We start from the raw sequence: 55198 nt of genomic DNA on the forward strand, positions 1-55198 counted from the left end.
TAAGCCACTGTAACTTAACCGAGTTGGGGTGGGACGATGAGCGGCGGTGGGGCGGGCTTCCCGCCCCACCGTCGTCTGTCCGTGCAGCTTGGCTTCACCCGCCTTCCCTCGATTCCCGAGTTCGATCGATTTTGGCAAAGGAAGGAAGACAGTGCGAAAACAATTGCTCGTCGTACTAGCCGCCGCGGCATTGACGGCGACGGCGGTTCCGGCGACCGCCGCATCCGCTAGACCCGCGGTGAACTGGGGCAAGTGTCCAGACGATGTCGCGTCTCCGCAATTGCAATGCGCCTCGCTCGAAGTGCCGCTGGACTACCGGAGCCCGGACGGCAAGAAGATCAGCGTCGCGATCTCCCGGCTGCCCAGCAGCGATCCGGCGAAACGCCGCGGGGTGCTGCTGTTCAACCCCGGCGGCCCTGGCAGCCCCGGCCTCACGTTCCCGCTGCAGCTTGCCCAGATCGGCCTTCCGGCGAGCCTGCTCGCCGAGTACGACCTGATCGGCTTCGACCCGCGCGGCGTCGACCACAGCAATCCGGTCAGCTGCAATCTGAAACCGGACCAGCTGACGATCGCGCCGAGATACGCGCACAACGCCGCTGAAGTCGTGGAGTCCGCGGCAGAGGTCAAGAAGTTCGCCCAGCAATGCGCCGCCTCGGAATCCGCGCCGGTCCTTCCGCACATCACCACCGCGAACACCGCGCGCGACATGGATCAGATCCGGGCCGCGCTCGGCGAGTCCAAGATCTCGTACTTCGGCCTGTCGTACGGCACTTACCTCGGCGGGGTGTACGCCTCGCTGTTCCCGGACCGCACCGACCGAGTCGTGCTCGACAGCGTTATCGGGCCGGACGGTTACGACATCACCGCAGCGCGGCGCTTCGGTGAAGGAATGCAGGACCGTTTCCCGGACTTCGCGAAATGGGCCGCCGTGCGCAATTCCAGCTACGGTCTCGGTGCCACGCCCGCTGACGTCACCGCGGCGTTTTTCAAGCTCGCGGACAAACTCGACCAGCACCCGCTCGGCGGTCTCGACGGTTCCCTGTTCCGGCTGGTAACACACGCACTCACCTACCAAACCTCGAAGTTCCCGCAGCTGGCACAGCTGTGGCAAACCGTCCTCTCCGGACAGGTTCCCCCGGACGGCACGCTGCCGGGAAACGACGGTTCGGCACAGAGCCAGGTCGGCACCATGGTTTCGGTGATCTGCGGGGACCACGCCTGGCCCCGGCAGATTTCGACCTACCAGCGCAACGTCGCGCAGGACCGGGTCACGTACCCGATGCTCGGCGGCACGACGGCGAACATCTGGCCGTGCGCGTACTGGCCGTATCAGCCGGTCGAACCGCCAGTGCAATTCAGCGACCAGGGACCGTCGAACCTGCTGCTGGTCCAGAACACGCGGGACCCGGCGACGCCGCTGTCCGGCGCGCTGGACACCCGCGAAGCGTTCGGCGACCGGGCCCGGATGGTCACGGTCGACCAGGGCGGTCACGGCGTCGGCTTCCCGCACCTGAACAGCTGCGGCTTCAACGCCGTAATCGACTATCTGGCGAACGGCACCCGGCCGGCAGCCGACAAATTCTGCGGTGCCGAAGCGAACGCCGCCAAGACGCTCACCCCGCAACAACAACAGGCAGCCGACAAGATCATGGACCGGCTGCGGCACTACTGAAATCGACATTGAACCGGCGGTGAGGCGGGATTCCCGCCCCACCGCTGTTCGTTCAGCGAAGGAACGCCGAACCCCGCGTCACCGCGGAATAGGCGTCCACCGAACCATGTCCGTAGAAGCCGTTGAACGACGCGTCGCCAAGGCAGGTAGCCGTGAACGAAGCGTCCCGGCCCTCCTTGAGATAGTCGACCGTGCGCGGCACCGGGCACGCGATCGGCGCGGCCGTGCCTTCCAGCACCCGCTGCACCGCGTCCGGGTCCATCGAGACTGAATGCCCGGTCTTCTTGCCGTACTGCGAAACGATCAGCGCCGCGACGCCGGTCGCGTGCGGAGCGGCCATCGAAGTCCCTTGCAGCCATTGGTAATAGCCGACGCGGCCGTCGCTCGCCGTCGCCTTCTGCACGCCGAGCGCGACCCCGGCCGGGGTCACATTGCCCGCCGCGTCAATGTTTCCCGCCGCTACCCCGACATTGCGCGGATACGTGGACAGGATCTCGTTCTCCACCGTCCGGTACCACGGCGTGCCATAACCGTCGCGGAAGAAGCCACCGGGCGCGGAAACGGAGATCTGCTCCGTGCCGTAATTGGAGTAGTCCGCTTTCGCCTGCGTCGGGCCGAACGAGCCGACACCGATGGTGTGCGGACCTTCGACCGGCAGCGAGAAGCACGAAGCATTGTCGATCTTGCGCGGATGCGGCCCGTTCGCCGGGTAGTCCGGGCTCGTGACGTCGTCGTGCGGCGCGGCCAGTTCGTCGTGCTGGTTGCCGAGCGCGACCACCATCGTCACGCCCTTGCGGTGCGCGTAGTTCAACGCCCGGGTGGCCGCTTCGATGATCGTGCGCTGTTCTGCTTGCTCGGCAGCGGAATCCGCCGGGTTCGACCGGCAGTTGTAGAGCCACGGGTCCACATAGAAACTCATGTTGACGACGTCGATTCCCGCGTCGCCGGAATACGTCAGCGCGTCGACCATCGGCTGCAGGAAGAAGAATCCGGCGTCCTGTCCGGCGCGGATGTTCACCAGCGTCACGTTCGGCGCCACCCCGGAAACGCCGAATCCGTTCGCCGCCGCGGCGATCGTGCCGGCGACGTGCGTGCCGTGTCCGTTGTCGTCGTGGTCCACCGGGTCGACACAGCCGCGGAACTCGCACGGACCGTCGACCACGGTGCCGTTGACGTCGGCGACGATGTCCTTGGTGAAGTTGCGCGAATCGGCTTTGTCGAAGTTCGGCGCGATGTCCGGGTGACTGCCGTCGACCCCGGTGTCGATGATGCCGACCTTGACCCGCTTGTCGCCCGCCTGTTTGGTGCGGGCCAGGTCGGAGCGGGTCGACTTGAGGCCCCAGAGCTGGTCGTCCAGCGGATCGGTGCCGGCCGCCTTGTGCGCCGCGGCCTTGCGCGAAACACTGCCGCGGCCTTCCTTCTCGACCGCGTCCGGCTTCTCCTTCTTGCCCGCCTTCGGCGCGCTGCCGATCGCTTTCGCCTTGGCCGCGCCGAATACCGCGTGGTTGGCCGAAACCCGCTCAGCGAAACCGGAAGCGGGTGCCGTGGCGGTGATGAGCCCGACCGCGGCGTTGGTCGTGACGACCGTGCCGCCGGCGTCGCGCACCGCTTTCTGCGCGGCGGCAACACTTTGGCCGTCCCGCGCCAGTACGCTGAATTCCGTCACCGGACCGGCGGGTTGGGCCGACGCCGCCGGAAGGGCGACGCCGGACACCGCACCGAATAATGGCACCGCGAGTGCCACTGCGAGCAATCTGGGTCTTTTCACGAGTCCTCCTCACGAAAACCGACAATGCAACGTACATAGCGGACACTGCGCGCGGCAATCGGCGAACCGGAGGAATCGCCTTGTTACGGAACCACCGACTTCACCTCGGCGAAGTGACAAGCCGACAGATGCCCGTCCGTCCTCGGCTCCAGTTTCGGAGCCTCGGCCGCGCAAATGTCGGCCGCCTTCCAGCACCGCGTCCGGAACCGGCAGCCCGACGGCGGATCGATCGGGCTCGGCACGTCGCCCTCCAGCCGGATCACCTGCCGCTGCCCGCGCACCGCAGGGTCGGCGACCGGCACCGCGGAGAGCAGCGCCTGGGTGTAGGGATGGGACGGTCGCTCGTAAATCTCGTCCTCAGTACCGATTTCGACGATCTTCCCGAGGTACATCACCGCGACCCGGGTGGACAGATGCCGCACCACCGACAGGTCGTGCGCGATGAACACATAGGACAGTCCGAACTCGCCCTGCAGTTCCCCGAGCAGGTTCATCACCTGCGCCTGGATCGAAACGTCCAAAGCGGACACCGGCTCGTCGCAGATGATCACCTTGGGCCGCAACGCCAGCGCCCGCGCGATGCCGATGCGCTGCCGCTGGCCGCCGGAGAACTGGTGCGGATACCGGTTCACGTGCTCGGGGTTGAGCCCGACCACCTCCAGCAGTTCCTGCACCTTCTTCGCCCGCGACCCCTTCGGGGCGACCTCGGTGTGAATCTCGAACGGCTCGCCGACGATGTCGCCGACGGTCATCCGCGGATTCAGCGACGTGTAAGGGTCCTGCAGCACGATCTGGATCTCGCGGCGCATCCGCCGCAGTTCCGCGCCGCGCAGTTTGAACAGATCGCGGCCCTCGAAGGTCGCGCTGCCGCTGGTCGGCTCCTCCAGACGCATCAGCACCTGCGCGAGTGTCGACTTCCCGCAGCCGGATTCGCCGACCACGCCGAGGGTTTCGCCCGGCTGCAGGTCGAAAGACACGCCGTCGACGGCCTTCACCTGCGCGATCGTCCGCTTGAACAACACGCCGTCGCGCACCGGGAAATGCTTGACCAGGTCGCGCACGCTGAGAATCGGCTCACCCATGGCTTTCCACCACCTCCTCGGCGAAGTGACACGCACTGACCCGGCCGAACCCGAGCGCGTGCGAGGACGGCCGCTCGTCGCGGCACCGTTGCTCTGCCCGCTTGCAGCGCGGGTGGAACGGACATCCGGACGGAATGTCGAGCAGGCTCGGCGGCAGCCCCTTGATCGTCTCCAGGGTCTGTCCTTTGAGGTCCAGCCGGGGCAGCGAATCCATCAGCGCGGCGGTGTAGGGATGCCCGGGCGAGCTGAACAGCTCCCGCACGTCGGCCTGTTCCACGATCCGGCCGGCGTACATCACCGCGATCCGGTCCGCGACCTCCGCGACCACGCCGAGGTCGTGCGTGATGAGGACGAGCCCCATCCGCCGTTCCCGCTGGATGTCCGCGAGCAGGTCCATGATCTGCGCCTGCACGGTCACGTCCAGCGCGGTCGTCGGCTCGTCCGCGATGAGCAGGTCCGGGTCGAGAGCCAGCGACATCGCGATCATCGCGCGCTGCCGCATCCCGCCGGAGAACTGGTGCGGGTAGTCCTTCACCCGCCGTGCCGCCGCCGGGATCCGCACCAGGTCGAGCAGTTCGATCGCCCGTTTGCGCGCATCCTTTTTGGACATTCCCAGCCGGACGCGCAGCTGCTCCTCGATCTGGAACCCGATGGTGAACACCGGGTTCAGCGCGGAAAGCGCGTCCTGGAAGATCATCGCGATCTCCGCGCCGCGCATCTGCCGCCGCCGGTCCGCCGACGCGGTGAGCACGTCCTCGCCGCGATAGCGGATCGACCCTCCGGTGATCACCCCCGGCGGGGTGTCGAGAATTCCCATGACGGTCTGCGCGGTGACGCTCTTGCCGGACCCTGATTCACCAAGTACGGCAAGGGTTTCCCCGGCGTGCACCGAATAGCTGACGCCGTTGAGCACGTTGGCCACGCCGTCGGAGGTGCGGAACTCCACGTGCAGGTCTTCGACCTCGAGCAGCAGCTCGTGCTCCGCCGTCGGATCCGGCGCACTGGACACTGTGGACATTGCGGCTACCTCGACTTCGGGTCGAGCGCGTCGCGGATACCGTCGCCGAGCATCACGAACGCGAGCACGGTGACGGTGACGAACGCACCGGGGAACAGGAGCATGTGCGGGACGGCGCGGAAATAGTCGCGTGCGTCGCTGATCATGACGCCCCACGACACCACCGGCGGCCGCACCCCGATGCCGAGGTAGGCCAGTGTCGCCTCGGCTCCGATGGCCGCGCCGAGCGCGATCGTGGCGTACACGAGCACCGGCGCGAGCGTGTTCGGCAACAGGTGCCGGAACACGATCCGCGGCGTGCTGGCCCCGAGCGCACGAGCCGCCTTCACGTAGTCCAGCTGCTTGGCCACCAGCGTCGCGGACCGCATGATGCGCATCGCCACCGGCCACGTCAGCACCGCGATCGAACACACCACCTGCACGATGATGGTCACCTGCCCGGGATTCGTGCCCGGCGCGTTGAACGTGGTGAGGATGACGATCGCGCCGAGCACGAACGGCAGGCCGGCGAAAACGTCGCCGAGCCGGGACAGCAGGCTGTCGACGATCCGGCCGTAGTAACCGGCGACGATGCCGATCAACGATCCGAAAAGGACGGTCAGCAGCGTCGCGAAAACGCCGACCAGCAACGAGGCCCTCGCCCCGTAGATGGTCCGCGCGTACACGTCGTAGCCCTGGTTGTCGTAGCCGAACCAGGCATCCGCGGAGGGGCCTTCGTTGGCGTGCGTCAGATCGCTGTAGCCGGCGGGGCGGTGCGAGAACAGTCCCGGCGCGATCGCGATCAGCACGACCAGCAGGATGATCAACGCGGAGAGCACGAACGCCGGCTTGCGGCGCAGCTGCCGCCAGGCGTCGCCCCACAGGCTGCGCGGTTTCTTCGGACCGGCGTCGGCCGAGTGGTCCACATGCGACAGCTGTGCCGCGTCGACTCCTCCGCCGCCGACGAGATTCGGGTCAGTCATAACGGATCCTCGGGTCGAGAACGGCGTAGAGCAGGTCCACGATCAGGCTCATCAGCAGATACACCAGCACCAGCAGCACGACGACGCCGACGACGGTCGCGCTTTCCCGGTTCTGGAGGCCGCGGAAGATCAGCCCGCCGAGACCGTTGATGTTGAACACGCCCTCGGTCACGATCGCGCCGCCCATCAGGGCGCCGAGGTCGGTGCCGAGGAAGGTCAGCACCGGGATCACCGAGTTGCGCAGCAGGTGAATGCCGATGACGCGGCTGTTGGGCTGCCCCTTGGCGATGGCGGTGCGGATGTAGTCGGCGTGCCGGTTCTCCGCGATCGACGTTCTCGTCAACCGGGCGATATAAGCCATCGACAGGCTGCCGAGCGCGATGCCCGGCACGATCAGCTCGCCGAAACTCGGATCGTCCGAAACGCTGGCGTCGATGATGCCGAGGTTCACGCCGAGCACGATCTGCAGCACGATCGCGGTGACGAACACCGGCAGCGAGATCAGGAACGTCGTCGAGACCAGCACCAGGTTGTCGAGGAAGCCCTTGCCCCGCAAGCCGGTCAGCACGCCGGCGCTGAGGCCGATGACCGCCTCGATGAGCACCGCGACGAGCGCGAGGCGCAGCGTGATCGGATAAGAAGTGGAAATCAGTTCGCCGACCGCGGAGCCGTTGAACGTCTCTCCCCAGTCGCCGCTGAACAGGCTCCCGAGGTATTTGAAGTACTGGACGAACAGGTTGTCGTTCAGGTGGAACTTCTCGGTCATCAGGTCGATGTAGGCCTGCGGGCAGGCTTGCTGTCCGCATTTGCCGGAGAACGGGTCCCCGGGCACCGCCCACACCAGTGCGTAGATCAGGAAGGTGGTGCCGAAGAACACCGGGATCAGCTGGAGCAGGCGACGCAGGACGTAACGAATCATGCGTGGTTCCTAGGAGTGCGCGCCGGGCTCGTGAGCGGCGATCACGGTGCCACCCGGGACCGCCGCTCACGAGCCGCGTGGTGGGAACGGACGAGTCAGCGCATCACTTCTTGAGGACCTCGACCGACGAGTAGTCCGCGCGGCGGCGGAAGTCGAGGACCACGGTCTTGGTGTGCTTCGACTTGGCCGCGACGCCCTTCTCGTCCCACACCGGGATCGAGGGCAGGTCCTTCGCGATCAGGTCTTCCGCCTGCTGGTACAGCTTCACCGCGGCGTCCTTGTCCGCCGTCGAGTCCGCCTGCTTGAGCAGCGCGTCGACCTGCGGGTTGGAGTACGTCGAGTCGTTCGACGACGCCCCGGTCCGGTAAAGCGGGTTGAGGAAGTCCTCAATGGACGGATAGTCCGCCGACCAGTCGGAACGGCCCATGCCGGTCAGCTTGTGCCCGGTCACGATGCTGCGCCACTGGCCGAAGTCGGTCGCCGGAACGAAATCGCATTCGACGCCGAGGGTGTTCTTGATGCTGTTGCACGCGGCCACCAACGGCTCCTTGCGGCCGCCGTCGGCGTTCGAGGCGATGGTGAGCTTGCCCGTGAACCCCGACTTCGCGAAGAGTTCCTTCGCCTTCGCCGGATTGAACTTGCAGTACTCGCCGCACACGCCCGGCCGGAAGCCAGCGATGCCTTGGGAGACATAGCTGTCGGCGGGGACATAGGTGTCGTGCATGACCGTCTTGGTGATCTGCTCGCGGTCGATCGCCATCGAGATCGCGCGGCGCAGGTCGAGGTTGTTGTAGCCGGGCACGTAGTACGGCACCGCGATCGTGCTGATCCCCAGCAGGTGCCCGGTGACCAGATTCTCCTTGAGATCGGCCTTGTACTTGTCCGCGGTGAGCGCGGACGGCGGCAGCGTCTCGATGAAGTCGAGCTTGTTGCTCAGCAGGTCCTGGTAGGCGGTTTCCTGGCTGGCGTAGATCTTGACGTCGAGGTCCTTGAACTTGACCTTGTCCTGGCCCTGGTAGTCGTCGAACCGGGTCAGCTTGATGTCGACGTTCGGCGTGCGGCTGACGAACTTCATCGGGCCGTTGCCGATCGGGTGCTTCGCGAAGGCGGCGGGGTCCTTGAAGAAGGAGTCCGGCAGCGGCGCGAACGCGGTGTAGCCGATCTTGGTGGTGAACACGGAGAACGGCGCGTCCAGGGTCACCTGGAACTCGTAGTCGCCCTTGACCGCCAGGCCGGACATCTTGTCCTTGGTCGGCTTCGCCGCCTTGTCGGCCGGGTGGACGTCGGAGTAGCCCGCGATGTTCTCGAAGAACGTGCTGTTGATCTGCCCGTTCGCCGAGTTGGCCCCGTAGTTCCAGGCGTCGACGAAGTTCTTCGCCTTGACCTCGGTGCCGTCGTGGAACTTCCAGCCGTGCTTGATCTTGATGTCGAAGACCTTGGAATCGGTCGTGGTGATCGACTCCGCCATCAAGTTGAACGGTTCGCCGCTGTCGCCCTTGTACGCGACGAGACCGGAGAACATCGGGTCGACGGCCTTGGAGCCGCCGAGTTCGTTGGTGTTCGTGGGGATCAGCGTGTTCTGCGGTTCCGTGCCGTAGACCGTGAAAGTCCCGTTCGGGTCCGCCTCGCCTGACGACCCACTGCTGGATCCGCCGCCCCCACAGGCGGTCAGGAGCAGTGACAAGGTTGTCACGACAGCGGCCGCGCTCCAGAGCCTGGATGAACCCCGCATGTCCCCTCCGTTTCTCGCGTCCGAATAGCGAGATGGAGGCTAGCGGGATCAGCCCTTCGTAACCGGATCACCGGGTTGCACCTGAATAACAACGACGACCATCACCCGGTCAGCTCACAACGAACTGCGCTTGATGACTTTCAGTGGTTTTGGTACGGGTGCGCGCGTCCGGTTACCCCGCCGTCGCGGAGCGTTCAGGCAAGCGACAAAGCGATGCCGTCCAGGATGTCGTGCTCGCTGACGACCAACTGGTCCGGACCACCGCGCGCGGCGAGTTCCTCGGCGAGCACCTGGACGACGACCGCGCCGCCGCCGATCACGTCGACCCGGCCGGGATGGATCACCGGGTTCTCCGAGCGGGTCGCGCGGTCGGCCGCGAGGAGGTTTTCCGCGACCCGGTCGATCTCTCCGTGGGTCAGTTTCGACAGGTGAATGCGCTCGGAGTCGTACTCGGGCAGCGCCAGCGAAACCGCTGACAACGTGGTCACGGTGCCGGCGACGCCGATCCAGGTGCGGGCCTTCGCGACGTCCACGACGTCGAACGCCTCGGCGAGGATGCCGCGGGCCAGCTCGCGGGCGGCGGTGATCTCGTCGGCGGTCGGCGGGTCGTCCTTCAGCGCGCGCTCGGTGATCCGGACGCAGCCGATGTCGACGGATTTCGCGGCGGTCACCTCGGCCTCGCGGCCGTTCCAGGTGCCGAGGACGAGTTCGGTGGAGCCGCCGCCGACGTCGACGACCACGAACGGCCCGTCGTCGGGGTCCTGCTCGCCGACCGCGCCGGTGAAGGACAGCCGGGCCTCCTCGTCGCCGCTGATCACCTCGGCCTCGACGCCCAGCGTTTCGCGGGTCATCGCGAAGAACTCGTCGCGGTTGCTCGCGTCGCGGGTCGCCGAGGTGGCGACCATGCGCACCTTCTCGACGCCCTTGCGCCGCGCGGCGACGGTGTAGTCCGCGAGCGCGGCGCGGGTGCGCTCGAGCGCTTCCGGCGCGAGCCGGCCGGTGGCGTCGACGCCCTGGCCGAGCCGCACGATGCGCATCTCGCGGTGCAGGTCGCGCAGGTCGACCGTGCCGTCATGGCGCGGCGTCAACTCGGCGACGAGCAGACGGATGGAGTTGGTCCCACAGTCGATCGCAGCTACCCGAGGCATGGCCCCGACTTTACTTGGTCTCCGGCGCTTCGCGGGCCAGGCGGGCATAGGCGGGTCCTATGCCCCCTCGCCGGTATTTGGTCTTTGCTTTCCGCTCTTTTCCGGAAGTACGGTCGACGTGTTCGCCGCTTTCGATTTCGCGGCGTTTTATTTCTCCTTTATCGAGAGGTTCAGTGGCATGCCCACGATCGAATACGGAATAGCGGGAAAGCGCGCACTGGTCACCGGCGGCTCCCGCGGAATCGGCGCGGCAATCGTGGCGCAGTTGCTGGCCGCGGGCGCGACGGTGCTCACCACCGCCCGGACGGCCGGCCCGGTGCCGGAGGGAGCGTCCTTCGTCGAGGCCGACGTCCGCACGCAGGACGGAGCCCAGACGATCGCCTCCGCCGCGCAAGACCTCCTCGGCGGCGTCGACCTGCTGGTCCACAACGCGGGCGGTGCGCGTCCGCACCCCAACGCCCTGGCCATCCCCGACGACGAGTGGCAGGACGCGCTGTCGGTGAATCTCCTGGCCGCAGTCCGCTTGGACGCACTGCTCGCCCCGGGGATGCAGGAGCGCCGATCGGGCGCGATCGTGCACATCTCCACCGCCGCGCTCCGTCCGCCGTTCCCGCCCTTCCTGCACTACGTGGCCGCGAAAACCGCGCTGGAGGCGTACAGCCGAGGCCTCGCCGCCGAACTGGCCCCGTCCGGTGTCCGCGTCAACGCCGTCTCCCCCGGCCGGACCGCCACCCCCGGCGGCCTGGCGACGCGGGAGCAGTGGGCGAGCCTGTCGTCCAACAGCCCTGATCTCCCCGGCGTTCCGCTGGGCCGCGACGGCGAACCCGACGACATCGCCAACGCGGTGCTGTTCCTGCTGTCCGACCAGGCGAGCTGGCTCACCGGAAGCGGACTGGCCGTCGACGGAGGCGAATACCCGCGATGACTCTTTCCGACCGTTATCGGGGCAAAACCGCCGTAATCACCGGCGGCAGCACCGGAATGGGTTTCGCCACCGCGAAATTGTTCGCCGACGGCGGAGCCAAGGTAATCATCACCGGCCGTTCCCAAACCCGCCTCGACACCGCGTTGGCCCAGCTCGGCGATGACGCGACGGCGGTCCGCGGCGATGTGGCGTCGCTCTCCGACCTGGACGCGCTGGCAAACCAGGTAACCGGCCCGGTCGACGCCCTGTTCGTCAACGCCGGGGTCGCCCGGACGGCACCGTTCGCATCGGTCACCGAGGAGCAGTTCGACGAGCAGTTCGCGGTCAACGTCAAGGGCGCGTACTTCACTGTGCAGAAGCTCGCGCCGCTGCTGCGCTCCGGAGCGGGCGTCGTCCTGACCACCTCGACCGCGAACGTCATGGGCCTGCCGGAAACCAGCGTCTACTCGGCAGGCAAGGCCGCCCTGCGTTCAATGGCCCGCACGCTCGCCGCCGAACTGCTCCCGCGCGGGATCCGGGTCAACGCGCTCAGCCCCGGCCCGATCGACACGGAAATCCTGGAAGCCGGAATGTCAGCCGACGAAGCCGCGCGCTTCAAGGCAGCACGGGCCTCGGCCAACCCCATGAAACGGCTGGGCACCCCCGGAGAGATCGCCCGCGCCGTCGCCTTCCTCGCCTTCGACGCCACCTTCAGCACCGGCATCGAACTGGTCGTAGACGGAGGCGACACGCAACTCTGAGGTCAGGCAGCCGGAGACACCGACTGATACCAGGTCTCCTGCCGCAAAAACTCGAGCAACGCCATCTCCGCGGGCCCCGCCCCGGGCCGAACCGCCGCGACCACGGGCTGGGACACGACGGGAAACACCGGCCGGACAAGATCTTCATGCCCCTCGGGCACCGCCGACGCCGGAACCAACGTCACTCCCAGCCCGTGCGCGGCCCACCGCACCGCGGTCGAGGTCTGCGACACCCGCGCGACCGCAGTCGGGTCCAACCCGTTGTCGCGCAACACTTCTGTCAGGAGGCCGTCGAGCGCGCTGTCATGATCGAACCGGATCCACTGTTCTTCTTCCAGCTCCCGCAACGCCACCCGGTCTTTCTTGAGCAACCGGTGCGCAGCGCCGAGCACCACCACGAACTCCTCGTCGCCAAGGTGGTGCCCCTCGTACAACCCCTCGTCGCACTCCGAGCCGAGCAACGCGAGATCCAGCACCCCGCGCCGGGCGAACTGCTCCAGCTCGGCAGGATTCGGCTCCTCGAATACCGTCACCGCCAACCGCGGGTATTTCCGGCGCAGCGCCGCCAACGCCCCCGGCAACTGCCGAGTCCCCAACCCCATCTGCACCGCGACGACCAACTCGCCGACCAGCTCGTCAGCTCCCGCCCGCGCCGTCGCCTGCGCCCGCCGCGCCGCCCGGACCGCCACCTCGGCGTCCCGGAGAAACGCCCGCCCGACGACGGTCGGCACCAGCCCGGTCGGCGTGCGGGAAAACAACTGCACGCCGAGTTCCCGCTCCAACCCGCGAATCTGCTGGGAAACGGACGGCTGGGCGACGTGAAGCAACTCAGCCGCAGCGGTCACCGACCCCGCCTCGGCGACGGCCAAGGCGTACTCGAACTGGCGAAGACTCATCGGCTCCCCTGGATGTAATGGTGTAATCGAGGCTACCGAAGTTCTCGAGGCTACCCGTCTGACGCCGCTCCACCGCTCGCCGGACTGCTGCTGCTCGACGAAACGCAGGTCGAAGTCGTCGGCGTGGTTGTGGTCGTCGTGGTCGTGGTGGTGCTGGATCCGCAGGTCGGAGTGCTGCTCTCGGTGGTCTGCGTTTGCGACTGAGGCGGCGGACTGCCAGCGGTCGGCAGCCCGGTAGGCGTCACCGACGGCCGACCGCTAGAGACCGGCGGCAACGGGGCCCCGGTAGTCCTTGGCGGCGTTTCCCCCGGCTTCGGTGCGGAACTGGGCAGCGTCGGCATGGTCGGCCCCGGTGCCCCGACCGGAACCGGACTGTCCGGCACCTGTGCGACGCCCTTGCGGTAGGCCTCCGCCCAGAGGATGACTGTCGTGACGTAGGCGTCGGAGTTGTTGTAGCGGTAGATCGCAGTCCGCAACTGGTCCGGATTGGCCAGGTCGAGCCCGCCGGAGCAGAGATAACGCGCCGCCGCGAGCGAGGCGTCGAAGAGATTGCTGGGGTCGGTTTTGCCGTCGCCGTTGCCGTCCGCGGCGTAAGTGCCCCAGGTCGCCGGGATGAACTGGAACGGCCCGACCGCGCGATCCCAGACCGGGTCGTGGTCGAGGACGCCGTGATCGGTGTCGGGAATCGCCGCGAACGGACCAGTCCCGTTGAGCTGCGGGCCGAGAATCGGCTGCAGCGTCGTCCCCGCCGCGTCGACATACCCGCCCCGCGCGTGATTCGACTCGATCCGCCCGATGCTCGCGATGAGCGCCCAGTCGATATGACAGCCCGGTTGTTCTTTCCCCAGCACGTCAGCCGCGTGCCGATACGCGACGAGCGCGGTAGCCGGTATCCCGAGCGGCCCGTCCGGCAAATCGTAGGCAGGCAAAGGAACTGGAGCCGGAGCCGCAGGCAACCGCCCGTCGACCGCGATGCCGCGGATCCCCGGGTCGTAGCCCTGGTCAGGCGTCACGTCCGCCGTGTGCACCACCGGCATCCGCCCCACCCACCCGACAACCACTCCCGCACCGACGGTCGCCGGAAGCACCCCGACAATCCCGGCGAGCACCGCGACAGCCGTCCGATGCCGTGACGCGACCCGGCGAGTCCGATAGCGACCTCGCCGAACGCGAACCCGCGCACGGCCGATCCACCGAGGTTTATCCGGCGGGGGTCCGACGAGGACGGGGGTTGTTGCTTTCGGAACCGGGCCGGCCGGGCTGGTTGCTGCGTCGATGGTCTCTTCGGCTTTGGTAGCTACGCCGTCTTCTGCACCGCCACTGCTAGCAGCCCCGACCGACTCGCCACCGGCGGCTTCGTCTTCAGCGCCGGCCACCTCATCGTTAGCTTCGTCCGCACCGGCCGTCTCACCACTGGCAGCTTCCGCAACTCCGCCTCCGCCAATGGCCTCGCCGCCAGCCGAGTCACCAGATACTTCCTCGCCAGCACTCTCCCCGCCGCCAGCCTCACCACCGGCAACCCGCTCATCCGCACCGTCCACCACCGGCTCGACCCGACCGCCCGCGCCGCCGACGACCGGTTCGCCCCGCTCGTCCGCGCCGCCCACGACCGGTTCGGCCCGACCGTCCGCCCCAGAGGCCGCCTCAGCGCGCACCCACCGCCGAGATCTGCGTGGCACCCGCACTGTCCCGCCCCTCCCCGGCGCGCCCGGCGGTGCACCCGGACTCGCCTGCTCGGTGTGAAGCTCCGGTGCGCGCCGCGAAGCATTCCCACCCAGGCGGGCACCGGCCTCTGCTGTGCCTATCCGCGCCCGAGACCGGAGCGTTACCCGGCGCAGTCGCCCGTCGGCCAGCCCTGTTCGCGGACCCAGGCGAGAGTCTCGTCGCCGAACGGGTTCACCCCGGGACCGGCTGCGAGCGTGTGCGCGAGGTGGACGTGCAGGCACTTCACCCGTCCCGGCATCCCGCCCGCGGTGACCTGCGTGCCGAGCGACTCGATGGCGTCCCGCTCCGCGAGGTACGTCTCGTGCGTGCGCTGATACGCCGCCGCGAGTTCGGGATCGGTGGTGAGCCGTTCGGTCATCTCTTTCATCACGCCGGACGCCTCCAGCGTGCCCACCATCGACGTCAACCGCGGGCAGGTCAAGTAATACAACGTCGGGAACGGCGTTCCGTTCTCCAACCGCGGACTGGTCTGGACCACCGAAGGATGCCCGCTGGGGCACCGCGCGGCCACCGCCCGCAAGGCCCGCGGCGGCCGTCCGAGCTGCTGCGCGATGACCTCCCGGTCGGCATCGGTGACGGGCTCGAATCGGGGTGTCTCCGTGCTGCTGTTCACGCTCTCCAGGCTAATGCCGCCGCCCGCCGGACCCCTCGCGACCTCCGCCGAAACGGCCGAGTTGTCCACAACCCGCACACCGCGTGGACAACTCCCCGCAGCCGCCTCCGCGGACCTTGCGGTGTGGTTAACGTGGAAGGCAGTCGAAGCTCCGCCGCGAAAACCCCCAGCCGCGCACCGGCAAATCCCAACGTCAGAAAGGAAGGTCAGCCGAGCCAGGAAAACAGAATTCCGATGAACGCTTCACACTGAGCGAGGTTCCGACTCTCAGGCGCTGCACGCAGATCTGCGCCCGCCCAGCCGCGAGAACCACCCGATACCCACGAAATTAAAGAGCGTGCTTAAAGACCCAACCGCGCTAAACCACCGCGAGCCAACCGTTGCCTGAGACCAGCTAGCGATCCGGCCAGGACGGAGCCCAGCCAGGAATCGCACCCGTCCAGCAACCTCGATGGAAGAGGACCTCACTCAGCCAGCGATCTCACCGGAACCAGCCAGCGCCTCGATTGGCCGCAACCTTGCCCGACTATGGAACCTCACCCAGCCAGGAGGACACCCGGCCACCAACCTGAACCAGCCGAAGTCGCGCCCGCCATCAACCGCGCTCAACCGACAATCCCACTCAGCCGGAAACCTCACCCGGCCGACGATCCGGCCCAACCAGAAACCTCGCCCGGACGACGGTCCCGCCCGACCAGAAACCTCGCCCAGCCACGATCCCGCCCCTGCCGGAAACCTCGCCCAGCCAGCGGTCGCGCCCATCCGGAAAACTGGCCAAGTCACCGGTCCCGCCCAGCCAGAACCTCGCCCAGCCGACAATCCGACCCATCCGGAAACCGGGAGTCAACCCAGCGATCCGCCCCAGCCAGAAACCTCAACCCCCGGCAACCTGCGCCCAAAGGTTCTCGTACCAAGGCGCCTGCGGAGCAGGCTGCTGCCCCGGCTGCGCAGCCGTCGGCGAACCAGGCTGGTCCTCCGGCAGCTGGACCATCCACGGCGTCTCGCCCGGCTTCACGTACCGGAGCCGGCGGCGGGCTTCCGCCTCGATCTGGGCCGGGTCGCTCAGCTGGGCTTTGCGGTCGCGCAGCTGGGCGACCTCGCGCTGGAGCTGGGCGAGCTGCGCTTCCTGGTCCCGGACCTCGGACCGCTGGGAAAGGTAGGTGCGCAACGGGACCGCGACGGTGAACGCCAGCGCGCACACCACGATCGCCACCACGGCGGCGCGCCGGGTGGTCGACATGCCGAGCACCTTGGCCGCACCGGAGGCGCGTTTCGCCGCCAGGCCGCGGCGCAGCCGGGCCCTGGTCGTCTCCGTCGTGCCCGCGCCGGTGCGGCGCCGGGCCGAGGCGGGACGGCGGGCCCTGCTGGACCCGCTTCCCGCGGCCCGGCCGCCGCGGCGGCTGCGCGCCCTCCCCCGGTCGGCCATGTGCCCCTCAGGCCTCCGCGCTGAACCGCGGGAAGGCGAGGTCGCCGGCGTAGCGCGCGGCGTCCGCGAGGGTTTCCTCGATGCGCAGGAGCTGGTTGTACTTCGCGATCCGCTCGCCGCGCGCCGGGGCGCCGGTCTTGATCTGGCCGACGCCGGTGGCGACCGCGAGGTCGGCGATGAAGGTGTCCTCGGTCTCGCCGGACCGGTGGCTCATCATCGACTTATAACCGTAGGACGTGGCCAGCGACACCGCGTCCAGCGTCTCCGACAGGGTGCCGATCTGGTTGACCTTCACCAGCAGCGCGTTCGCCGCGCGGCGGGTGATGCCTTCCTCGAGCCGGTCCGGGTTGGTGACGAACAGGTCGTCGCCGACGAGCTGGATCTTGTCGCCGATCTCGGAGGTCAGCTGGACCCAGCCGTCCCAGTCGTCCTCGCTCAGCGGGTCCTCGATGGAGACCAGCGGGTAGTCGCGCAGCAGTTCGCCGTAGTACGCGGACATCTGCTCCGCGCTGCGCTTCGAGCCCTCGAAGGTGTAGGCGCCGTCTGAGTAAAACTCGGTCGCGGCGACGTCCAGCGCGAGCGCGACGTCCCGGCCCGGGACGTAACCCGCCTTCTCGATCGCGGCGAGGATCAGGTCGAGCGCCTCGCGGTTGTTGGCGAGGCTCGGCGCGAAACCGCCCTCGTCGCCGAGGCCGGTGGCCAGGCCGCGGCCCTTCAGCACGGACTTCAGCGCGTGGTACACCTCGGTGCCCCAGCGCAGCGCCTCGCGGAACGACTCCGCGCCGATCGGCGCGATCATGAATTCCTGGATGTCGACGTCGGTGTCGGCGTGCGCACCGCCGTTGAGAATGTTCAGCATCGGCACCGGCAGCACGTGCGCGTTCGGCCCGCCCAGGTAGCGGAACAGTTCCAGCTCGGACGATTCCGCGGCGGCCTTCGCGACGGCAAGCGAAACGCCGAGGATGGCGTTCGCGCCCAGCCGCGACTTCGCCGGCGTGCCGTCGAGGTCCACCAGCTTCTGGTCGACGATCCGCTGGTCGACCGCGTCGACGCCGACCAGGTCCGGCCCGATCTCGTCGAGCACCGCGGCGACCGCGCGCTCCACGCCCTTGCCGTTGTAGCGGCCGGTGTCCCCGTCGCGCAGCTCGACAGCCTCGTGTTCGCCGGTCGACGCCCCGGACGGCACCGCCGCCCGAGCCAGGGTGCCGTCGTCGAGCGCCACCTCCACCTCGACGGTCGGGTTCCCGCGCGAATCGAGAATCTCGCGCGCGCCTACCTGCTCGATGAGAGCCACGCTCTGCTCCTTGGTGGGTCGTGCCTGCGGTGACGCCGCCCAGAGTAACCGCCCAGCGGGTTCACCCGTTGGAGGCCAGGCCGGTGCCGGGCCGTTCCGCTGCGTGTTCTCCAGCTCAGCCGGGCACTTCGCCGGTCTCGCTCTCGGCCTGGTCCTCCGGCCGGACTTCGCGCCACCCCGACGGCAGCTCGACCTGATCGGTCACCTGCTGCCAAAACGTCCAGCTGTTGCCGCCGGGATCAGCCACGGTGAAGATCCGCGCACCGTAAGGCTGGTCCTGCGGCGGCTCCGGCGCGGCGTCCTCCCCGAGCGCCGCGGATACTCGCTCGTGCTGCGCGTCGACGTCGGTCACGTACACCACGTTCAACTGCCCGACCGGCCCTTCGACCCCCTTGGCCTCCCAGTATTCGGGACCGACCCCGGCCAGCTGAAGGCGCGCGTCGCCCGCGCGGAGCGTCGCCTGGAAGACCTCGCCGGCGCCGTCCTCGAAGCGGACTTCTTCGGTGAAGCCGAACACCCTGGTCAGCCACGCGAGCGCGGCTGTCGCATCGCTGTAGTAGAGGTACGGCGCCAGTCCCACGTAGCCGGGTTCCTGATCGCTGCTCATGGCGGAACAGTTCATCACGACTCCTCTGCCGCTCGTGCAACGCCCTCCGCGCCGGTATCGTGAAGCGACCATGACGGACGCCGCAGCAGCCCCCGAACCCGACGGCGAATCGCGCTTCCGCAGGTTTCGCAACGCCGAGCATCTGGTCGCGCGGCGACGTCCCCTCGACGCGCTCAAAGAGCTGGAACCCCTGCTCGACGACGAGCCGGACAAGCCGAGCGTGCAACTGCTCGCCGGGCGCGCGTACTTCCACTCCGCCCAGCTGCGCCGCGCCGAACGCGCGTTCACCCGCGTACTGGAGCTGGACCCCACCGATCATTACGCCCGGTTCGTGCTCGGCCGCACCCTCCAGCGCCTCGGCCGTTTGGCCGAGGCGCTCGCACAATTGCGGATGGCCTCGGCGATGAACCCGGTGCCGGAGTATCTCGAAGCGATCAGCGAGGTCAGGGCCAGGATCACGCTCAGCGACCGCTGAGCCCGACTGTTCCGAACGTGCACCCGCGGAGGCATTCTCGGGCAACCGCGGGATCCAGCACGGTCCCGGCGCGTCTTCTGAAGTGAACAGGGCAGCGGGGAAGCCTGGCCATCCGGCGACGCGGCTCGGCCGGTCGGCCGATCCGGGGAGACCGGCCGAAGAGCGATCCTTGGTGTCATCACAGAGAGCGATTAGAGGAGGCCGACATGACCGCGCTGACCGTGATCGGAGCGACCGCCGGGCTGATCGTGCTGGTGCTGATGGCGCTGGCTCCGACGCTCGTGGCACTGAACGAACGCCACCCGGTCCAGCCCCGCAAGCAGCCGGTGCGCGCCGAGGCTCTGCCGCAGAAGCCGGTGCGAGTGAGCGCTGCGCTGACGACCCACTGACCGCCCACGGACTGCTGGCTGCTGAACGCAGACCGGGCCGGATCGGGACGTTGCAGACCCGCTGGCCGGACTGGCAGCAGGCCGCGGATCCGGCCGCTCACCGGAATCGGACCAGGCTGAGAAACCACGCTGCGGGGTGACCGGCTCGGGGACCGCCCGCCCAAGCCGGATCGGGACTCAGCCGACCGCTGAACGAACTGAGACGACCGTCCCAGCTGGTCAAGCTGGGACGCCACGCCGGTTGCGCACCGGCCGGAATCAGACCGGCCAGCCGCGTCGGCCATTGACCGAACCGGATCGGTGCACCACGCCGAGCGGCCGCGAACCACGCCGACACCGCCGCACCGGCCGGACGGGACATCGCTGGCTGCCCATCGCCAAGGCCAGTCACACGGCACACCAGCCGCAGCCGAACACCGAGGCAGCCGCTGCCGCTAGCCAGCTGGGCCCGGCCAAGTCGCCGACAGACCACGAGCCGATCCAGCCGACCGACCGTGCGCCGATCCAGCCACCCCGCTAACCGGCCAACCGGCCAGTCCACCTATCGGTGAGCCAACCGGCCAACCTGCCGACCGGCGAATCCAGCCAGCCCACCGACTGTGAACCGGCCCGGCCAACCCGCCGACCGGCCACCAGCCCATCGACCGTGAACCAGCCCGGCCAACCCGCCGACCGGCCACCAGCCCACCGGCCAGCCCCCTCCGGATTCCGTGACCATCCGCCCACGATCCGCTGGCCCCAACGAGAAACCGCCGCACAGCCCGCGACGCGTCCCGGCTCGGCGAAGAACCTCCGCTCAGGGCGCCACGCTCGCCGCCGCATACGAATCCGCCGCGGTGAACACATCCTGCACGTAGTTCACCGCCGGGTTGTAGAACAGCATCGCTTTCCACCAGCCCGCCGGAGTGCCCAGGTCGTCGTTGCCGGAGCAGAGGTAGCGGGCCGTGGTGAAGGCCGCGTCGTCGAGGTTGCGGGGGTCGGCCGGTTTGCCGTCGCCGTTCGCTCGTTGGGCGTGTTTGTGCCAAGCGGACGGCATGATCCGCAGCGGACCGACCCGATGGTCCGCGGTGCGGTCGCCGTCGAGTTTTCCTTCGTCGGTGTCCGGGCCTTCCGCTCGATCGGGGTCCACCGTCATGGTGCCGTCGGGGCCGGGCTTTTCCGTTCCGAACGCCAGGTTCCCGATCGCCGCGAGGGTCGCCCACGACAGGTGGCACGACGGTTTCTGCCGCTGCATCCACATTTCCGCGCGCCCGTACGCGGCGAGCACCCGCGCGTCCAACCGAGTCTTTCCGGAGACCCGGGTCGCCCACGCGTCCAGTTCCGCTTGGTCGGACACGAGCGGGCGGTCCGGCGGTGCGGCCAACCCGACCCGCGGGGCTTCGACGCCGGGCTGCGGGCGCGGTTCCGATTTCGCCGAGCCCGGCGGCGGAGCGGCCGCGGCGGGAGGGGCGGGCGGGTTCGGATTCTGGATCCCGATGGTCACCACCAGCACGACCCCGGTCAGCACCAGCCCCAGCGCGAAGGCGATTCGGCTCGGGTAGCGGCGCGGCGGACTCGCCGGAGACGGCGTAATGGTCGGCTGAGTGGTATCGGCCACCCGGACAGGTTACTGATGAACCCGGCAGTGGGACGCTGGACTGGGCGAATGGCAAGCGGATGGTTAACTCGACGCCTCAGCCGCCCAGGTCACACAATTCGTTACGTGACCTTTCGGCGACGCGCTGACCTGCGGTTACCCTAACCTAACTCCGTACAGAACGCCGTTTTGCGTATTTTGCCGGGCCCGTTCCGCGGACCTCCCTCTGGACTTACAGGCAAGCCTTACCTAAAACCATCAGGTCAGGTAGTCGAAGGAGGGCTGAACAGTGGTGTTTTCCAGCGCGCTCATCGGGCTGCGCGAAGGGCTCGAAGCCGCTCTCGTGGTGAGCATCCTGGTCGCCTTCCTGGTCAAGACCGAACGCAAGCACGCGCTGCGGTTCGTGTGGCCCGGGGTCGGCGCGGCGGTGCTGCTGTCGGTCGGCGTCGGGGCGATCCTCACCTACAGCACGGCGCAGCTGAGTTTCGAGCATCAGGAACTGCTCGGCGGAAGTCTTTCCATTGTCGCGGTCGTCTTCGTCACCGCGATGATCTTCTGGATGCGCAAGGCTTCCCGGCACATCGCGGCCGAGCTGCGCGGCAAGATGGAGGACGCGCTCAAGGTCGGTCCGGCCGCGGTGCTGCTGCTGTCGTTCCTCGCGGTGGGCCGCGAAGGGCTCGAAACCGCCGTGTTCTTCTACTCGGCCGTGCAGACCGCGCAGTCCGACACCTTGCAGCCGCTGATCGGGTTCGTGATCGGCATCGCCGCCGCGATCGTGCTGGCCTACCTGCTCTACCGCGGCGCGGTGCGGTTCAACCTGGCGAAGTTCTTCACGATCACCGGGGTGCTGCTGGTGTTCGTCGCCGCCGGTGTTCTCGGCTACGGCCTGCACGACCTGCAGGAAGCCGGGTTCCTTCCCGGTCTGACCACGCTCGCCTTCGACGCGTCGAGCACGCTGCCGGAAACCTCCTGGTACGGCGCGCTGCTCAAGGGGATCTTCAACTATTCGCAGCAAACCACTGTGCTGCAAGCGATCGCGTGGGTCGCCTACGTGGCGATCGTGCTTCCGCTGTTCCTCAAGCCTGCCCGCAAGAACAAGACCGAGGCGGCTCCGGCCGCCCCGGCCGCTGCCAAGGAGTGACAGTGCCCCAGTTCCGCAAAACCTCGACGGCTGTGCTCACCGGCCTCGGCGCCCTCGTCGCGCTGACCGCCTGCGACAGCACGAATTCCGCGTCCGGGCCTTCGGGTGCGGCCTCGGGCGGGCCGATCAAGGTCGAGGCGTCCGACACCGCGTGCTCCGTGTCGGCCACGACCGCCGCCGCGGGCAACCTGACCTTCGAGATCGCCAACAAGGGCAGCAAGGTCACCGAGTTCTACCTCTACGCCGAGGGCGACCGGATCATGGGCGAGGTCGAGAACATCGCGCCGGGGCTGAACCGGCGGCTCATCGTCGAGGTCCCGGACGCGGGCAAGTACCAGACCGCGTGCAAGCCGGGCATGGTCGGCAACGGCATCCGCGGCGACTTCACCGTCACCGGCGGCGCGCAGAGCCAGAACAACGCCAGCGCGCAGAAAGCCGCTGCCACCAAGAGTTACGCGACCTACGTCGAGAACAACAGCGCGGCGCTGGAGACCGAAACCGCCAAGTTCGCCGCCGCGGTCAAGGCGGGCAAGGTCGACGAGGCGAAGGCCGGGTACGCGCGCACCCGCGCCTTCTACGAGCGGATCGAGCCGGTCGCGGAGAAGTTCGGCGACCTCGACCCGGCCATCGACGCGCGCGAGGCCGACCTCGAACCCGGCAAGCAGTTCACCGGCTTCCACCGGCTGGAGAAGGACCTGTGGACCACCGGGCTGAAGCCGGACAGCCCGCAGATCGCGGACAAGCTGCTCACCGACGTGAAATCGCTCGTCGCCAAGGCGAAGGCGCTGCAGCTGAGCGTGCTGGACCTGGCCAACGGCGCGAAGGGCCTGATGGACGAGGTCGCCACCGGCAAGATCACCGGCGAGGAGGAGACCTTCTCGCACACCGACCTGTGGGACTTCCAGGCCAACCTGGACGGCTCGAAGGGCGCGATCGCCGCGCTGCGGCCGATCCTCCAGGAGCGCGACGCGGCCCTGGTGTCCACTTTGGACAAGCAGTTCGCGAACGTGCAGGCGCTGCTCGACAAGACCCGCTCCGGGGACGGTTTCAAGTACTACAACGAGCTCTCCCAGGACCAGATCAAGGCGTTCGCCTCGGCGGTCGACGCGCTGAGCGAGCCGCTCAGCAAGGTCGCGGAGGTCGTGGCCAAATGACCTCGCAGGCCGAGACGACGGAGGGAACCCAGGTTTCCCGCCGGAAGCTGTTCGGGCTGGCCGGCGCGGGGGTCGCGCTGGCAGGCGCGGGCGCGGCGGCCGGGGTCGGCATCGACCGGCTCGGCGGCGGCAGCTCCGCCTCGGCCGCGGTGTCCACTGTGGACTTCCATGGCGAGCACCAGGCCGGGATCGTCACGCCGACGCAGCAGAACCTGCACTTCGCCGCGCTCGACGTGACCACGAAGGACGCCAAGAAGCTCCGCGAACTGCTGCGCACCTGGACGGCCGCGGCACGGCGGATGACGGCCGGGCAGGACGTCGGCCCGAACGGCGCGGTGGGCGGGTCCGCGCAGGCCCCGCCGGACGACACCGGCGAGGCGCTCGACCTGCCCGCCTCCGACCTGACGCTGACGATCGGCTTCGGCCCCTCCCTGTTCGACGACCGGTTCGGCCTCGCCGAGAAACGTCCGCCGCAGCTGATCGACCTGCCGTCGTTCCCGAAGGACAAGCTCGACCCGGCCCGCAGCGGCGGCGACCTGTGCATCCAGGCCTGCGCGAACGATCCGCAGGTCGCGGTGCACGCGGTGCGCAACCTGGTGCGGCTGGGCTTCGGCGTCACCGAGGTGCGCTGGTCTCAGCTCGGGTTCGGGCGCAGTTCGTCGACGTCGCGCTCGCAGCAGACGCCGCGCAACCTGTTCGGCTTCAAGGACGGCACCAACAACATCAAGGCCGAGGACACCGACGTGCTCCGCGACCAGGTGTGGGCGCAGGCCGGCGACGGACAGGCGTGGATGGCCGGCGGCACCTACCTGGTGGCGCGCCGGATCCGGATGCACATCGAAACCTGGGACCGCGAGACGCTCGCCGGGCAAGAGCAGATTGTCGGGCGCACCAAGGGAACCGGCGCGCCGCTCGGGCAGACCGGCGAGTTCGACCAGGTCGACCTGCAGGTCGGCGGCGCGGGCGGCACCCCGCTGATCGCCGAGGACGCGCACATCCGGCTGGCCTCGCGCCAGACGCGCAAGGGCGTGCAGATCCTGCGCCGCGGCTACAACTTCGTCGACGGCTCCGACGGCGTCGGGCACCTCGAGGCGGGGCTGTTCTTCCTGGCGTTCAACCGGGACACCCGCACGCAGTACGTCCCGATGCAGCAGGTGCTGTCGTCGAAGGACGCGATGATGGAGTACCTGCAGCACACCGGTTCCGCGCACTTCGCGATCCCGCCGGGCCTCACGCCGACCAGCAACTGGGGTGACGGGCTCTTCGCCTGACCAGTACAAATCTCCCCGCCCCGCCACTGCGTGGGACCGGTTGCCGTCGCCTGCCGGGCAAGCGACGGTGACCGCGTTCATCCGCGCGAGGTGAGGAGTTCGGTCGTGGTCGCTGTGGCACAGCCGCGGTTCGGGGTGTGGGCGGTCGTTTACGGGTCGTGGGGTCCCTTCGACCATCCGGACGACCCGGTGGACGCGAGCTGGGAGCGCAACCGGCGGCTGATCGTCGAGGCCGACCGGCTCGGCTTCGATTCGACGCTCATCGCGCAGCACGTGGTGAACCCGTTCGGCGACGAACTGGACCAGCTGGAGACGTGGACGTCCGCGGCGGCGCTCGCCGCGCTCACCGAACGGATCGAGATCATCGCGGCGATCAAGCCGTATCTCGTGCACCCGGTGGTGCTGGCCAAACAGGCGCTGCAGATCCAGGAAATCAGCGGCGGCCGGTTCGGGCTGAACCTGGTCAACGCCTGGTACAAGCCGGAGCTGGAGCGGGCAGGCATTCCGTTCGCCGAGCACGACGAACGTTACGAGTACGGCCGCGAATGGATCAGTGTGGTGCGCGGGTTGCTGGCCGGGGAACGGGTTTCGTTCGAGGGCAAGCATTTCCAGGTCGACGGGTACCAGCTGCGGCCTGCTGGTTCGTCGCCGACCGTGTACGTCGGCGGCGAATCGGACCCGGCGCGAGCGCTGGTGGCGGACAAGGCCGACGTGTGGTTCATCAACGGGCAGCCGAAGGAGAACGTCGCCCGGCTGATCGAGGACGTCGCCGCCCGCCCGCGCGCCGGTGCTCCGGTCCGCTTTGGACTGTCCGCGTTCGTGGTGGCCCGCGAAACCGACGCCGAGGCGGAAGCGGAACTGGCGGCGTTGTGGGAGCTGGCCGAGGCGGGCAAGGCGCGATGGGAAGCACTGGTCGCGGACGCCGATCCGAAAGCGGTGATGTTCCAGACGTTCGCGAAGTACCCGCACATCGGCACGAACGGCGGCACCGCGGCCGGTCTGGTGGGCAGCTACGACACCGTCGCACAGCGCATCCGCGAGTGGGCTGACCTGGGGATCGAAACGTTTATGCTGCAATTCCAGCCCTTCGAAGCGGAGATGCGGCGGTTCGCCGAGCACGTGATTCCCCGCGTGCGCTTGACTTCAAGCAAGCTTGAACTTGCACGGTAGGTGCATGTTCACCGAAGCGGAACTCGACTACCTGGCCACCCAGCCTCTCGCCCGCGTGGCCACGCAACAACCGAACGGAACCCTGCAGGTCAGCCCGGTCGCGTTCGCCTGGAACCCGGAGACGCGGACCATCGACGTGACCGGGTACCACCTGACGAAAAGCCGGAAGTACCGCAACGTCGAGGCCAACGGCAACGTCGCCATCGTGATCGACGACCAGCCTTCGACGGAGCCGATGCGCGTCCGCTGCCTGGAAATCCGGGGCCGGGCGGAAGCCGTGCCGGACGCCTTCGCCTCCGACGGCCACCTCGACGGTGCCGTCATCCGCATTTACCCGCAACGCATCATCAGCTTCGGCATCGACGACCCCGACCGCGAACCGCTGGAGACGAAGCCGAACAACCGGAACGTCTGAAGCCAGGCCGGGCCGTGGTCCCGCCCCTGCCCGGGGGAGGGACGGGGCTGCGCCTGGCTTGCCGGTCCGCTGGCTCATCGACGGGCACCCGCCACCGTGTACGCCGCCGTTCCCGCCAGGAACAACAATCCGGCCGTCCACCACGCCGCAGCGGAGTCCGCCGTCGCCATCGGCCAGGCGACGACGCCGTAGACCTGACCAGCCATTCTCGGGACGAACACCGACGTCATCGCCCAGCCCATCGGCAGTGTCCAGCCGAACTGGCCGCCGAACCACGCGGCCGCCAGACCAGTGAGACCGAGAAGCCCGGCCGCGGTGCGGAGGATCCAGGCGGCGTCCATCTGGTGGTCTGCAAGGCCTTGTGCGGCAAGCATCGTTCCACCCGCCACCGCGCCGATCGCCAGGAGGTGCACCAGCCGCCGGGGCGGCCAGCGGAAGGAGGCCGTGCGGTCCAGATCGATGTCCTGTCCGCTGAGGCCCACGCCCGCTACCGCGACCGCCGCGCCGAGGGTGAGTGCCGACCAGTGGCCGCCCAGCAACGGCGGGAAAACGGCGGCGCAGAGCAACACCGCGACCAATGCCACGGCGAGGTGGCGCGAACGCGCGTACAGCGCTATCCACCGCATTAGCGCGCCCCCTGACTGAGGACCTTCAACGGGTCACCAGTGCAGCTCAACTCCAGTTGCCGAGCCGCGGCGATCCGGGCGGTCTGCTCCGCCTCCGGCGCTGCCTTCAAGGCCGCCCACGCCGGGGCCGCCCAGGTCTGAAACTCCGCGCGTGGAGGCGGCGAGTACGAACCGATCAGCCACTGCGCCATGACCCAGCGCGCGGCGTCCTCCCGGTCGTTTCGCTCCCCGCCGTAAGACGACGCGTGGCACGGCAACGTCCCGGCACCGCGAAGCAGCGTCGCGGTGAGGCCGGGACCGCTTTTGTTTTGCAGCGCATAGTCGTCCTGCTGAAGCAGCACCCGGGACGGATCTCGCGGGCCGACCTTGGTGTTCCGGAACGGCTCCGTCGGTTCCTCGACCCGGACTGGATGTTGCGGAAGCTTTTCCAACCGCCGCAAGGCTTCCTTGCCAGGACCGGCCACAGTGGACAACCAATCCTGGTGCAGTCGCGTGACGCACACCGGACCGTCGCAGACGAGAGCGACTGCTGTTTTGTCCAGGACGTAGTTGTTCTCCGACGCGGCTGGGAAGAGCGGCAACGCCACCGCCAGCCCGGCCGCCACCGGAAGCAGCGCGAGCACCTTGGTCCGCACCGAACTTGCCAGCAGCAACACGACTCCGGCGGCGGTGAGCCCGAGCAACCAGCTCAGCTGCCCGATCTCCACCGCCGGCCGAGGCAGGTCGAACGGCCCGTGCGGCTGCACTTGCCCGATCCCCAGCAGCACGACCGCGTTCGGCGCTCCTCCGTTCACCCCCGACACTTGAGCGAAGAAGCCGCCGATCAGGGCGAGCACGGCCAGCGCTGGAGCGGTGATCGGATAGGGCAGCAGCCGCCCGAGGCCGAGCCCGAGTGCCACCCCGGCGAGCACGGACAGCACGCCGAGCACTAGCTGCGAAACCCAGGCGGTGGTGAACAGCCCGTCCTTCGCCACGACCTGCCCGACCCCGACGGCGACGAGCACCAAGTACCCCGCCGCTGCGGTGAACCCGACGGCGGCCACGAGCGTCGTGGCCCGTTGTCCGGCTGGCCGGGGCGTGGACTGAAGCAGCTCGCTGACTCCGGCGCGGACGTCCCGCATGCCCTGGATAGCTGCGGCCCCGACGATGATCGGCCACATCAGCACCAGCAGATAGCGCGGCCACCGCACCGCGGTCAGCCACGTCTCGTTCCAGGCCGCGGAGCCGTCGCTCCACTGTCCGCGCGAGAACAGGAGCAACCCCAGACTCACCGCCAGCATCGCGACCGGCACCCAGGGGGCGACGGTGCGCCGGAGTTCGATCCGGAACGGGCGCATCACCAGGCTCCCCTCCCCTGCGCGTGACCGAGCAGCGCCGAATAGCCGCGCTCGATCGGGCTGTCGCCGACGTCCGCCTCGCTGCCCGCCGCCGCCAGATCGCCCGGGGTGCCTTGGAAAACCAGCTTCCCGGCGGCGAACAGGACGACGTCCGAGCACGCCGCGGCGACGTCTTCGACCAGATGGGTGGACACGACGACGCACGCGTCCCTGCCGATTTCCTGCAGCAGTTCCCGGAACCTCAGCCGCTGCGCGGGATCGAGCCCGGCGGTGGGTTCGTCGAGCAGCAGGAGCGCCGGATCGTTCACGATCGCCTGCGCGATGCCGACCCGGCGGACCATGCCGCCGGACAGCGTCTTCATTTTGTCCTCGGCCCGATCGGCGAGACCGACCCGCTCGATCGCGCGCTGCACCGCGCCCGGCACCTCCTGTTTGGGCATTTCCTTGAGCCACGCCAGGTATTCGACGAACTCGCGGACGGTGAACCGCTTGTAGTACCCGAAGATTTGCGGCAGATACCCGATCCGGCGGCGCAGGGCGCGCTGGTCGAAGCGTCCCCCGATCGGCTCGCCGAGCAGCGCCAGCTTGCCTTCCGTCGGCCGCAGCACCGTGGCCAAGGTGCGGATCAAGGTGGTCTTGCCCGCGCCGTTCGGGCCGAGCAGCCCGTGCACCCCCGTGCCGAGCGCGAGGTCGAGGCCGTCGACCGCCATCCGCTTGCGCCCGACCCGCACTTTCAGTCCTTGTGCCTGGATTTCCCAGGCGTAGGTCGCCGGAGCGACTTCGGAGGCTTCCACAGCCCGCATCGGTTTCCCCTCTCGTTTCCGTCAGTGCTGCACAGCAAGCTGCGTGAAGGTGTTCCGGCGAAGCACTACGAACACCGCCGCGACGGCAGCGGCCGCGAGCCAGCCCGGCCAGGTAGCGGTCTCCAGCAGGGCCGAGCCGCCGAACGCGACGCTCGGCACCACCAGCGCACCGAGCCACAGGCCGATCAGGATCGACGCCGCCCAGGCGACGCCGATGAACGTGCCGAGCGCGAGAGTGCCCGTGGTGAACGCGAGACTCGGCAACAGCCCGAACCCCAGTTGCGCGCCGACCAGCCAGCCCGCGAGGAACAGCACCGCCAATGTCGGCACGACAACCGCTGTGGTCCGTCGCAAGATCAGCTCCAGACCGGCGCGCGGAGTGGCCGCGGTGAGTTCGTACGACGGGTCCAGCCCGCGGGACCACGCCGCCGCCACCCCGAATACCGGCAGCACCGGGGAAAGCAGCTGCACGAACGACAGCCCCTCGCGAAGCGACCGGTCGAGGTAGATCGACAGCGCACCGACCACCAGGACCATCAGCAGCCACGGCACCATCACCGGGGTCGCCCAGCAATGCAGCCACCTCGCGGCGCGGCGCGGCACCGGTTGTGCCGCGTGGGCGAACTCCGGCTCCAGACCAGCCCACACGGTGTCGACCAGACCGGCTACCTCAGCGGTGGACGCACCGGCGAGCCGAGCCCGGCAGTGCGCGCATTTCTCCAGGTGCCCCTCGATCGCCCATGCCTCGTCCCCTGGCAGTTCGCGACCGGCGACGTAGCCGGCGAGCATCCGGTCGGACACGTGGTTCATGGCTTGACCTCCTTCAGACAGTCCTGGTTCCTCGGCGCGTTCACGACAACGCCTCCCGCATCGCGATCCGGGCACGGCGAGCCCGAGTTTTGACCGTGCCCTCCGGCAGGCCCAGCAGGATCGCGGTCTCCCGGACCGACAATCCGTCGAGCACCATGGCTTGCAGCACCTCGCGCAGCTCCGGCGCGAGACTGCGCAAGGCGGTGCCCACCGAATCGCCGACCGTGCCCGCCAGCGCCTCCTCCTCGGCGGCGGGCGCGGACAACGACTCGTGCACCCCGGGCGGCGGATGCGCGTGATGCGCACGCCGCCGGTACGCGTCGATGAGCCGCCGCACCGCGATCGTCCACACCCAGCCCACGGCAGAGCCGCCGGTGACGACGCCCGCGAACGAACCCGCGGCACGCCACACGGCGAGATAGGTCTCCTGCATCACCTCCGCGACGATCTGGTCATCGGAGCAGCGGCGACGCAGGCGAATCGCGAGCCACGGCGACGTGCGGCGGTAAAGCTCTTCGAACGCCGCACGGTCACCGCGGGCGGTGCGCCGGAGGAGGTGTTCCTCGTCCGGCTCCCTGGGTGGCTTGTGCTTCACACCCGGCAAGACGCCACCTCCGCGCTTCCGGTTCTCAAAATTAAGTGATCTGGGTCACATCTTGGGAGCCGGGGTGGTTCGGCTGCCGGGCGCAATCGTGCCCGGGGGACGGCGGGGGTGCGGGCGGATGGGGAAGGGCCCGTCGATCGGGCGAGGGTGGTGGGTGCCGGGCGGGGGTGTGGTTGCGGGGCTGGCTCGGGGGTGCGAGCGGTTCCAGGCGGCCAGGAGTGGGGGCAAGGGTGGTTCGGCGGGGAAGCATGAGTGCCGAAGATGCACGAAGCGCGCAGCAGCCCGGGGAATGCGCGCGGTGCCCGAGCGCTCCATGAAAGAGCGGCGGTGACAGAGTGAGGGCTCTGGACGGCCCAAGAAGGCAAGCAGCGCAACAGAATCCGCGCAGGGGCGGTTTGAACTCCCGCAAGCCGCCAACCGAGGTGCGCCACAAAAACCCGAGCAGTGCAGCAAACGAACTTGGCTCGGGAGCTGGACTCTCCGCCCCCTCGGAACCAGGGCCATCAGCCGCAGGCCGGAACACCTCAAACCGGAGGCTGAAGCTACCGCCAGCCCAACACAGAAGCCCAAGCAGCACAGCAAACTAGCCCAGCTCGAGAACCGGAATCTTCGCCTCGCCGGAACCACGGCCACCAGCCCCACGGGCCGACTCAAACCGGAGGATGGAGCCACCGCCAGCCCCCAAAAGCCCGAGCAACGCAGCGACTAACCCAGCCCGAAAACCGGAACCTCCGCCGCCCCCGGAACCACAGCCACGAGCCGCACGGACTGAAACCGGCTCAAGCCGAAGGCCAGAACTTCCGCCACCCCTCAGCCTCCAGCGTCGACGGTTCCACCCCAGCCTTACGCGCCGCCGTCTCCGCCGCCCGGATGTCGCGGGCGAATTGCTTCGCCACCGCCCGCAGCTCACCCTCCGGGTCCAAGCCTCCCCGGCGGGCGGTCGCCGCCGTTCGGAACAGCTGGGCGGGGGCTGAGGAGTCCTGCGGGAACAGGTCCAGCGGGATCCCGGCGCGGCCGCTGCGCTGGCCCAGTTTTCCGGCGAGCGCGACCGCGGGCTGGCCCAGCGCCACACCGTCCACAATGGACTTACGCTGTTTCTCGGCCTGCTTCAGCTCTTCCCATTTGAGTTCCTGGTGCTCGGCCGAGGCGATCCGGGCCGCGTCGGCGAAGACGTTCGGGTGGCGGCCGACCAGTTTGTCCACCAGGTCGCTGGCTACGTCGTCGATGGTGAACGGGGCGCGGCCGTGTTCGGCGGCCACCCGGGCATGGAACAGGACCTGCAGCAGCACGTCGCCCAGTTCCTCGCGCAACGCGGCACGGTCGTTGTCCTCGATGGCTTCCAGCAGTTCGTACGTTTCCTCGACCAGGTACTGCCGCAGGGATTCGTGCGTCTGCCGGGCGTCCCAGGGGCAGCCGCCCGGGGAGCGCAGGCGGTCCATGACCTCGACCGCTTCGACGAGCGGCGGCACGGGGGTTTCGATCAGCCGCGCACCGGCGGCGAGCATCGCGGCCGCGGTCGGTTCCGTGCGGGACGCGGCGAGCAGTGCGATGTCCGCGTAGGACTGGCCTACCGGCGGGACGCCGAACTGCTCGGGGTCGACGTCAGTCGCGGCATACACGGCAGCGGTGCGCAAAACCGGCAGCGCGGCCGCGGGCAGGGTCGCGCCCCGGACCAGGATTACGGTGCCGGTCACTGCTTCGCCGGAGCACCGCCGCGCAGCGGTACCGCCACGCCCGTGACCTCGGCCGCGCTGGGCGCGAGGTTCATGCCGACCGGGTCCCACACGCCGTAGCGCGGGTTGATCTTGAAGTCCACATTCCCAACATACGGCTGGAGCATCCGCACGCCGATGGCACCCAGCTGAGCCGCGGTGGGCTGCTGGACCTGGTCGGTGGCGACCTTCGAGTCCGTCGACCGCTTCCGCACCACGGCGGTGACCCACCAGGTCGGCGCGCTCGCCGGGTTCGGCTGGAACGCGATGGCGGTGTTCGCGGGCACGCCGAACAGCACGGTCGCGGCGTCCTGCGGCGACGACAGGGCGGGAGCCTGCTGGCCCACGTTGCCCTGCGCGCCGCCCTGAATGTCGGCCTGGATCTTGCCCGGGTTGCCGGCGTACTCCTCGGCCTTGGCGATGGCCTGGCTGCGCGCGGCCTTCGGGTCGATCGACGGGGCCTGGCTCTCCGAGGTCGGCGCACCGATGCTGGTGTAGTCGAAGTTCACCGACAGCGTCGGCAGGTACTTCAGCGCGATCCGCTGCTGCAAGTACTGATCAGTGATGGCTTCGCGGTGATCGCGCAGCCGCCAGACGAGCTGGGTGACGCCCGCCGACTGGTCCTGCGTGACGGCCTCGGGCACCGGCGTCGAGAGCGGATCCTGTTGCATGGCCTCAGTGACGGTGGCCTCGTCGACGGAGATGCCTTCCTTCCGCGCGGCCTTCACGACGACCTCGTGCAGCAGCGCCTGCCGGACGATCTCCCGCCCGACAAGGTCGAGCTGATGCCGCGCGGCGAGCTGCCGGGCGTACGGCTGTTCCTGCACGGCGCGGTCGAGCAGCGCCTGAACCTGGTCGATGGTGGTGACCTGACCGTCGACGACCGCGGCGGTGCCCACCTGACTGGGACCGGTACCGCATCCGGCGAGAAGGAAAGCTCCGGCGAGAACGGCGCCCAGCGCACGGCGGCGCCCCATGATCCGCATCACAGGCCCTACCCTCTCACATGCCCTCGAAACGCAACACCATCGAGGCATTCAGCGGGCTATTGTCGACATATGGACTCTTGGTTGTCGATCGAAGTCCTCGACGGGGCCTTCGCGGCGAGCGCGTGGCAACGCGCTCACGGCGACCGCCTGACCGAGGCCGCGCTGACCAACGGCGCCGAACAGTGGACGTGGCACGTCCACCGCTGGGGCGTCACGCTGGAGATCGAGTTTTCCTCGGCAGAGAAACGAGATCGCTTCCGAGGGCTGCCCGCAGTGACCGGTGCGCTCGACGCGGTGCCGGATCCGGAACGCGGCCTGCTGCTGTACCCGGGACGCGGCGGCGGTTCGGGAGCCCGGGTACCGCGCCGTCCCCGGCCGTTGCCGATGTCCGGCTGCGGTGCGCTGCCGACGCCGGAGGAGGAAGTGTCGTTACGGCTGGCTACCGCGGAACCGCCGGGATTCGAGGTCTGCCCGGCGGGCTGAGCGGACGCGTTCGCCACTGACAAGCGCCGCCCAGGCCGTCACCGATTCCTTGCGGCAGCGTCGCTAGTTCCTCCGCATCGCCTCACACCGCCGCCGGGGTTTTCGTCAACTGGGACAGCAGCTTCGTGCACCAGTCGAGCAGTTCCTGATCCCGCAGCACCGGCGCGCCCATCCGGCCGCCCGCCGGGCCTTCGGTCGGCTTCGGCACCGACACCGTGTTGGTGATCGCCTTGTAGACCGCCTTGGGGTACAAGCGTTTCAGCCGCACCAGCTGCGAGTCCATCAACGGCAGCGGCGCGAACCGGATCGTGTTGCCCTGCGCCGCGACCTCGGTGACGCCAGCGGCACGGCAGGCGTGCCGGAAAGCCGCGACCGCGAGCAGCCGGGTGACCGGGGCGGGCGGCTGGCCGTAGCGGTCGACGAGTTCCTCGCGCACCGCGTCGAGTGCCGCGGTGTCCGGGGCCGACGCGATCTTGCGATACGCCTCCAGCCGCAGCCGTTCGCCGGGGACGTAGTCGTGCGGGATGTGCGCATCCACTGGAAGGTCGACGCGGACTTCGGCCAGTTCCTCGTCCTCCGCCGGCTCCGCGCCCGCGTGCCGCCGGAACGCCTCGACCGCTTCGCCGACGAGCCGGACGTACAGGTCGAACCCGACGCCCGCGATGTGCCCGGACTGCTCCGCGCCGAGGATGTTGCCCGCGCCGCGGATTTCCAGGTCCTTCATCGCGACTGCCATGCCCGCGCCGAGTTCAGTGTTCTGCGCGATGGTGGCGAGCCGGTCGTGCGCGGTCTCGGTGAGCGGCGCTTCCGGCGGGTACAGGAAGTACGCGTACCCCCGCTCGCGGCCGCGCCCGACCCGGCCGCGCAGCTGGTGCAGCTGCGCGAGGCCGAGCATGTCGCCGCGTTCCACGATCAGCGTGTTGGCGTTGGAGATGTCCAGGCCGGTCTCGACGATCGTGGTGCAGACGAGGACGTCGTACTCGTTCTCCCAGAAACCCTGGATGATCTTTTCGAGCTTGTCCTCGTTCATCTGCCCGTGCGCGGTGACGACGCGCGCCTCCGGCACCAGCTCGCGGATCCGTTTCGCCGCCTTCTCGATCGACGAAACCCGGTTGTGCACGTAGAACACCTGGCCGTCGCGCAGCAGCTCGCGCCGGACCGCGGCACCGACCTGCTTGTCGTCGTACGCGCCGACATAAGTCAGAATCGGGTGCCGGTCTTCCGGCGGGGTGAGGATGGTCGACATCTCGCGGATGCCGGCCAGCGACATCTCCAGCGTGCGCGGGATCGGGGTCGCCGACATGGTGAGCACGTCGACGTGCGTGCGCAGCGCCTTGATGTGTTCCTTGTGCTCCACGCCGAACCGCTGTTCCTCGTCGACGATCACGAGGCCGAGGTCCTTGTAGCGGATGCCGGTCTGCAGCAGCCGGTGCGTGCCGATGACGATGTCGACCTCGCCGTCGGCGAGCTGTTCGAGGACCCGGTCCGATTCGGCCTTGTGCGTGAACCGGGAAAGGCCCTTAATGGTGACCGGGAACGACCGCATGCGCTCGGTGAACGTGTTCAGGTGCTGCTGCGCGAGCAGCGTGGTGGGCACGAGCACGGCCACCTGCTTGCCGTCCTGCACCGCCTTGAACGCCGCGCGCACCGCGATCTCGGTCTTGCCGTAGCCGACGTCGCCGCAGATCACCCGGTCCATCGGGACGCCGCGCTCCATGTCCGATTTGACCTCGTCGATGGCCGCGAGCTGGTCGTTGGTCTCGGTGAACGGGAAGGCGTCTTCCAGCTCCGACTGCCACGGCGTGTCCGGGCCGAACGCGTGCCCCGGCGCGGCCTGGCGGGCGGCGTAGAGCTGCACCAGCTCGGCGGCGATCTCCTTGACCGCCTTTTTGGCGCGTGCCTTGGTGTTCTTCCAGTCCGAGCCGCCGAGCTTGTTGAGCGTGGGCAGTTCGCCGCCGACGTAGCGGGACACCTCGTCGAGCTGGTCGGTGGGCACGAACAGCCGGTCGCCGGGCTGGCCGCGCTTGGACGAGGCGTACTCCAGCAGCAGGTACTCGCGGGTCGCTCCGGCGACTGTGCGCTGCACCATTTCCACGAACCGGCCGATGCCGTGCTGGTCGTGCACCACGTAGTCGCCCGCCTTGAGCGCCAGCGGGTCGACCGCGCCCCGGCGGCGCGACGGCATCTTCGTGTTCAAGTCCTTTGTGGACGATCCAGCGGTGGCGCCTCGGCCGGTCAGATCGGCCTCCGACAGCACCACGAGCGCGCGCTCCGGCGAGACGAAACCCTCCGCGAGCCCGCCGCAGGTGACCGTGACGACTCCGGCCGACGGCACCTCGGAGAGCAGCTCGACGTGTTTTGCCGGGACCTCGGCCGCCATCAGCTGTTCCACCGCGCGGCTGGCGGTGCCCTGCCCGGCGACGACGAGCACGCCGGTGCCGCCGGACGCGATATGTGCGCGCAGGTCGGTCATCGCGCGTTCCAGCTCGCCCCGGTAGGCGGGAGCCGGCTCGACGCCGACGCGGTAGACGTCCGGGTCTTCGCTGGTCAGCTGGGTGAGCGTCCACCACGGGCGCTTGGTTTCCTGCGCGTGCGCGGCGATCTCGGACAGATCGCGGTACGCCGACGCGCCGAGGTCGATCGGGGCCTGCCCGCCCGCCGCCGCGGTGGTCCAGGAGGCTTCGAGGAATTCCTGCCCGGTGCGGACGAGGTCGGCGGCACGGGCGCGGATCTTCTCCGGATCGGCCAGCAGCACGTGGCTGCCTCGCGGCATCGCGTCGGTGAGCAGGGCCAGCTCGCCCTCGCAGAGCACCGGGATGAGCGCCTCCATGCCCTCGACCGGGATGCCGTCCGACAGCTTGGTGAGCATTTCGGCCAGGTGCGCGTCGGCCTCGTACGTGGTGGCCAGCTCGGCCGCGCGCGCCTTGACCTCCGGCGTGAGCAGCAGCTCGCGGCACGGCGGCGCGGTGACCCGCTGGATCTCGCCGGGCAGCGATCGCTGGTCCGACACCGCGAACGCGCGGATCTCGCTGACCTCGTCGCCCCAGAACTCGACGCGGACCGGATGCTGCGCGGTGGGCCCGAACAGGTCGAGGATGCCGCCGCGGACCGCGAACTCGCCGCGCTTCTCGACCATGTCCACGCGCGTGTAGGCCAGCTCGACAAGCCGTTCGAGCAGGTCCTCGAAGCTCTGTTCCTCGCCGACGACCAGGTCGATCGGCGCGAGCGAGCCGAGGCCGGGGGCCATCGGCTGGATGAGGCTGCGCACGGTCGAGACCACGACCCGCAGCTCTTCGTCGCCCGTGTGCAGGCGGTGCAGCACTTCCAGCCGCCGCCCGACGGTGTCCGCGCGCGGCGAAAGGCGCTCGTGCGGCAGCGTCTCCCAGGACGGGAAGTCGGCCACCCGCTCGCGGCCGAGCAGCGCGCCGAGCGACGCGGTCAGCTCGTCGGCCTCGCGCCCGGTGGCGGTGACGGCCAGCACCGGACGGCCCGCGCCGCCGCGCTCGGGGTCTTCGGCCAGCGCGGCGGCCACGAGCTGTCGTACGGCGACAGCGCCTTGCAGTTCGAGCAGCGGGGCGCCGGCGCGCTCGACAACGCCGCGCAGCGCCGGGTCGGGAAGGATGGCTTGGAGGAGTCCGGACAGTACAGCGTCGGTCACGGTCCCAGACTACGTCGCGGCACCGACAGGTTTCCGCTCCCCGGCGATCACCTCCGCCAACAGGGGCAGTTGCCGCTCCACCGCACCGGGTTCCACCGAGCCGACGCGCAGCAGCACGTGCTCGGCTCCGGCGTCGGCGTATCGGCGCACGGCCGCCGCGACCTCCGAGATCGAGCCGGTCACGGTCGCCTGGATGGTGCTGATCTGTGCCAACGGCCGCTGGTAAGTCGCCTGCGCGTAGTCCTCCAGGACTTGCCTGCCACGGCGCGGATCGGGGTCGACGTAGACGGTCAGGAACAGCGATGGAGTGACCGCACGATCGCTGGTGGCGCGGATCGTCGCGAGACCGGACGCGTAATCCGCGGGGTCCGGCGGATACGGGAGCCAGCCGTCGTAACGCAGAGCGGTGCGGCGAAGCGCGGCTGGCGTCGCGCCGCCCAGCCAGATCGGCGGACCGCCGGGGCGCGCGGGCCGGACGGCCGACGGCAGCCAGTCGTAGTGCAGGACCTTGCCGTGGAACGACCGCGGCTGCCCGGTCCACAGCTCGCGCCAGAGCGTGACCACGTCGTCGAGGTGCGAGAACCGGGTCCGGAAATCGACCCTGGCCAGGTCGAACTCCCGCTCGCTGAAACCGGGGAATCCCGCGCCGACGCCGACCGCGAGCCGCCCTTCGGAGATCAGGTCGACCGACGCGAGCGTCATCGCGGTCTGCACCGGGTTGCGGTGCGCGGGCAGCAGCACCGCGGTACCGACGGTGACGCGTTCGGTCGCTTGCGCGACCGCGGTGAGCAGGGTGAGCGGTTCGATCCGCGGCCGGGAAAGCGAGTCACCGGCCCAGATCGACGCGAACCCGAGCCGTTCGGCTTCGCGGGCCAATGCGACGAGGGCACGCGGGGTGCCGCCTGCTTCGAGCTGTGCCTGTCCGGCAGGAAGAAGAAGTCCGAATTCCACGCCGACGACGATCCAGCGCGGCCCGGTGTCCCGGCAATTCCCTCCGGGGAATGGCCCGCCGGCAGAGCACTCGGCCAGAATCGCGCAGGTGCCCACTTCGTTCGCCGACGCCTTGCGCGACGCCCGTTCCCGCCACCGGCTCAGCCAGCTCGACCTCGCGCTGCGCGCCGGGACGACGCAACGCCACGTCAGCTTCATGGAACGCGGCCGTTCGCTGCCTGGTCGCGGCATGGTGGTGCGCGTCGCCGAAGCACTCGGATTGCCGCTTCGGGAGCGCAACGCCTTGCTGTTGACCGCCGGGTACGCGCCGGTCTACCCCGAAACGCGACTGGACGACCCCGCGCTGACGCCGGTGCTGGAGTCGCTGCGCGCGCTGCTCGCCGGGCACGAGCCGTACCCCGCGCTGGTCGTGAATCGCTACGGCGAACTCGTCGCGGCGAACGACGCTTTTGACTTACTTACCGAAGGCGTCGCGGCGGAACTGCTCGAACCGCCGGTCAACGTGCTGCGGCTGGCCTTGCACCCGCGCGGGATGGCACCGCGGATCCGGAACTTCGCCGATTGGGCTCAGCACGTGCTCGAACGCCCTCGCCGCGCTCTGACGCACGGGCCTGATCCTCGGCATCAGGCGTTGCTGGACGAACTCACCGGTTACCTGCCGTCGCCGGGCGAACCGTCAGGCGACCACCTCGGTTTCGCCGTGCCGCTGCAGCTGTCCAGCTCGGCAGGCGAACTGCGGCTGCTCACCGCGATCACGCAGTTCGCCACCGCGGTCGACGTGACCGTCGCCGAGCTGAGTCTCGAAACCTTCCTGCCCGCCGACGCTTCGACCGCGGAGCTGCTCAAGGCGCAACCCAGCCGGTGAGCTGCCCCATCGTCAGCTCTACACCCGCCCACAGCACTGCCGCGCACAGGCTTCCGACGAAGAAGCGTCGGTACGACAGTCCGGCCGAACCTGCAACGCGCGGCACGAGAGTGCGTACGCCAGCGAGGCACCGCCCTAGGACGACCGCGGGCACGCCATAACGCGCGACGGTCGCTTCGGCCTTGTCCCACTTCGCTTCGCCGATCCGCTGCCCTACGCGCGACCGACGCAGCTTCGGTCCCCACAGTCGTCCCTCCCAGTACGCGAGCTGGTCTCCCGCGAGCGCCGCCGCGACGCAGACTGCGAGGGCGGGCCACAGTTGTAAAGTCCCGCGCTGCACGAGGAAACCCATGAGCAGCAAGGTGGACAGCGTCGGCAACACGATGCCAGGCAACAGCGCCGTCTCGGCCATGATCACCAGTGCACAGATCAAGTAGACGAGCGGCGCGGGAGCGTCAAGAAGTGGCTGAAGCAGGCTGTCCATAGCGGTCCAGTCCCGACCGCACCGGCAAAGCCGCGCGGTACACGTACGCCGGCGGCAGGTTCCCCCACACCACACTGGTGCGTTCGACGACCGCGAAGCGGCTTCGCAGCAACCGTGCGAAACGACGCGCTGGTGGTGTCCAGGCGGTGTGCGCGTACGCGAAGGTGGTGAAGCGGCCTTGAGGAGAAAGCACTTCACAGACAGAGTTCAGTACCGCAGCCTGTGGCGCGGCGTGCATAGCTGTCCATGGCAGCCCGGAGACGACCACGTCGACCGGCATCGTCACGTACGCAGCGACGTGTTCCGCAGAGCCTTCCGCGACGTGTAGCGAGGGAAAGCGCTCGCGTAGTTCCTGCACTAGGTGAGCGTTGATTTCCACTGCGGTGAAGTGCGCGTCGCGCTGAAGCATGCGAAGCAGTACTTCGGTGAACACGCCCGTTCCTGGCCCCAGCTCCACGACGCTGTGCGCGCTCTCGACGCCCAGCCCACCAGTCATCACTTCGGCCAGCCGTGCCGAACTGGCCGCGATCGCGCCGGTACGCATCGGATGCCGGAAGAACTCCCTGGTAATCGACATGTTTTCGACGGTAGGAAGCATCTCGGTCATCGCGGATCGGCTCGGTCGGCGGGAAAAGTCGTCCGCTCGGAGGACCACGGCCATCCTCCGGAACGACGCGCGCGACGACGATCGCGCGTTACTTTCTTTCTGTGCGTGGACTGGTGATGTGGGGCCGCAAGCAGCGTTGGTTGCTGGATTTGCCGCTGTACGCCGTCTTCGTCGCGTTCGGGCCCAACATCGCGGATCAGCAGACCTGGCCGCTGCGCATGGTTTCGATGCTGTTCCTGCTACCGCTGTTGCTGCGTCGCCGCTACCCACGCACAGTCGCGCTCCTGATCCTCATCGGAGTAGCCATCGTCTATACGAACGAGGTATGGGCGTATGACCGTGGCCGTAGCGACCTCGCGATGGCGGTGGTTCTGTACACGCTCGTCAAAGCCGGTGACAGATGGTTCATCGGCTTCGCGGTAGCTATCGCCGGCCTGGACGCCTTCTGGGGATTCACCTGGGGCACCAACACTCTGAACCCGACGCTCACCATCTTCGGCGCATTACCGCTGTACCTGGCAGCTTGGGCTCTCGGTGCGTTCTTCCGCACGAAGGAACAACTCGCCGAAGAAGAACGGCTGCGAGAGGAACTGGCGGCGTCCGAGGAACGAGCCCGCAGTCGCGCTTCAGTCGCCGAAGAGCGCACACGGATCGCGCGCGAGCTTCACGACGTACTCGCACACAGTATGAGCGTAATCGTCCTGAACGCCGAAGGAGCGAAGCTCGCGCGCCACCACGACCCCGGCGCTGTCGACCGTACGCTCGACACCATCAGCAAGACCGGCCGTTCCGCACTCGCCGAACTGCGGCGACTGCTGGAAGTGATGCACGCCGGAGAACCCGCGCGCGCTCCGCAGCCGACGCTCGACCAGTTGCGCACGCTCGTCGCGCAGTCCGGCCGCGACGTGACGCTCGAAGTCAACGGCGACATCGCCGACCTGCCCGCCGGTGTCGCGCTTCAGGCGTACCGCATCGTCCAGGAGGCCTTGACCAACATGCTCAAACACGCGCCGCCCGACGCCACCGGCCGGGTCCGGGTCACGTTCGCCGGTCCGGAAATCCACGTCGAAGTCACCAACTCCGGCGGACGGCAGCCGGTCGCGGCGGGACTGCCCGGGTCCGGGCGCGGGCTCACCGGCATGGCCCAGCGCGTCGCGATGTACCACGGCAAGCTCGAAACCGGCACTCTGCCGGACGGCGGCTACCGAGTGTCGGCCACGCTGCGGACGGACGCCGCATGACGTCCGTGCTGATCTGCGACGACCAGGAACTGGTGCGCGTCGGGCTGCGGATGATCGTGGACAGCCAGCCCGACCTGGAGGTGGTCGCCGAAGCGGGCGACGGCGCGGAAGCCGTCGAACTCGCCCGCGCGCGACGGCCGGACCTCGTGCTGATGGACGTCCGGATGCCGGTGCTCGACGGCGTCGCGGCCACTGCGCAGATCTGCGCCGAACTGCCGGACACCTCGGTGCTGGTGATCACGACGTTCGACCTCGACGAGTACGCCTACTCCGCGCTTCGCGCCGGAGCCAGCGGCTTCCTGGTCAAAGACGCGCCGTCGGACGAGATGCTGGTCGCGATCCGCGGCGTGCTGCGCGGCGACGCGATGGTGTCGCCGTCGGTCACGAAACGCCTGCTCGACCGCTATCTCAGCGCGCACCGGACACCGCTGGACGAGCAGAAACTGGAGACGCTGACCGAACGCGAAAAGGACGTGCTCGGCCTGATCGCGCGCGGGCTGTCGAACACCGAGATCGCCGGAACGCTGTTCATCGGCGAGACGACGGTGAAGACGCACGTCGGACGGCTGCTGAACAAGCTGGGGCTGCGGGATCGGGTGCACGCGGTCGTGTTCGCCTATGAATCCGGATTGGTTCGTCCCGGCGGCTGAATCAGGGGCATGCTGGACCCATGCGTCTCGCCGGGTTGCTCGCCTCCGTTCTGGTGCTCGCCGCCTGCTCGGTCGCGCCGGCGAGTTCTCCGTCCGGACCGGGCCGGTTCGCCGTGCAGGAGGTCGCGGACGGCCTCGAACACGGCTGGGACGTCGCCTTCCTGCCCGACGGTTCGCTGCTCGTGCCGCAGCGCCCTGGCAAGCTCGCACTGGTCCGCGACGGCCGGGCGACCGCCGTGCGCGCCGATTTCTCCGACGTCCTCGTGCAGGGCGAAGGCGGGCTGATGGGCCTGGTACTGGCGGCGGACTTCGCGAAGTCGCGCGAGTTCACCACCTGCCAGACGCACCAGGAAAACGGCCGCGCGGTGGACGTCCGGCTCGTCACCTGGCGGCTCGCCGACGACGGCGCGAGCGCGGGCAAAGTGCGCGATCTGCTGACCGGTCTGCCGGTGAATCCGAGCGGACGGCATTCCGGCTGCCGCCCGACGCTCGCTCCCGACGGCGCGCTGCTCGTCGGCACCGGCGACACCGCGCGGCCCACGGTGGCCCAGGACCGGCACAGCCTCGGCGGCAAGGTGCTGCGGATCGCCGCGAAGACCGGGGAACCGCTGCCGGGCAACCCCTTCCGGTCGTCCGCGGACCCGATCGAGCGCCGGATCTACACCTACGGCCACCGGAACGTGCAGGGCGTCGCGATCCGGCCGGGCACCGGACAGGTGGTCGTCTCCGAACACGGCCCGGCGTTCGACGACGAGGTGAACCTCCTTCGGCCGGGCGGGAATTACGGCTGGGATCCGTCGAAGGGCGGCACCGATTCCAGCTACGACGAGAGCGTGCCGATGACCGACACCACCCGGTTCCCGGACGCTGTTCGTCCACTGTGGACCAGCGGTCAGCTCACCGAAGCGACCAGCGGTGCCGCGTTCCTCACCGGCAAGCAATGGGGTGCGGACGAAGGCGCGCTGGTCGTGGTGGCGTTGAAGGGGCAGAAACTCCTGCTACTGCACCTGGACGCTGCCGCGAAGGTCACCGGAGTCACGCTTCCGGCCGAATTCAACGACAAATTCGGCCGGTTGCGAGCTGCCCGGAGCGGACCGGACGGTTCGCTGTACGTGACGACTTCCAACGGCAGCGACGACAAAGTGCTGCGCGTGACGCCCCGCTGAGGTCAGCCGACGTACGCGCCGCCGTTCACGTGCACGACCTGGCCGGTGACGTGCCCGGCCTCCGGGGAAGCCAGGAAACGCACCACCTCGGCGATGTCGTCCGGTTTGCCCGCGCGTTTCGTCATCGTGTTCTCGACCAGCGATTCCTGGCGTTCGGCGGAGAGCTTCCCCCGGAAGAATTCGGTGTCCACGATCAGCCCCGGCGCGACGATGTTCGCGGTGATCCCGCGCGGCCCGAATCGGCGAGCGGTCTCGGTATTCCACACCTCCACCGCGGCTTTCGCCCAGCCGTAGGATTCAGCCCCGGTGTGCCCGGCGATCGAGCCGATGGTGACGATGCGGCCGTTGTCGGCCAGCCGGTCCCGCAGAGCCGTCGTGACGAACGCCGCGCTGAACAGATTCGCCCGGATGTTGGCCGTCCAGGCAGCGTCGAGCGCGTTCAGGCCCGAACTGTCCTCGCGCAGGAAATCCGTGTTGCCGCCAGCGTTGTTCACCAGCACGTCGACCCGCTCCGGCAACTGGTCGCACGCCGCCTCGACCGCTTCGGGATCGCTCGCGTCGAAGCGCACCGCATTCGCGCCGAGCAGCGTCGCGGCCTCGGTGAGCACGTCCTCGCGCCGCCCGGTGATCGTCACCCGGTCGCCGGCCCGGACAAACGCCGACGCGATCGCGTACCCGATTCCGGTGCCGCCCCCGGTCACTACTACTTCCCGTTTCATCCCACGTCCTTTATTGCTAAAGTACCTCTTGTGGACGACAGTACCGACGGCGGCGAAAACCCGTCAAGCGACGAGGTGGACGAGATCCAGCGAGCGTGGCTGCGGGAGCGGCCGGGCACGCCGGTGTCGTCCATCGGCGTGATCACGCGGATCTGGCACATCGCGAAACTGCTGGAAGACGACCGGCGCGCGACCATGCTGGAACTCGGGATGGACGCCTCCACCCGCACCCTGCTCAGCACGCTGCGCCGGGCCGGGCCGCCCTACCGGCTCAGCGCGGGCGAACTCGCGAAACGCTGCCGGGTCAGCCCCGGCGCGATCTCGCAGCAGACCGCCCGCGCCGAACGCGACGGCCACGTCCGCCGGGTGAAGTCCACTTCGGACCGTCGCGCGGTGTACGTCGAACTGACCGAGGCCGGGCACGAGCTGATCGAGCGAACCGTCGGCGATCTGCTGGAGCACGAAGAAACCTTGGTGTCCGCGCTGTCCCCGACGCAGCGCGAGCAGCTGGCCGATCTTCTCCGGATCCTGCTCGCGGACCTGGACCGGCGGGCGCGGAGGTAGGGTGGCTGACATGTCCACGATCGACAAAGTCGCCTGGCTGCACGTGGTCGACGGCAAACTGCTCGCCGCGCGCTCGGCGGGCAAGGACACCTGGTACCTGCCCGGCGGGAAACGCGAAGAGGGCGAGTCGGACATCGAGACGCTGGTCCGGGAGATCTCCGAGGAACTGAGCGTCACGCTGGACCCGACCTCCGCGCGGCTGGCCGGAGCCTGGGAAGCGCAGGCGCACGGCAAAGCGGACGGCGTCGTGGTGCGGATGACCTGCTACACCGCGGAATACACCGGCGAGCTGAAGCCCAGCAGCGAGATCGAGTCGTTCGGCTGGCTCGCCCACGCCGACCGCGACCGGGTGTCCGCGACGGTCCAGCTGATCCTCGACGACCTGCACGCCCAAGGGAAACTGGTCTGATGCTGCGGCTCGGGACAACGGTGCTGGGAGTCGCCGACGTCGAACGCGCGGCGCGGTTCTGGGCCGAGGCGCTCGGGCTCGTCGAGGACCCGGAATGGGCGAGCGCGACGTGGCGGACGCTGGCCCACCCCGGCGGCGCGCACGCACTGGGCCTGATGCGAAGCGAATCGCCCGCCGAACCGAAACCGCGGCTGCACCTGGACCTCTACACCGACACCGCGGACGAGCAGCGCGCCGGAGTGGAACGGCTCCTCGGACTCGGCGCACGCCGGGTCGACTGGGAGGATTACCCGCCCCAGCCCGACTTCGTGGTCCTCGCCGATCCGGACGGCAACCTGTTCTGCGTAGTGGATCTGAGCAACGCGCCGTCCGGGGGATAAGGGTTCAGCCGAGCAGCCGGGGCTTGTTTTCCAGGTGGGACAACCCGTTCCAGGCGAGATTCACCAGGTGCGCGGCGACCTCGTCCCGCTTCGGTTTGCGCGCGTCCAGCCACCACTGCCCGGTGAGCGCGACCATGCCGACGAGCGCCTGCGCGTAGAGCGCGGACAGCTTCTCCTCATACCCGCGCGCGGCGAACTGCTGCGCCAGGATGTGCTCGACCTGGCTGGCGATGTCATTGAGGACCGTCGAGAACGTGCCGGTGGAACTGGCGACCGGGGAATCGCGCACGAGAATGCGGAACCCGTCGTGGGAATCCTCGACGTAGCTCAGCAACGCGACGGCCGCCTGCTCCAGCATCACCCGCGGATGTCCGCCGTGGAGTGTCGAGATCATCCGGTCGAGCAGCAGCTGCGTCTCACGGTCGACGACGACGGCGTAAATGCCTTCCTTGCCGCCGAAGTGTTCGTAGACAACCGGTTTGGACACGTTCGCCCGCGCGGCGATCTCCTCCACCGAGGTGCCGTCGAAACCCTTCTCCGCGAACAACGCGCGCGCCACGTTGAGCAGTTGCTGCCTGCGCTCGGTGCCCGTCATGCGCACCCGGGCGACCGGGGCGGCCGGCCGCGCACCGGTGACCGCCGCTTCACGTTTCGCCCGTCGTCTCCCCGCCATTCGCAGCAGGGTAGCGGGCTTGGCCCCGGCGGGCTTCAGGGGAGCCGCCGCCCGACCTGGCCCGGAGACGAATGAACCCCGTCGGGCGACGGGGTTCATTCGAAGAGGGTGTGCCGGGAAACTCGGCCCCGGCAAAGGAAAACTACTTGGCCTCGGCCGCGATCCGGGCCAGCCGCTGCGGAGTCGGCCACCGGACGTCGTGCACCCAGCCGAACTTCTCGAAGATCCAGATCAGCCGCGCCGACATGTCGATCTGGCCGCGCTTCACGCCGTGCCGCGCCGAGGTGGGGTCGGCGTGGTGCAGGTTGTGCCAGGACTCGCCGAAGGAGAAGATCGCCAGCGGCCAGAAGTTCGCCGAACGGTCGCGGGCGGCGAACGGGCGCTCGCCGATCATGTGGCAGATCGAGTTGACCGACCAGGTCACGTGGTGCAGCACGCAGATCCGGACCAGACCCGCCCAGAAGAACGCGGTCACCGCGCCCCACAGCGACCACGAGATCAGGCCGCCCAGCAGCGCCGGGCCGAACAGGCTCACCAGCGACCACAGCCAGAACAGGCTGTCGACCTTGCTGATCGCCTTGTCCTTCACCAGATCCGGCGCGAACCGGCCCTGGTTGCTCTTGTCGCGCTCGAACAGCCAGCCCATGTGCGCGTGCCAGAAACCCTTGGCGATGGCCAGCGGCGAGGTGCCGTAGGCCCACGGCGAGTGCGGGTCGCCGTCGCGGTCGGAGAACGCGTGATGGCGCCGGTGGTCGGCCACCCAGGTGATCACCGGTCCCTGCAACGCGATGCTGCCCGCGATCGCCATCACGACCCGCAGCCACGGCTTCGCCTTGAACGACCCGTGGGTGAAGTGCCGGTGGTAGGCGACGGTGATGCCCAGCCCGCTGATCCCGTAGAACACGACGAAAAGTGCGACGTCCAGCCAGGTCAATCCCCAGCCCCAGGCGAACGGAACCGCGACCAGCAGCGCCACGATCGGCAGCAGCACCCCGAAGTACACCGACAGCTGGACCCCGATCGACCGCTGTCCTTCGATGATCGGCTTGGGGCCCTTCGGCGGGTCGCCCGCTGACTGAGAACGATCGAGGGTGGCCGTCATGCGCTCACTTCTTTCCTCTCACAACCCCTTGCGAAGGGTGCCCTTACCTACGGTGTCGTAAGTTACGGTACAGGAGGTTTCCGGCGCTGTGGAGGCCCGAAAAGTCCGATTGCCCGGTGCCCGGGACGGCGCTGTGGCGCGCGCCTCCCCCTCCTGGCGCCCCCGTCCTCGATCATCGCTATCCTGACCAGGACCGATCCGCCGTAGTGTAATCGGCAGCACTTCAGATTTTGGTTCTGACAGTTCAGGTTCGAATCCTGGCGGCGGAGCTGCACATCCGGCGAGGGCGATGGGAGTGGGGGCGGCTGAGCGAGGAACCGAGCGACCCCGCGGGCGCCCGTCGCCCGACCCTGGTCGAGATGTCGGACGCGTGGCTGGTCGGGCGCGCGCGGGAACTCATCGCGGCCGTTCAGCGCCAGGACCACGAAAACCAGCTCGAGATCGTCAAGATCATGGACGAGCTGCTCGACGAAACCCTCCGCAGGGGTGAACCCACGCTGGTCGCCCAGCTGCTGCGCGCCTCCGCCTTCGCCCGGCTCGTCACCCGCGGCCTCGCCGCCGAAGCCGAACCCCGGCTCGACGAAATGCTCGCGCACACCCGGCGACACGGTCTGTCTCTGCTTCGCGCGGACGCGCACGCGCTGCGCGGGCGCCGGCTGGTGCTCGCCGCGCAGGAGGACGCCGCGCTCACCGAGATCGCCCGCGCGCTCGCGATCCTCGACGACTCCACGATCCCGGACCGCCAGGTCGGCGTCCGCAACTGGAACCGCATGCAGTCGATGGCGCTCATCGACTGCTGGATCGTGCTCAACCAGCTCGGCGTCTACGAGGCCGCCGAGGAGGTGATCGGCCGCGCGCACCAGGCGATCCGGGAAAGCGCGAGCCCGCACGAGATCACCCTGCAGCTGATGAACCGGGTCAAGATGCTGCTCGGCTGGGGCCTCCGGCTCGAACGGATCGAGCAGTACGACGAGTCCGCGGAGAAGTTCCGCACCGCCGCGTCGATGGCGGTGGCCGCGGAGGGGCCGTTCGCCGAATCGCTGTTCCCGCGCAAGATCGGGGTGTCCGCGGTCGACCAGGTCGGCGTGCTGGCCGCGGCGCTCGCGCTGCACGACCCGTCCGCCGAGCACGTCGAACGGCTGCAAGGCATGCACCTCGGCCACCACTACCCGCACGAGCAGGAGCTGGTCGCGATCGCGCTGGCCCGCTGTCTCGACGCGGCCGGCCGCCGCGCCGACGCGCTGCAAGTGCTGCGCGAGTCCCGCGACGTACTGGCCGAGGACATCTCGCAGCCGTCGATGCGGCTGACGCTTTCCCGCGAGCTCGCCCGGCTCGACCCGGAAGCCGCGAGCCAGTCGCTGATCGACTACGCGACCGCGCTGGAAACCGAAATGTGGGCGCTGCGCGAATCGCAGATCGCCACGCTGAACGCGCGCCGCGAACATGAACGGCTGTCCGCCGAGCACGGCGCGATCACCCAGCAGGCATTGCAGGACCCGCTCACCGGACTGCCGAACCGCCGCGCGCTCGACGAACGGCTGCGCGCGCTGGCGTCGTCGGCGGACGCTCAGCCGCTCGCGGTCGCGCTGGTCGACCTCGACGGCTTCAAGGGCGTCAACGACAAGCAGTCGCACGCCGAGGGCGACAACGTTTTGCGTGTTGTCGCAAGCACTCTGCGCGACGCTTTGCGCGGAGACGACGTAGTGGCCCGCTACGGCGGCGACGAGTTCATCGTGCTGCTGCCCGGCGCGCCGGCGTCGGCCGCGAAGATGGCGCTCGGCCGCGCGGCCAAATCCGTCGCGACGCTCCCGCATCACCTCTCGCACGGCGTGACGTTGTCCATCGGCCTGGTGTCACTGCGTCCGCAGGAGCGGGCCGAGCAGGTGCTCGCGCGGGCAGACGCAGCGATGTACGAAGCGAAACGCGGCGGCGGCAACCAGGTGGCGTCGGCCAACTCGATGGCAGGAGACGGCACGGGCGGCTGGCCTGGGGAAACCGCTCCGACCGACCCCGCGTGGAGCGCGGAGGACCCGACGTAGGATCGTTGGTGCTCGTCAACGCACCGGTGAATCGTTGGGAGACTCGTGAGCGGCCCGCTGAGCACGCTGATCCTCGCTGCGGGTGAGGGCACCCGCATGCGTTCCTCCACTCCTAAGGTGTTGCACCCGATCGCCGGAAGGCCGCTGGTGGAACACGCTGTGCGCGCCGCCGCCGGCCTCGCGCCGCAGCATCTGGTGGTCGTGATCGGACACGGCCGCGACGCCGTGCGCGCCGAACTCGACCGGGTCGGCGAGGCGCTCGGCCGCGAGGTCGCCACTGCCGTGCAAGAGGAGCAGAAGGGCACCGGGCACGCCGTTTCGTGCGCGCTGGCCGAACTGCCGGAAGGACTCACCGGCACCGTGGTCGTCAGCTACGGCGACGTGCCGCTGCTGGACTCCGAAACCCTGGAAGCCCTGAGGGCCGAGCACGTCAAGACCGGCAACGCGGTCACCGTGCTCACCGCCGAGGTCGCCGACCCGACCGGCTACGGCCGCATCGTCCGCGGCGCCGACGGTTCGGTCAGCGCGATCGTCGAGCACAAGGACGCGACGCCGGAGCAGCGGGCGATCACCGAAATCAACTCCGGCGTCTACGCCTTCGACGCGGCGGTGCTGATCGACGGCCTGTCGCGGCTGTCGACCGACAACGCGCAGGGTGAGCTTTACCTCACCGACGTCCTCGGCATCGCACGCGGGGACGGCAAGGGCGTCGGCGCGCTGGTGGTCGACGACCCGTGGGTCACCGAGGGCGTGAACGACCGCGTGCAGCTGTCGGTGCTCGGTGCCGAGTACAACCGCCGCATCGTGCGCCGCTGGCAGCGCGAAGGCGTCACGGTCACCGACCCGAACACCACCTGGATCGAGGCGGACGTCACGCTCGCGCGCGACGTGCTGATCGAGCCGAACACCCAGCTCAAGGGCCGTTGTTCGGTCGGCGAGGGCTCCGTTGTGGGTCCGGACACGACGCTGACCGACGTGAAGATCGGCGCGGGCGCTTCGGTCGTCCGCGTGCACGGTTCGGGCTCTGAGCTGGGCGATGGCGTCAACGTCGGTCCGTACACGTACCTGCGGCCGGGCACGAAGCTCGGCGCGAAAGGCAAGCTGGGCGCGTTCGTCGAGACGAAGAACGCGCAGATCGGCACCGGCACGAAGGTGCCGCATCTCACTTATGTAGGCGACGCGATCGTCGGCGACCACAGCAACATCGGCTGTTCCAGTGTGTTCGTGAACTACGACGGGGTGGCCAAACACCAGACCGTTGTCGGGTCGCATGTCCGGCTTGGGGCGGACAACACGCTGGTCGCGCCGGTGCGGATCGGGGACGGCGCTTACAGTGGAGCCGGTGCGGTGATCCGCGACGACGTCCCGCCTGGCTCACTGGCGCTGTCGGCCGGTCCGCAGCGCACCATCGAAGGCTGGGCGGTCCGGCGCAGGCCGGGCACGCCCGCGGCGGAGGCGGCGGAAGCCGCTCTCGCCGCCCAGCAGGACACCGTTGTGTCCGAGTCAGCAGCAGGAACCGACGGGGAGTCGCCAGCATGAGTCCGAAGTCAGGTACGCCGAAGAAGAATCTGATGCTCTTCTCCGGGCGTGCGCACCACGAACTCGCGGAAGAGGTCGCCAAGCACCTCAACGTGACGATCACCCCGCAGACCGCGCACACGTTCGCCAACGGCGAGCTGTTCGTGCGGTTCGAGGAGTCGGTGCGCGGTACCGACGCGTTCGTGATCCAGGCGCACACCATGCCCATCAACGAGTACGTGATGGAGCAGCTGATCATGGTGGACGCGCTCAAGCGAGCGAGCGCCAAGCGGATCACCGTGGTCATGCCGTTCTATCCGTACGCGCGGCAGGACAAGAAGCACAAGGGCCGCGAGCCGATCTCGGCGCGGCTCATCGCGGACCTGTTCAAGACCGCGGGCGCGGACCGGATCATGACGGTCGACCTGCACACCGCCCAGATCCAGGGCTTCTTCGACGGCCCGGTCGACCACCTGCTGGCCCAGTCGGTGCTCGCCGACCACATCAAGTCGACCTACGGCAACGCGGACATCACGGTCGTCTCGCCGGACTCGGGCCGCGTGCGGCTGGCCGAGAAGTGGGCCCAGCAGCTCGGCGACCGCCCGATCGCGTTCATCCACAAGACGCGCGACCCGGACAAGCCGAACCAGGCCGTGGCCAACCGCGTGGTCGGCAAGGTCGAGGGCAAGCTCTGCGTGCTGATCGACGACATGATCGACACCGGCGGCACGATCGTGAAGGCCACCGAGGCACTGCTGGAGGAAGGCGCGGCGGACGTGGTCATCGCGACCACCCACGGCATCCTCTCCGACCCGGCCACCGAGCGGCTGTCGCAGTGCAAGGCGCGCGAGGTCATCGTGACGAACTCGCTGCCGATCCCGGAGGAGAAGCGCTTCCCGGGACTGACGGTGCTGTCCATCGCGCCGATGCTCGCGGAGGCGATCCAGCAGGTGTTCGAGGACGGCTCGGTCACGTCGCTGTTCGACGGCAACGCCTGAGTCCGGTCGCTTTGAACTGACTCTGAACGACGCGGCCCGGGATGGGCGGTGCGGCCTTGAGGTGGGTCGCATCGGCTGGCTCGGGTCGCGTCGTTTTTGTCGCGCTGGATGGCTCGGGCCGGGTCGCTTTGGCGCGCACGACCGACTCGTGCCGGGTCGCTTGGCGCACGACCGACTCACCCCGCGTCGTTTGGCGCGCACGGTCGACTCGGGTCGCGTCGTTTGGCGCGCACGGCCGACTCGGGTCGCGTCGTTTGGCGCGCACGGCCGACTCCGGCCGCGTCGTTTGGCGCGCACGGCCGACTCGGGTCGCGTCGTTTGGCGCGCACGGCCGACTCGGGTCGCGTCGTTTGGCGCGCACGGCCGACTCCGGCCGCGTCGTTCGCCACACCGGTTGGCTCCGGGTCGCGTCAATTTGGCGCACCGGCTGGCTCCGGCCGCGGCGTTTGCCGCACCGGCCGACTCGGACCGCGTCGCTTTGGGCGCGCGGTTGACTCGCGCCGCGTCGCTTTGGCGCACGGCTCACTCGGACAGCGTCGACTTGCCACACAGCTCACTCGCGCCGCGTCGCCTTGCCACACCGGCCAACTCGAACCGTGTCGCTTGGCGCACGGTTGACTCGACCCGCGTCGCTTTGCAGGCTGCGTGGGCTCGCCGACGTGCTCGCCTGACCGCGCTGCCGCCACCGCACCGCCGCCACTGCGCTGCCGTTTCGACGGCGCGGGCTGAGCGGCGCGCCTGGCCCGAGGCTGCGGGCGGCCCTTGGCTTGGACAGGACTGCCCGCCCCGGGGCCACCAACCGCAGGAGCCTCGGCTGCTCCTGGGGGCGGCACGCGTTGGGGCGCGCGTCCATTCCAGGCCGTCTCACCCGGCCTAAGCCGCAGTTCACCCAGCGCGGACCACGCGACTCAGTCCAGCCCCGCTACCCAGCCCAGCCACGCCTCCGGCGCGCCACCCGGCTAAAGCCGCAGTTCACCCAGCCCGGACCACGCGACTCACTCCAGCCCCGTCACCCAGCCCAGCCACGCCACCGCCACGAGACCGCACTCAGCACCGCCCGAACCCAGCTCCGCCACGACCCGACCAACCGCGCCCCTCCCCTTCACTCCTCACCACGCACCACTAACTCAACACCCCTCAAGCCCCTCCCATATCGGCCGACAACCACCTCTCCGGCCGCATATGGAACGCCATGTGCTCCCCCAGCTGCGTCCGCTCGTACTCCACATATCCCTCCACCTTGTCCGCGGGCAGGTACCGCGAAGCCATCTCCCACGTCAGCTCGTAACTGCCCGGCCGAGTCCGCACCACCGGCCCCTCCACGGACACGTACCGCACCGTCGGCTCGACCCGCTGCACCATCAGGCTGAACCGTCCGGCCGCCTCGATCGCCTTCGCCTTGCGCGATTCCGGGTGCGTGATCACCCACAGCTCGCCGCCCGGCGTGTACTGGTACCAGATCGGCACCGTCAGCGGAGCCCGGTCCGGACGCTCGACCACCGCGAGCGCGCCGATGTGCGGTTCGGCCAGAAACTGTTCCCGTTCTTCAATCGACAACACCATGCCCCCGAAGCTAGCGACGGGGTACGACAAAAACCGGGTTCCGCCGGCGGCGAAAACTGGTGCGTCACCCATCCGGGACTGACTAGCGTCCAAGCATGGGGAACTTCGAATTCGGCGTCAGCCTCCGCCTGACCGCCAACGGCACTGAGTGGACCGAAAAGTGCCGCCGCGCCGAGGAACTCGGCTACGACCATCTGACGGCGCCCGACCATCTCGGCCCGGGGCGGCTGTCGCCGTTCCCCGCGCTCACGGCCGCGGCGGCGGTCACCGAGCGGGTGCGGGTCGGCACGTTGGTGTCCAACGTGCCCTTCTACAACCTCGCCCTCTTCGCCCGCGATGTCGCCACTACCAACAAACTCACCGAAGGCCGTCTCGAACTCGGGCTCGGTTCGGGCCATATGAAACACGAGTTCGACGACGCCGGGCTGCCGTGGCGCAAAGCCGCCGACCGGATCACTTATCTCACCGAAGGCCTCGACGAGCTGCGCACGCGCGTCGAAGACGAAGGCGGCATGCCGAAGCTGCTGATCGCGGGCAACAGCGACGGCGTCCTGAAGCTCGCGGCGGAACAGGCGGACATCGTCGGGTTCGCCGGTCTGCGCCAGGATCGCGGCCGTCCGCCGGGCACGTTCGTGCTCGACAATGCCGAGGCGATGGACGACCGGGTCGCGTATTTCCGTTCTCTGGCAGGGGATCGCGAGATCGATTACAACATGCTGATCCAGCGCGTCGTGGTCACTGACGACCGCCGCGAGGCCGCTGCGGAATGGCACGCCGAGACCGAGGAACGCAGCGCGGCGAACGTCGACGAACTGCTGCGCGCACCGCAGCTTCTCTTCGGCACGGTGGACGAAATGGTGCAGCAGCTGATCGCCCAGCGCGAACGGTACGGCTTCTCCTACTTCACTGTGTTCGAGGCGATGATGGAGACTTTCGCTCCGGTGGTGGCTGAACTGCGGGGTCGCTAGCCGCCGCCTGCACCTTCGCGACGGCGTCGCCGGCGATGAGCGTGAGCACTCGGCCGAGGAGTCCGTCCGGCACCGCTTCGTCGTCGATGTCGGCTTCCACGGCCAAGCCGTTGCTCAGCGCGAGCAGCACGACGGCGAATTCCTCGGCAGGCAAAGGAAGTTCGAGGTCCAAGCCCTCGGCGAGCCGGTTCAAGGCGCGCGCGATCGTGTCGCGAACCTCCCGGCGGCGTCGGCGCAACGCGTCGCGCCGCCGGTCGTCGTGGTGCGCCATCGCGAAGAACTCGGCCAGCAGCCGGTGCCACACCGCGTCGGCGCGCATTTCGTACATCAGCACCGCGGCGACGTTCGCCAGCCCCGCGCCGCCGTCGTCCGCTTCGGCGAAACTCGCCAGGCTTGCCTCGAGCCGGTGCGCGGCGTGCTCTTCCATCAACGCCAGCACCAGTTCGTCTTTCGACGCGAAGCTCGAGTAGACCGCTCCTTTCGTCAACCCAGCCGCCGCGGCCACCTCGGTCAGCTTCGTCGCGGCGATGCCCTGTTCCCCGAACACGGCGAAGGCCGCGTCGAGGATGCGCCGCCGGGTCTCCGCCCGCGTCGGACGCGTCCGGCCGGTCATCGGCTTCTCCCTCATCCGGGGGTTGACACTGCGCAAGCCCACTCAATACCTTCAGGTATCCAATACCCACGGGTATCCACTGTCAAGGACGACAGGGAAGGACCGCTCCGATGAGGTTGCGTATCGTCCTGGCCGCCGCGGCGTTGCTGACCGCCGCGTTCGCCGCCCCAGCCACCGCCGCCCCGAGCGGCGGCGTCAACGATCCGGCGTGCCGGCCGAGCACCGCGCATCCGCGTCCGGTGGTGTTCCTGCACGGGCTCGGCGCGACGTCCTATGAGGACTTGAATTTCCTGCAGGACCACGTGGCGGCCAAGGGATACTGCACATTCAGCCGGACCTATGGCGCGTACCCGCAGTTCCCGTTCGTCGGCGGACTTCGCCCGATCGCTGACTCAGCAACGGAAATCAAGCAGTTCGTCGGCGAAGTGCTGACGGAAACCGGTGCGGCGCAAGTGGATCTGGTCGGCCATTCCGAGGGCGGGTTCCAGTCCCTGTACGTCACGAAAACGCAAGGCATCGCGGACCGGATCGGCTCCGTCGTGGCCATC

The 55198-nt window shown here is 68.9% G+C and carries 53 protein-coding genes and 1 tRNA gene (1 of these 54 cut by a window edge); 24 read left to right on the plus strand and 30 right to left on the minus strand.

What is annotated here, in order from left to right:
* Window positions 1-151: 151 nt before the first annotated feature.
* A complete protein-coding gene (locus ACWGIC_RS16760; RefSeq protein ID WP_452076830.1) occupies window positions 152-1672 on the plus strand; it encodes an alpha/beta hydrolase in 1521 nt (506 codons plus the stop codon).
* Window positions 1673-1724: 52 nt separating this feature from the next.
* On the opposite strand, the gene ACWGIC_RS16765 is transcribed toward ACWGIC_RS16760, so the two are convergent.
* From ACWGIC_RS16765 to ACWGIC_RS16795, 7 genes are all read right to left on the minus strand, one after another.
* Window positions 1725-3440: a S8 family serine peptidase gene (locus ACWGIC_RS16765; RefSeq protein ID WP_452076831.1), complete on the minus strand. Its 1716-nt coding sequence runs from the start codon at window positions 3438-3440 to the stop codon at window positions 1725-1727.
* 83 nt (window positions 3441-3523) lie between these two features.
* Window positions 3524-4522: an ABC transporter ATP-binding protein gene (locus tag ACWGIC_RS16770; protein ID WP_452076832.1), complete on the minus strand. Its 999-nt coding sequence runs from the start codon at window positions 4520-4522 to the stop codon at window positions 3524-3526.
* Entirely contained in the window at window positions 4515-5540 is a 1026-nt protein-coding gene (locus tag ACWGIC_RS16775) for an ABC transporter ATP-binding protein (RefSeq protein WP_452076833.1), read from the minus strand. The genes ACWGIC_RS16770 and ACWGIC_RS16775 overlap by 8 nt, the downstream gene beginning before the upstream one ends.
* A 5-nt stretch (window positions 5541-5545) precedes the next feature.
* A complete protein-coding gene (locus tag ACWGIC_RS16780) occupies window positions 5546-6502 on the minus strand; it encodes an ABC transporter permease (protein ID WP_452076834.1) in 957 nt (318 codons plus the stop codon).
* Window positions 6495-7421 (minus strand): ABC transporter permease, encoded by a 927-nt coding sequence (locus ACWGIC_RS16785; protein WP_452076835.1) that lies wholly within the window; start codon window positions 7419-7421, stop codon window positions 6495-6497. Before ACWGIC_RS16785 ends, ACWGIC_RS16780 begins: the two co-directional genes overlap by 8 nt.
* A gap of 103 nt (window positions 7422-7524) precedes the next feature.
* A complete protein-coding gene (locus ACWGIC_RS16790) occupies window positions 7525-9153 on the minus strand; it encodes a peptide ABC transporter substrate-binding protein (RefSeq protein WP_452076836.1) in 1629 nt (542 codons plus the stop codon).
* Window positions 9154-9347: 194 nt separating this feature from the next.
* Window positions 9348-10301, minus strand: coding sequence for a Ppx/GppA phosphatase family protein (locus tag ACWGIC_RS16795; RefSeq protein WP_452076837.1), 954 nt, complete (start codon window positions 10299-10301; stop codon window positions 9348-9350).
* 178 nt (window positions 10302-10479) lie between these two features.
* Between ACWGIC_RS16795 and ACWGIC_RS16800 the strand changes: the two genes are divergently transcribed.
* Together ACWGIC_RS16800 and ACWGIC_RS16805 are read left to right on the plus strand one after the other, a co-directional pair.
* Window positions 10480-11226, plus strand: a complete 747-nt coding sequence (locus ACWGIC_RS16800; RefSeq protein WP_452076838.1) for an oxidoreductase — start codon at window positions 10480-10482, stop codon at window positions 11224-11226.
* Window positions 11223-11966: an SDR family oxidoreductase gene (locus tag ACWGIC_RS16805; RefSeq protein ID WP_452076839.1), complete on the plus strand. Its 744-nt coding sequence runs from the start codon at window positions 11223-11225 to the stop codon at window positions 11964-11966. The genes ACWGIC_RS16800 and ACWGIC_RS16805 overlap by 4 nt, the downstream gene beginning before the upstream one ends.
* A 2-nt stretch (window positions 11967-11968) precedes the next feature.
* Here the strand turns inward: ACWGIC_RS16805 and ACWGIC_RS16810 are convergent, their stop codons facing one another.
* From ACWGIC_RS16810 to ACWGIC_RS16835, 6 genes are all read right to left on the minus strand, one after another.
* Window positions 11969-12862 carry a LysR family transcriptional regulator gene (locus ACWGIC_RS16810; protein WP_452076840.1) on the minus strand — a complete coding sequence of 298 codons (894 nt, stop codon included), beginning with the start codon at window positions 12860-12862 and terminating at the stop codon, window positions 11969-11971.
* Window positions 12863-12912: 50 nt separating this feature from the next.
* Entirely contained in the window at window positions 12913-13899 is a 987-nt protein-coding gene (locus ACWGIC_RS16815) for a lytic murein transglycosylase (RefSeq protein ID WP_452076841.1), read from the minus strand.
* A gap of 788 nt (window positions 13900-14687) precedes the next feature.
* Window positions 14688-15209, minus strand: coding sequence for a DUF501 domain-containing protein (locus ACWGIC_RS16820; RefSeq protein ID WP_183124805.1), 522 nt, complete (start codon window positions 15207-15209; stop codon window positions 14688-14690).
* Window positions 15210-16074: 865 nt separating this feature from the next.
* Complete coding sequence (locus ACWGIC_RS16825; RefSeq protein WP_452076881.1) at window positions 16075-16440, minus strand: septum formation initiator family protein; 366 nt, start codon at window positions 16438-16440, stop codon at window positions 16075-16077.
* A 193-nt stretch (window positions 16441-16633) separates the two neighbouring features.
* Window positions 16634-17920 carry a phosphopyruvate hydratase gene (eno, locus tag ACWGIC_RS16830; protein ID WP_452076842.1) on the minus strand — a complete coding sequence of 429 codons (1287 nt, stop codon included), beginning with the start codon at window positions 17918-17920 and terminating at the stop codon, window positions 16634-16636.
* A 115-nt stretch (window positions 17921-18035) separates the two neighbouring features.
* Entirely contained in the window at window positions 18036-18527 is a 492-nt protein-coding gene (locus ACWGIC_RS16835) for a VOC family protein (protein WP_452076843.1), read from the minus strand.
* Between the two features lie 70 nt (window positions 18528-18597).
* Here ACWGIC_RS16835 and ACWGIC_RS16840 point away from each other — a divergent pair, with 70 nt between their 5' ends.
* On the plus strand, window positions 18598-19002 hold the full coding sequence (locus ACWGIC_RS16840; protein WP_452076844.1) for a tetratricopeptide repeat protein: 405 nt from the start codon (window positions 18598-18600) through the stop codon (window positions 19000-19002).
* A gap of 206 nt (window positions 19003-19208) precedes the next feature.
* Window positions 19209-19391, plus strand: a complete 183-nt coding sequence (locus tag ACWGIC_RS16845; protein ID WP_452076845.1) for a hypothetical protein — start codon at window positions 19209-19211, stop codon at window positions 19389-19391.
* A 796-nt stretch (window positions 19392-20187) separates the two neighbouring features.
* Here the strand turns inward: ACWGIC_RS16845 and ACWGIC_RS16850 are convergent.
* A complete protein-coding gene (locus ACWGIC_RS16850) occupies window positions 20188-20988 on the minus strand; it encodes a murein transglycosylase (RefSeq protein ID WP_452076846.1) in 801 nt (266 codons plus the stop codon).
* Window positions 20989-21256: 268 nt separating this feature from the next.
* Here ACWGIC_RS16850 and efeU point away from each other — a divergent pair, with 268 nt between their 5' ends.
* From efeU to ACWGIC_RS16875, 5 genes are all read left to right on the plus strand, one after another.
* Window positions 21257-22108 carry an iron uptake transporter permease EfeU gene (gene efeU / locus ACWGIC_RS16855; RefSeq protein ID WP_452076847.1) on the plus strand — a complete coding sequence of 284 codons (852 nt, stop codon included), beginning with the start codon at window positions 21257-21259 and terminating at the stop codon, window positions 22106-22108.
* Between the two features lie 2 nt (window positions 22109-22110).
* Entirely contained in the window at window positions 22111-23262 is a 1152-nt protein-coding gene (efeO, locus tag ACWGIC_RS16860) for an iron uptake system protein EfeO (protein ID WP_452076848.1), read from the plus strand.
* Window positions 23259-24533, plus strand: a complete 1275-nt coding sequence (gene efeB, locus ACWGIC_RS16865) for an iron uptake transporter deferrochelatase/peroxidase subunit (RefSeq protein WP_452076849.1) — start codon at window positions 23259-23261, stop codon at window positions 24531-24533. The genes efeO and efeB overlap by 4 nt, the downstream gene beginning before the upstream one ends.
* Window positions 24534-24638: 105 nt before the next feature.
* The gene (locus tag ACWGIC_RS16870; RefSeq protein ID WP_452076850.1) at window positions 24639-25703 is read left to right on the plus strand and encodes an LLM class flavin-dependent oxidoreductase; all 1065 of its coding nucleotides are present in this window, start codon (window positions 24639-24641) and stop codon (window positions 25701-25703) included.
* Window positions 25704-25707: 4 nt separating this feature from the next.
* A complete protein-coding gene (locus ACWGIC_RS16875) occupies window positions 25708-26118 on the plus strand; it encodes a PPOX class F420-dependent oxidoreductase (protein WP_452076851.1) in 411 nt (136 codons plus the stop codon).
* A 74-nt stretch (window positions 26119-26192) separates the two neighbouring features.
* Here ACWGIC_RS16875 and ACWGIC_RS16880 read toward each other — a convergent pair whose 3' ends face one another.
* From ACWGIC_RS16880 to ACWGIC_RS16910, 7 genes are all read right to left on the minus strand, one after another.
* Window positions 26193-26744 carry a hypothetical protein gene (locus tag ACWGIC_RS16880; RefSeq protein ID WP_452076852.1) on the minus strand — a complete coding sequence of 184 codons (552 nt, stop codon included), beginning with the start codon at window positions 26742-26744 and terminating at the stop codon, window positions 26193-26195.
* Window positions 26744-28081, minus strand: a complete 1338-nt coding sequence (locus ACWGIC_RS16885; RefSeq protein WP_452076853.1) for a hypothetical protein — start codon at window positions 28079-28081, stop codon at window positions 26744-26746. The genes ACWGIC_RS16880 and ACWGIC_RS16885 overlap by 1 nt, the downstream gene beginning before the upstream one ends.
* Window positions 28081-28884 carry an ABC transporter ATP-binding protein gene (locus tag ACWGIC_RS16890; RefSeq protein WP_452076854.1) on the minus strand — a complete coding sequence of 268 codons (804 nt, stop codon included), beginning with the start codon at window positions 28882-28884 and terminating at the stop codon, window positions 28081-28083. Before ACWGIC_RS16890 ends, ACWGIC_RS16885 begins: the two co-directional genes overlap by 1 nt.
* A 21-nt stretch (window positions 28885-28905) precedes the next feature.
* Window positions 28906-29694: a zf-HC2 domain-containing protein gene (locus ACWGIC_RS16895; protein WP_452076855.1), complete on the minus strand. Its 789-nt coding sequence runs from the start codon at window positions 29692-29694 to the stop codon at window positions 28906-28908.
* Window positions 29695-29734: 40 nt separating this feature from the next.
* Complete coding sequence (locus tag ACWGIC_RS16900; protein WP_452076882.1) at window positions 29735-30289, minus strand: RNA polymerase sigma factor; 555 nt, start codon at window positions 30287-30289, stop codon at window positions 29735-29737.
* Between the two features lie 788 nt (window positions 30290-31077).
* Entirely contained in the window at window positions 31078-31992 is a 915-nt protein-coding gene (locus tag ACWGIC_RS16905; RefSeq protein ID WP_452076856.1) for a MazG family protein, read from the minus strand.
* Window positions 31989-32987, minus strand: coding sequence for a hypothetical protein (locus ACWGIC_RS16910; protein ID WP_452076857.1), 999 nt, complete (start codon window positions 32985-32987; stop codon window positions 31989-31991). The genes ACWGIC_RS16905 and ACWGIC_RS16910 overlap by 4 nt, the downstream gene beginning before the upstream one ends.
* Window positions 32988-33068: 81 nt before the next feature.
* On the opposite strand from ACWGIC_RS16910, the gene ACWGIC_RS16915 reads away from it, so the two are divergent.
* The gene (locus ACWGIC_RS16915) at window positions 33069-33482 is read left to right on the plus strand and encodes a hypothetical protein (protein WP_452076858.1); all 414 of its coding nucleotides are present in this window, start codon (window positions 33069-33071) and stop codon (window positions 33480-33482) included.
* An 82-nt stretch (window positions 33483-33564) separates the two neighbouring features.
* Here the strand turns inward: ACWGIC_RS16915 and mfd are convergent, their stop codons facing one another.
* On the minus strand, window positions 33565-37125 hold the full coding sequence (gene mfd, locus ACWGIC_RS16920) for a transcription-repair coupling factor (protein WP_452076883.1): 3561 nt from the start codon (window positions 37123-37125) through the stop codon (window positions 33565-33567).
* A 24-nt stretch (window positions 37126-37149) separates the two neighbouring features.
* Complete coding sequence (locus ACWGIC_RS16925) at window positions 37150-38091, minus strand: LLM class flavin-dependent oxidoreductase (protein WP_452076859.1); 942 nt, start codon at window positions 38089-38091, stop codon at window positions 37150-37152.
* An 88-nt stretch (window positions 38092-38179) separates the two neighbouring features.
* On the opposite strand from ACWGIC_RS16925, the gene ACWGIC_RS16930 reads away from it, so the two are divergent.
* Complete coding sequence (locus ACWGIC_RS16930; protein WP_452076860.1) at window positions 38180-38956, plus strand: MmyB family transcriptional regulator; 777 nt, start codon at window positions 38180-38182, stop codon at window positions 38954-38956.
* On the opposite strand, the gene ACWGIC_RS16935 is transcribed toward ACWGIC_RS16930, so the two are convergent.
* Both ACWGIC_RS16935 and ACWGIC_RS16940 read right to left on the minus strand, forming a co-directional pair.
* A complete protein-coding gene (locus ACWGIC_RS16935; protein WP_452076861.1) occupies window positions 38934-39440 on the minus strand; it encodes a DedA family protein in 507 nt (168 codons plus the stop codon). The two genes, ACWGIC_RS16930 and ACWGIC_RS16935, sit on opposite strands and share 23 nt — an antisense overlap.
* Complete coding sequence (locus tag ACWGIC_RS16940) at window positions 39412-40047, minus strand: class I SAM-dependent methyltransferase (RefSeq protein WP_452076862.1); 636 nt, start codon at window positions 40045-40047, stop codon at window positions 39412-39414. The genes ACWGIC_RS16935 and ACWGIC_RS16940 overlap by 29 nt, the downstream gene beginning before the upstream one ends.
* Window positions 40048-40163: 116 nt before the next feature.
* Between ACWGIC_RS16940 and ACWGIC_RS16945 the strand changes: the two genes are divergently transcribed.
* From ACWGIC_RS16945 to ACWGIC_RS16955, 3 genes are read left to right on the plus strand one after another with little or no spacing between them, the layout of a single operon-like run.
* Window positions 40164-41288: a sensor histidine kinase gene (locus tag ACWGIC_RS16945; protein ID WP_452076884.1), complete on the plus strand. Its 1125-nt coding sequence runs from the start codon at window positions 40164-40166 to the stop codon at window positions 41286-41288.
* Complete coding sequence (locus tag ACWGIC_RS16950; RefSeq protein ID WP_037820214.1) at window positions 41285-41938, plus strand: response regulator; 654 nt, start codon at window positions 41285-41287, stop codon at window positions 41936-41938. The genes ACWGIC_RS16945 and ACWGIC_RS16950 overlap by 4 nt, the downstream gene beginning before the upstream one ends.
* Window positions 41939-41958: 20 nt before the next feature.
* Window positions 41959-43104 carry a PQQ-dependent sugar dehydrogenase gene (locus ACWGIC_RS16955; protein WP_452076863.1) on the plus strand — a complete coding sequence of 382 codons (1146 nt, stop codon included), beginning with the start codon at window positions 41959-41961 and terminating at the stop codon, window positions 43102-43104.
* Between the two features lie 2 nt (window positions 43105-43106).
* On the opposite strand, the gene ACWGIC_RS16960 is transcribed toward ACWGIC_RS16955, so the two are convergent.
* Window positions 43107-43823: an SDR family NAD(P)-dependent oxidoreductase gene (locus tag ACWGIC_RS16960; protein ID WP_452076864.1), complete on the minus strand. Its 717-nt coding sequence runs from the start codon at window positions 43821-43823 to the stop codon at window positions 43107-43109.
* 30 nt (window positions 43824-43853) lie between these two features.
* Between ACWGIC_RS16960 and ACWGIC_RS16965 the strand changes: the two genes are divergently transcribed.
* Genes ACWGIC_RS16965 through ACWGIC_RS16975 form a run of 3 tightly spaced genes read left to right on the plus strand, consistent with a single transcriptional unit; the run spans window position 43854 to window position 45176 of the window.
* Window positions 43854-44387, plus strand: coding sequence for a MarR family winged helix-turn-helix transcriptional regulator (locus ACWGIC_RS16965; protein ID WP_452076865.1), 534 nt, complete (start codon window positions 43854-43856; stop codon window positions 44385-44387).
* Between the two features lie 10 nt (window positions 44388-44397).
* Complete coding sequence (locus tag ACWGIC_RS16970; RefSeq protein ID WP_452076866.1) at window positions 44398-44796, plus strand: NUDIX hydrolase; 399 nt, start codon at window positions 44398-44400, stop codon at window positions 44794-44796.
* Entirely contained in the window at window positions 44796-45176 is a 381-nt protein-coding gene (locus ACWGIC_RS16975; protein WP_452076867.1) for a VOC family protein, read from the plus strand. Before ACWGIC_RS16970 ends, ACWGIC_RS16975 begins: the two co-directional genes overlap by 1 nt.
* 4 nt (window positions 45177-45180) lie before the next feature.
* On the opposite strand, the gene ACWGIC_RS16980 is transcribed toward ACWGIC_RS16975, so the two are convergent.
* Window positions 45181-45771, minus strand: coding sequence for a TetR/AcrR family transcriptional regulator (locus tag ACWGIC_RS16980; RefSeq protein ID WP_162834135.1), 591 nt, complete (start codon window positions 45769-45771; stop codon window positions 45181-45183).
* A 220-nt stretch (window positions 45772-45991) separates the two neighbouring features.
* A complete protein-coding gene (locus ACWGIC_RS16985; protein WP_452076868.1) occupies window positions 45992-46951 on the minus strand; it encodes an acyl-CoA desaturase in 960 nt (319 codons plus the stop codon).
* A 197-nt stretch (window positions 46952-47148) separates the two neighbouring features.
* Between ACWGIC_RS16985 and ACWGIC_RS16990 the strand changes: the two genes are divergently transcribed.
* The 4 genes from ACWGIC_RS16990 to ACWGIC_RS17005 all read left to right on the plus strand — a co-directional run bounded on the left by ACWGIC_RS16990 (window position 47149) and on the right by ACWGIC_RS17005 (window position 51506).
* Window positions 47149-47220 (plus strand) — tRNA-Gln (locus ACWGIC_RS16990).
* 90 nt (window positions 47221-47310) lie between these two features.
* Window positions 47311-48990, plus strand: coding sequence for a diguanylate cyclase domain-containing protein (locus ACWGIC_RS16995; protein WP_452076869.1), 1680 nt, complete (start codon window positions 47311-47313; stop codon window positions 48988-48990).
* Window positions 48991-49035: 45 nt separating this feature from the next.
* Window positions 49036-50529, plus strand: a complete 1494-nt coding sequence (gene glmU, locus ACWGIC_RS17000; RefSeq protein WP_452076870.1) for a bifunctional UDP-N-acetylglucosamine diphosphorylase/glucosamine-1-phosphate N-acetyltransferase GlmU — start codon at window positions 49036-49038, stop codon at window positions 50527-50529.
* The gene (locus ACWGIC_RS17005) at window positions 50526-51506 is read left to right on the plus strand and encodes a ribose-phosphate diphosphokinase (RefSeq protein WP_452076871.1); all 981 of its coding nucleotides are present in this window, start codon (window positions 50526-50528) and stop codon (window positions 51504-51506) included. The genes glmU and ACWGIC_RS17005 overlap by 4 nt, the downstream gene beginning before the upstream one ends.
* Window positions 51507-52643: 1137 nt before the next feature.
* Here the strand turns inward: ACWGIC_RS17005 and ACWGIC_RS17010 are convergent.
* Window positions 52644-53069 (minus strand): pyridoxamine 5'-phosphate oxidase family protein, encoded by a 426-nt coding sequence (locus tag ACWGIC_RS17010; protein ID WP_452076872.1) that lies wholly within the window; start codon window positions 53067-53069, stop codon window positions 52644-52646.
* Window positions 53070-53164: 95 nt separating this feature from the next.
* On the opposite strand from ACWGIC_RS17010, the gene ACWGIC_RS17015 reads away from it, so the two are divergent.
* Window positions 53165-54037, plus strand: a complete 873-nt coding sequence (locus ACWGIC_RS17015; protein WP_452076873.1) for a TIGR03621 family F420-dependent LLM class oxidoreductase — start codon at window positions 53165-53167, stop codon at window positions 54035-54037.
* Here the strand turns inward: ACWGIC_RS17015 and ACWGIC_RS17020 are convergent.
* Window positions 53973-54650 carry a TetR/AcrR family transcriptional regulator gene (locus ACWGIC_RS17020; protein ID WP_452076874.1) on the minus strand — a complete coding sequence of 226 codons (678 nt, stop codon included), beginning with the start codon at window positions 54648-54650 and terminating at the stop codon, window positions 53973-53975. The two genes, ACWGIC_RS17015 and ACWGIC_RS17020, sit on opposite strands and share 65 nt — an antisense overlap.
* 110 nt (window positions 54651-54760) lie before the next feature.
* On the opposite strand from ACWGIC_RS17020, the gene ACWGIC_RS17025 reads away from it, so the two are divergent.
* Window positions 54761-55198, plus strand: the 5' portion of a protein-coding gene (locus ACWGIC_RS17025) for an esterase/lipase family protein (protein ID WP_452076875.1). Its footprint extends 408 nt past the window's final position; only the first 438 of its 846 coding nucleotides appear in the window; it begins with the start codon at window positions 54761-54763; the stop codon falls past the right edge of the window.

This window comes from Amycolatopsis sp. NPDC054798, from assembly GCF_053611505.1.

What these genes read in the sequence shown, in the direction of transcription:
- ACWGIC_RS16770 (WP_452076832.1), bottom strand. Translation starts at nt 4,522, where the DNA reads ATGGGTGAGCCGATTCTCAGCGTGCGCGACCTGGTCAAGCATTTCCCG.
- ACWGIC_RS16775 (WP_452076833.1), bottom strand. Translation starts at nt 5,540, where the DNA reads ATGTCCACAGTGTCCAGTGCGCCGGATCCGACGGCGGAGCACGAGCTG.
- ACWGIC_RS16780 (WP_452076834.1), bottom strand. Translation starts at nt 6,502, where the DNA reads ATGACTGACCCGAATCTCGTCGGCGGCGGAGGAGTCGACGCGGCACAG.
- ACWGIC_RS16785 (WP_452076835.1), bottom strand. Translation starts at nt 7,421, where the DNA reads ATGATTCGTTACGTCCTGCGTCGCCTGCTCCAGCTGATCCCGGTGTTC.
- ACWGIC_RS16790 (WP_452076836.1), bottom strand. Translation starts at nt 9,153, where the DNA reads ATGCGGGGTTCATCCAGGCTCTGGAGCGCGGCCGCTGTCGTGACAACC.
- ACWGIC_RS16795 (WP_452076837.1), bottom strand. Translation starts at nt 10,301, where the DNA reads ATGCCTCGGGTAGCTGCGATCGACTGTGGGACCAACTCCATCCGTCTG.
- ACWGIC_RS16800 (WP_452076838.1), top strand. Translation starts at nt 10,480, where the DNA reads ATGCCCACGATCGAATACGGAATAGCGGGAAAGCGCGCACTGGTCACC.
- ACWGIC_RS16805 (WP_452076839.1), top strand. Translation starts at nt 11,223, where the DNA reads ATGACTCTTTCCGACCGTTATCGGGGCAAAACCGCCGTAATCACCGGC.
- ACWGIC_RS16810 (WP_452076840.1), bottom strand. Translation starts at nt 12,862, where the DNA reads ATGAGTCTTCGCCAGTTCGAGTACGCCTTGGCCGTCGCCGAGGCGGGG.
- ACWGIC_RS16815 (WP_452076841.1), bottom strand. Translation starts at nt 13,899, where the DNA reads ATGCCGGTGGTGCACACGGCGGACGTGACGCCTGACCAGGGCTACGAC.
- ACWGIC_RS16825 (WP_452076881.1), bottom strand. Translation starts at nt 16,440, where the DNA reads ATGTCGACCACCCGGCGCGCCGCCGTGGTGGCGATCGTGGTGTGCGCG.
- ACWGIC_RS16835 (WP_452076843.1), bottom strand. Translation starts at nt 18,527, where the DNA reads ATGAGCAGCGATCAGGAACCCGGCTACGTGGGACTGGCGCCGTACCTC.
- ACWGIC_RS16840 (WP_452076844.1), top strand. Translation starts at nt 18,598, where the DNA reads ATGACGGACGCCGCAGCAGCCCCCGAACCCGACGGCGAATCGCGCTTC.
- ACWGIC_RS16845 (WP_452076845.1), top strand. Translation starts at nt 19,209, where the DNA reads ATGACCGCGCTGACCGTGATCGGAGCGACCGCCGGGCTGATCGTGCTG.
- efeB (WP_452076849.1), top strand. Translation starts at nt 23,259, where the DNA reads ATGACCTCGCAGGCCGAGACGACGGAGGGAACCCAGGTTTCCCGCCGG.
- ACWGIC_RS16875 (WP_452076851.1), top strand. Translation starts at nt 25,708, where the DNA reads ATGTTCACCGAAGCGGAACTCGACTACCTGGCCACCCAGCCTCTCGCC.
- ACWGIC_RS16880 (WP_452076852.1), bottom strand. Translation starts at nt 26,744, where the DNA reads ATGCGGTGGATAGCGCTGTACGCGCGTTCGCGCCACCTCGCCGTGGCA.
- ACWGIC_RS16885 (WP_452076853.1), bottom strand. Translation starts at nt 28,081, where the DNA reads ATGCGCCCGTTCCGGATCGAACTCCGGCGCACCGTCGCCCCCTGGGTG.
- ACWGIC_RS16890 (WP_452076854.1), bottom strand. Translation starts at nt 28,884, where the DNA reads ATGCGGGCTGTGGAAGCCTCCGAAGTCGCTCCGGCGACCTACGCCTGG.
- ACWGIC_RS16895 (WP_452076855.1), bottom strand. Translation starts at nt 29,694, where the DNA reads ATGAACCACGTGTCCGACCGGATGCTCGCCGGCTACGTCGCCGGTCGC.
- ACWGIC_RS16910 (WP_452076857.1), bottom strand. Translation starts at nt 32,987, where the DNA reads ATGGGGCGCCGCCGTGCGCTGGGCGCCGTTCTCGCCGGAGCTTTCCTT.
- ACWGIC_RS16915 (WP_452076858.1), top strand. Translation starts at nt 33,069, where the DNA reads ATGGACTCTTGGTTGTCGATCGAAGTCCTCGACGGGGCCTTCGCGGCG.
- ACWGIC_RS16935 (WP_452076861.1), bottom strand. Translation starts at nt 39,440, where the DNA reads ATGGACAGCCTGCTTCAGCCACTTCTTGACGCTCCCGCGCCGCTCGTC.
- ACWGIC_RS16940 (WP_452076862.1), bottom strand. Translation starts at nt 40,047, where the DNA reads ATGACCGAGATGCTTCCTACCGTCGAAAACATGTCGATTACCAGGGAG.
- ACWGIC_RS16945 (WP_452076884.1), top strand. Translation starts at nt 40,164, where the DNA reads ATGTGGGGCCGCAAGCAGCGTTGGTTGCTGGATTTGCCGCTGTACGCC.
- ACWGIC_RS16950 (WP_037820214.1), top strand. Translation starts at nt 41,285, where the DNA reads ATGACGTCCGTGCTGATCTGCGACGACCAGGAACTGGTGCGCGTCGGG.
- ACWGIC_RS16955 (WP_452076863.1), top strand. Translation starts at nt 41,959, where the DNA reads ATGCGTCTCGCCGGGTTGCTCGCCTCCGTTCTGGTGCTCGCCGCCTGC.
- ACWGIC_RS16960 (WP_452076864.1), bottom strand. Translation starts at nt 43,823, where the DNA reads ATGAAACGGGAAGTAGTAGTGACCGGGGGCGGCACCGGAATCGGGTAC.
- ACWGIC_RS16970 (WP_452076866.1), top strand. Translation starts at nt 44,398, where the DNA reads ATGTCCACGATCGACAAAGTCGCCTGGCTGCACGTGGTCGACGGCAAA.
- ACWGIC_RS16975 (WP_452076867.1), top strand. Translation starts at nt 44,796, where the DNA reads ATGCTGCGGCTCGGGACAACGGTGCTGGGAGTCGCCGACGTCGAACGC.
- ACWGIC_RS16980 (WP_162834135.1), bottom strand. Translation starts at nt 45,771, where the DNA reads ATGACGGGCACCGAGCGCAGGCAGCAACTGCTCAACGTGGCGCGCGCG.
- ACWGIC_RS16985 (WP_452076868.1), bottom strand. Translation starts at nt 46,951, where the DNA reads ATGACGGCCACCCTCGATCGTTCTCAGTCAGCGGGCGACCCGCCGAAG.
- ACWGIC_RS16995 (WP_452076869.1), top strand. Translation starts at nt 47,311, where the DNA reads ATGTCGGACGCGTGGCTGGTCGGGCGCGCGCGGGAACTCATCGCGGCC.
- ACWGIC_RS17005 (WP_452076871.1), top strand. Translation starts at nt 50,526, where the DNA reads ATGAGTCCGAAGTCAGGTACGCCGAAGAAGAATCTGATGCTCTTCTCC.
- ACWGIC_RS17010 (WP_452076872.1), bottom strand. Translation starts at nt 53,069, where the DNA reads ATGGTGTTGTCGATTGAAGAACGGGAACAGTTTCTGGCCGAACCGCAC.
- ACWGIC_RS17015 (WP_452076873.1), top strand. Translation starts at nt 53,165, where the DNA reads ATGGGGAACTTCGAATTCGGCGTCAGCCTCCGCCTGACCGCCAACGGC.
- ACWGIC_RS17020 (WP_452076874.1), bottom strand. Translation starts at nt 54,650, where the DNA reads ATGACCGGCCGGACGCGTCCGACGCGGGCGGAGACCCGGCGGCGCATC.